The sequence below is a fragment of the Methylomonas sp. MS20 genome (genome assembly GCF_050275925.1).
GTDB classification, from domain to species: Bacteria; Pseudomonadota; Gammaproteobacteria; order Methylococcales; family Methylomonadaceae; genus Methylomonas; species Methylomonas koyamae_A.
The window spans coordinates 4,306,463-4,363,025 of the sequence record NZ_CP189962.1; the positions used below are offsets into that span (position 1 = coordinate 4,306,463).

At 56.7% G+C, this 56,563-nt stretch carries 53 protein-coding genes and 3 tRNA genes (2 of these 56 cut by a window edge); 23 read left to right on the plus strand and 33 right to left on the minus strand.

Annotation, left to right across the window (positions count from 1 at the left end; all coding sequences use genetic code 11):
* The 3 genes in view from fdhF to ACQE3D_RS19355 are tightly spaced (at most 13 nt apart) and all read left to right on the plus strand, a layout consistent with a single transcriptional unit that may run on beyond the window.
* Positions 1–631 carry the 3' portion of a formate dehydrogenase subunit alpha gene (gene fdhF, locus ACQE3D_RS19345; protein ID WP_313730838.1) on the plus strand. Its footprint begins 2,219 nt before the window's first position, so only the last 631 of its 2,850 coding nucleotides appear in the window; its start codon lies beyond the left edge, outside the window; the stop codon is at positions 629–631.
* Positions 632–644: 13 nt separating this feature from the next.
* Entirely contained in the window at positions 645–1,484 is an 840-nt protein-coding gene (gene fdhD, locus ACQE3D_RS19350; protein ID WP_071160430.1) for a formate dehydrogenase accessory sulfurtransferase FdhD, read from the plus strand.
* 3 nt (positions 1,485–1,487) lie between these two features.
* Positions 1,488–1,706: a formate dehydrogenase subunit delta gene (locus ACQE3D_RS19355; RefSeq protein WP_064029275.1), complete on the plus strand. Its 219-nt coding sequence runs from the start codon at positions 1,488–1,490 to the stop codon at positions 1,704–1,706.
* Between the two features lie 146 nt (positions 1,707–1,852).
* On the opposite strand, the gene ACQE3D_RS19360 is transcribed toward ACQE3D_RS19355, so the two are convergent.
* Positions 1,853–2,392 carry a hypothetical protein gene (locus tag ACQE3D_RS19360; RefSeq protein WP_313730835.1) on the minus strand — a complete coding sequence of 180 codons (540 nt, stop codon included), beginning with the start codon at positions 2,390–2,392 and terminating at the stop codon, positions 1,853–1,855.
* A gap of 26 nt (positions 2,393–2,418) precedes the next feature.
* Between ACQE3D_RS19360 and ACQE3D_RS19365 the strand changes: the two genes are divergently transcribed.
* The 3 genes from ACQE3D_RS19365 to ACQE3D_RS19375 all read left to right on the plus strand — a co-directional run bounded on the left by ACQE3D_RS19365 (position 2,419) and on the right by ACQE3D_RS19375 (position 3,879).
* Positions 2,419–2,706 (plus strand): hypothetical protein, encoded by a 288-nt coding sequence (locus tag ACQE3D_RS19365; RefSeq protein WP_313730834.1) that lies wholly within the window; start codon positions 2,419–2,421, stop codon positions 2,704–2,706.
* Positions 2,707–2,871: 165 nt separating this feature from the next.
* The gene (locus tag ACQE3D_RS19370; protein WP_064029561.1) at positions 2,872–3,207 is read left to right on the plus strand and encodes a DUF1508 domain-containing protein; all 336 of its coding nucleotides are present in this window, start codon (positions 2,872–2,874) and stop codon (positions 3,205–3,207) included.
* A 57-nt stretch (positions 3,208–3,264) separates the two neighbouring features.
* Entirely contained in the window at positions 3,265–3,879 is a 615-nt protein-coding gene (locus tag ACQE3D_RS19375; protein ID WP_064029269.1) for a hypothetical protein, read from the plus strand.
* 227 nt (positions 3,880–4,106) lie between these two features.
* Here the strand turns inward: ACQE3D_RS19375 and ACQE3D_RS19380 are convergent, their stop codons facing one another.
* Together ACQE3D_RS19380 and ACQE3D_RS19385 are read right to left on the minus strand one after the other, a co-directional pair.
* On the minus strand, positions 4,107–4,748 hold the full coding sequence (locus ACQE3D_RS19380; protein ID WP_313730833.1) for a phage tail protein: 642 nt from the start codon (positions 4,746–4,748) through the stop codon (positions 4,107–4,109).
* Positions 4,749–4,804: 56 nt separating this feature from the next.
* Positions 4,805–5,737, minus strand: a complete 933-nt coding sequence (locus ACQE3D_RS19385) for a PEP-CTERM sorting domain-containing protein (protein WP_313730832.1) — start codon at positions 5,735–5,737, stop codon at positions 4,805–4,807.
* 547 nt (positions 5,738–6,284) lie between these two features.
* Between ACQE3D_RS19385 and ACQE3D_RS19390 the strand changes: the two genes are divergently transcribed.
* Complete coding sequence (locus ACQE3D_RS19390; protein ID WP_064029262.1) at positions 6,285–7,028, plus strand: YkgJ family cysteine cluster protein; 744 nt, start codon at positions 6,285–6,287, stop codon at positions 7,026–7,028.
* A 1,718-nt stretch (positions 7,029–8,746) separates the two neighbouring features.
* Here the strand turns inward: ACQE3D_RS19390 and ACQE3D_RS19395 are convergent.
* The 14 genes from ACQE3D_RS19395 to ACQE3D_RS19460 all read right to left on the minus strand — a co-directional run bounded on the left by ACQE3D_RS19395 (position 8,747) and on the right by ACQE3D_RS19460 (position 25,557).
* Positions 8,747–10,552 carry an ABC transporter ATP-binding protein gene (locus tag ACQE3D_RS19395; RefSeq protein ID WP_313730831.1) on the minus strand — a complete coding sequence of 602 codons (1,806 nt, stop codon included), beginning with the start codon at positions 10,550–10,552 and terminating at the stop codon, positions 8,747–8,749.
* A complete protein-coding gene (locus ACQE3D_RS19400) occupies positions 10,549–11,739 on the minus strand; it encodes an ABC transporter permease (RefSeq protein WP_313730830.1) in 1,191 nt (396 codons plus the stop codon). Before ACQE3D_RS19400 ends, ACQE3D_RS19395 begins: the two co-directional genes overlap by 4 nt.
* Positions 11,740–11,956: 217 nt before the next feature.
* Positions 11,957–13,030, minus strand: a complete 1,074-nt coding sequence (locus ACQE3D_RS19405) for an ABC transporter permease (protein ID WP_064031325.1) — start codon at positions 13,028–13,030, stop codon at positions 11,957–11,959.
* Positions 13,031–13,189: 159 nt separating this feature from the next.
* A complete protein-coding gene (locus tag ACQE3D_RS19410; RefSeq protein WP_064031320.1) occupies positions 13,190–15,037 on the minus strand; it encodes an ABC transporter substrate-binding protein in 1,848 nt (615 codons plus the stop codon).
* Between the two features lie 185 nt (positions 15,038–15,222).
* On the minus strand, positions 15,223–16,413 hold the full coding sequence (gene fabV / locus ACQE3D_RS19415; RefSeq protein ID WP_313730828.1) for an enoyl-ACP reductase FabV: 1,191 nt from the start codon (positions 16,411–16,413) through the stop codon (positions 15,223–15,225).
* A 472-nt stretch (positions 16,414–16,885) separates the two neighbouring features.
* The gene (locus ACQE3D_RS19420) at positions 16,886–18,751 is read right to left on the minus strand and encodes a SurA N-terminal domain-containing protein (RefSeq protein WP_313730827.1); all 1,866 of its coding nucleotides are present in this window, start codon (positions 18,749–18,751) and stop codon (positions 16,886–16,888) included.
* 97 nt (positions 18,752–18,848) lie between these two features.
* Positions 18,849–18,925 (minus strand) — tRNA-Asp (locus tag ACQE3D_RS19425).
* Positions 18,926–18,931: 6 nt separating this feature from the next.
* Positions 18,932–19,007 (minus strand) — tRNA-Val (locus ACQE3D_RS19430).
* 13 nt (positions 19,008–19,020) lie between these two features.
* Positions 19,021–19,293: an HU family DNA-binding protein gene (locus tag ACQE3D_RS19435; RefSeq protein ID WP_064031317.1), complete on the minus strand. Its 273-nt coding sequence runs from the start codon at positions 19,291–19,293 to the stop codon at positions 19,021–19,023.
* 188 nt (positions 19,294–19,481) lie between these two features.
* On the minus strand, positions 19,482–21,893 hold the full coding sequence (lon, locus tag ACQE3D_RS19440; RefSeq protein ID WP_313730826.1) for an endopeptidase La: 2,412 nt from the start codon (positions 21,891–21,893) through the stop codon (positions 19,482–19,484).
* Positions 21,894–22,056: 163 nt separating this feature from the next.
* Positions 22,057–23,334: an ATP-dependent Clp protease ATP-binding subunit ClpX gene (gene clpX, locus ACQE3D_RS19445; RefSeq protein WP_064031315.1), complete on the minus strand. Its 1,278-nt coding sequence runs from the start codon at positions 23,332–23,334 to the stop codon at positions 22,057–22,059.
* Between the two features lie 96 nt (positions 23,335–23,430).
* Positions 23,431–24,066, minus strand: coding sequence for an ATP-dependent Clp endopeptidase proteolytic subunit ClpP (clpP, locus tag ACQE3D_RS19450; protein ID WP_064031324.1), 636 nt, complete (start codon positions 24,064–24,066; stop codon positions 23,431–23,433).
* Positions 24,067–24,083: 17 nt separating this feature from the next.
* Positions 24,084–25,379, minus strand: a complete 1,296-nt coding sequence (tig, locus tag ACQE3D_RS19455; protein WP_313730825.1) for a trigger factor — start codon at positions 25,377–25,379, stop codon at positions 24,084–24,086.
* A gap of 94 nt (positions 25,380–25,473) precedes the next feature.
* Positions 25,474–25,557, minus strand: a tRNA-Leu gene (locus ACQE3D_RS19460).
* 68 nt (positions 25,558–25,625) lie between these two features.
* On the opposite strand from ACQE3D_RS19460, the gene ACQE3D_RS19465 reads away from it, so the two are divergent.
* Positions 25,626–26,105: a DUF192 domain-containing protein gene (locus tag ACQE3D_RS19465; protein WP_313730824.1), complete on the plus strand. Its 480-nt coding sequence runs from the start codon at positions 25,626–25,628 to the stop codon at positions 26,103–26,105.
* A 60-nt stretch (positions 26,106–26,165) separates the two neighbouring features.
* Here ACQE3D_RS19465 and topA read toward each other — a convergent pair whose 3' ends face one another.
* The 4 genes from topA to ACQE3D_RS19485 form a co-directional block, all read right to left on the minus strand.
* Positions 26,166–28,484 carry a type I DNA topoisomerase gene (gene topA / locus ACQE3D_RS19470; protein ID WP_313730823.1) on the minus strand — a complete coding sequence of 773 codons (2,319 nt, stop codon included), beginning with the start codon at positions 28,482–28,484 and terminating at the stop codon, positions 26,166–26,168.
* A gap of 15 nt (positions 28,485–28,499) precedes the next feature.
* Positions 28,500–28,967 (minus strand): DUF494 family protein, encoded by a 468-nt coding sequence (locus tag ACQE3D_RS19475; RefSeq protein ID WP_064031311.1) that lies wholly within the window; start codon positions 28,965–28,967, stop codon positions 28,500–28,502.
* Positions 28,968–28,976: 9 nt separating this feature from the next.
* Complete coding sequence (dprA, locus tag ACQE3D_RS19480) at positions 28,977–30,023, minus strand: DNA-processing protein DprA (protein ID WP_064031310.1); 1,047 nt, start codon at positions 30,021–30,023, stop codon at positions 28,977–28,979.
* Between the two features lie 91 nt (positions 30,024–30,114).
* Entirely contained in the window at positions 30,115–31,149 is a 1,035-nt protein-coding gene (locus ACQE3D_RS19485) for a LysM peptidoglycan-binding domain-containing protein (protein WP_064031309.1), read from the minus strand.
* Positions 31,150–31,408: 259 nt separating this feature from the next.
* Here ACQE3D_RS19485 and def point away from each other — a divergent pair, with 259 nt between their 5' ends.
* From def to ACQE3D_RS19515, 6 genes are all read left to right on the plus strand, one after another.
* Positions 31,409–31,915: a peptide deformylase gene (def, locus tag ACQE3D_RS19490; protein WP_064031308.1), complete on the plus strand. Its 507-nt coding sequence runs from the start codon at positions 31,409–31,411 to the stop codon at positions 31,913–31,915.
* Positions 31,916–31,926: 11 nt separating this feature from the next.
* Positions 31,927–32,853 (plus strand): methionyl-tRNA formyltransferase, encoded by a 927-nt coding sequence (gene fmt, locus ACQE3D_RS19495; RefSeq protein WP_313730820.1) that lies wholly within the window; start codon positions 31,927–31,929, stop codon positions 32,851–32,853.
* A complete protein-coding gene (gene rsmB, locus ACQE3D_RS19500; RefSeq protein WP_313730819.1) occupies positions 32,850–34,142 on the plus strand; it encodes a 16S rRNA (cytosine(967)-C(5))-methyltransferase RsmB in 1,293 nt (430 codons plus the stop codon). Before fmt ends, rsmB begins: the two co-directional genes overlap by 4 nt.
* A 61-nt stretch (positions 34,143–34,203) precedes the next feature.
* On the plus strand, positions 34,204–34,758 hold the full coding sequence (locus tag ACQE3D_RS19505) for a DUF4390 domain-containing protein (RefSeq protein ID WP_313730818.1): 555 nt from the start codon (positions 34,204–34,206) through the stop codon (positions 34,756–34,758).
* Positions 34,740–36,896 carry a sensor histidine kinase gene (locus ACQE3D_RS19510; RefSeq protein ID WP_064029597.1) on the plus strand — a complete coding sequence of 719 codons (2,157 nt, stop codon included), beginning with the start codon at positions 34,740–34,742 and terminating at the stop codon, positions 36,894–36,896. The genes ACQE3D_RS19505 and ACQE3D_RS19510 overlap by 19 nt, the downstream gene beginning before the upstream one ends.
* Positions 36,893–38,254, plus strand: coding sequence for a sigma-54-dependent transcriptional regulator (locus tag ACQE3D_RS19515; RefSeq protein ID WP_281021228.1), 1,362 nt, complete (start codon positions 36,893–36,895; stop codon positions 38,252–38,254). The genes ACQE3D_RS19510 and ACQE3D_RS19515 overlap by 4 nt, the downstream gene beginning before the upstream one ends.
* A 77-nt stretch (positions 38,255–38,331) precedes the next feature.
* Here the strand turns inward: ACQE3D_RS19515 and ACQE3D_RS19520 are convergent, their stop codons facing one another.
* Complete coding sequence (locus tag ACQE3D_RS19520; RefSeq protein WP_313730817.1) at positions 38,332–38,844, minus strand: copper resistance protein NlpE; 513 nt, start codon at positions 38,842–38,844, stop codon at positions 38,332–38,334.
* Between the two features lie 585 nt (positions 38,845–39,429).
* On the opposite strand from ACQE3D_RS19520, the gene rplM reads away from it, so the two are divergent.
* The gene (gene rplM / locus ACQE3D_RS19525; RefSeq protein ID WP_064029603.1) at positions 39,430–39,858 is read left to right on the plus strand and encodes a 50S ribosomal protein L13; all 429 of its coding nucleotides are present in this window, start codon (positions 39,430–39,432) and stop codon (positions 39,856–39,858) included.
* Positions 39,859–39,873: 15 nt separating this feature from the next.
* Positions 39,874–40,263, plus strand: coding sequence for a 30S ribosomal protein S9 (gene rpsI / locus ACQE3D_RS19530; protein WP_313730816.1), 390 nt, complete (start codon positions 39,874–39,876; stop codon positions 40,261–40,263).
* A 246-nt stretch (positions 40,264–40,509) separates the two neighbouring features.
* Here rpsI and ACQE3D_RS19535 read toward each other — a convergent pair whose 3' ends face one another.
* The 5 genes from ACQE3D_RS19535 to ACQE3D_RS19555 all read right to left on the minus strand — a co-directional run bounded on the left by ACQE3D_RS19535 (position 40,510) and on the right by ACQE3D_RS19555 (position 46,124).
* Positions 40,510–40,926, minus strand: a complete 417-nt coding sequence (locus ACQE3D_RS19535; protein ID WP_313730815.1) for a hypothetical protein — start codon at positions 40,924–40,926, stop codon at positions 40,510–40,512.
* Positions 40,927–41,213: 287 nt separating this feature from the next.
* On the minus strand, positions 41,214–42,386 hold the full coding sequence (locus tag ACQE3D_RS19540; RefSeq protein ID WP_313730814.1) for an efflux RND transporter periplasmic adaptor subunit: 1,173 nt from the start codon (positions 42,384–42,386) through the stop codon (positions 41,214–41,216).
* Entirely contained in the window at positions 42,383–43,810 is a 1,428-nt protein-coding gene (locus ACQE3D_RS19545) for an efflux transporter outer membrane subunit (protein WP_313730813.1), read from the minus strand. Before ACQE3D_RS19545 ends, ACQE3D_RS19540 begins: the two co-directional genes overlap by 4 nt.
* Positions 43,807–45,369, minus strand: a complete 1,563-nt coding sequence (locus ACQE3D_RS19550; protein WP_313730811.1) for a DHA2 family efflux MFS transporter permease subunit — start codon at positions 45,367–45,369, stop codon at positions 43,807–43,809. The genes ACQE3D_RS19545 and ACQE3D_RS19550 overlap by 4 nt, the downstream gene beginning before the upstream one ends.
* Before the next feature lie 8 nt (positions 45,370–45,377).
* Entirely contained in the window at positions 45,378–46,124 is a 747-nt protein-coding gene (locus ACQE3D_RS19555) for a hypothetical protein (protein WP_313730810.1), read from the minus strand.
* A gap of 235 nt (positions 46,125–46,359) precedes the next feature.
* Between ACQE3D_RS19555 and ACQE3D_RS19560 the strand changes: the two genes are divergently transcribed.
* On the plus strand, positions 46,360–47,238 hold the full coding sequence (locus ACQE3D_RS19560) for a LysR family transcriptional regulator (RefSeq protein WP_064029616.1): 879 nt from the start codon (positions 46,360–46,362) through the stop codon (positions 47,236–47,238).
* On the opposite strand, the gene ACQE3D_RS19565 is transcribed toward ACQE3D_RS19560, so the two are convergent.
* Positions 47,235–48,218: a 2Fe-2S iron-sulfur cluster-binding protein gene (locus ACQE3D_RS19565; RefSeq protein WP_313730808.1), complete on the minus strand. Its 984-nt coding sequence runs from the start codon at positions 48,216–48,218 to the stop codon at positions 47,235–47,237. The two genes, ACQE3D_RS19560 and ACQE3D_RS19565, sit on opposite strands and share 4 nt — an antisense overlap.
* A gap of 8 nt (positions 48,219–48,226) precedes the next feature.
* Positions 48,227–48,604, minus strand: coding sequence for a group I truncated hemoglobin (locus ACQE3D_RS19570; protein WP_313730806.1), 378 nt, complete (start codon positions 48,602–48,604; stop codon positions 48,227–48,229).
* Positions 48,605–48,850: 246 nt separating this feature from the next.
* Between ACQE3D_RS19570 and ACQE3D_RS19575 the strand changes: the two genes are divergently transcribed.
* The 6 genes from ACQE3D_RS19575 to lipA all read left to right on the plus strand — a co-directional run bounded on the left by ACQE3D_RS19575 (position 48,851) and on the right by lipA (position 53,424).
* A complete protein-coding gene (locus ACQE3D_RS19575) occupies positions 48,851–49,477 on the plus strand; it encodes a helix-turn-helix transcriptional regulator (RefSeq protein ID WP_071160485.1) in 627 nt (208 codons plus the stop codon).
* A 97-nt stretch (positions 49,478–49,574) separates the two neighbouring features.
* A complete protein-coding gene (locus ACQE3D_RS19580) occupies positions 49,575–50,738 on the plus strand; it encodes a D-alanyl-D-alanine carboxypeptidase family protein (protein ID WP_064029622.1) in 1,164 nt (387 codons plus the stop codon).
* Positions 50,735–51,574, plus strand: a complete 840-nt coding sequence (locus tag ACQE3D_RS19585; protein WP_313730804.1) for a D-amino acid aminotransferase — start codon at positions 50,735–50,737, stop codon at positions 51,572–51,574. The genes ACQE3D_RS19580 and ACQE3D_RS19585 overlap by 4 nt, the downstream gene beginning before the upstream one ends.
* Positions 51,571–51,837 carry a YbeD family protein gene (locus ACQE3D_RS19590; RefSeq protein ID WP_064029626.1) on the plus strand — a complete coding sequence of 89 codons (267 nt, stop codon included), beginning with the start codon at positions 51,571–51,573 and terminating at the stop codon, positions 51,835–51,837. The genes ACQE3D_RS19585 and ACQE3D_RS19590 overlap by 4 nt, the downstream gene beginning before the upstream one ends.
* Before the next feature lie 4 nt (positions 51,838–51,841).
* Positions 51,842–52,450 (plus strand): lipoyl(octanoyl) transferase LipB, encoded by a 609-nt coding sequence (gene lipB / locus ACQE3D_RS19595; protein ID WP_313730801.1) that lies wholly within the window; start codon positions 51,842–51,844, stop codon positions 52,448–52,450.
* Positions 52,447–53,424 carry a lipoyl synthase gene (gene lipA, locus ACQE3D_RS19600; RefSeq protein WP_313730800.1) on the plus strand — a complete coding sequence of 326 codons (978 nt, stop codon included), beginning with the start codon at positions 52,447–52,449 and terminating at the stop codon, positions 53,422–53,424. Before lipB ends, lipA begins: the two co-directional genes overlap by 4 nt.
* 146 nt (positions 53,425–53,570) lie before the next feature.
* On the opposite strand, the gene ACQE3D_RS19605 is transcribed toward lipA, so the two are convergent.
* The 4 genes from ACQE3D_RS19605 to ACQE3D_RS19620 form a co-directional block, all read right to left on the minus strand.
* Positions 53,571–54,002, minus strand: coding sequence for an RNA-binding protein (locus tag ACQE3D_RS19605; RefSeq protein ID WP_168032560.1), 432 nt, complete (start codon positions 54,000–54,002; stop codon positions 53,571–53,573).
* A 522-nt stretch (positions 54,003–54,524) separates the two neighbouring features.
* Complete coding sequence (locus tag ACQE3D_RS19610; protein WP_313730798.1) at positions 54,525–55,796, minus strand: (Fe-S)-binding protein; 1,272 nt, start codon at positions 55,794–55,796, stop codon at positions 54,525–54,527.
* A gap of 1 nt (position 55,797) precedes the next feature.
* Positions 55,798–56,250 carry a hypothetical protein gene (locus tag ACQE3D_RS19615; protein WP_071160493.1) on the minus strand — a complete coding sequence of 151 codons (453 nt, stop codon included), beginning with the start codon at positions 56,248–56,250 and terminating at the stop codon, positions 55,798–55,800.
* A 3-nt stretch (positions 56,251–56,253) separates the two neighbouring features.
* On the minus strand, positions 56,254–56,563 hold the final stretch of the coding sequence (locus ACQE3D_RS19620) for a DUF364 domain-containing protein (protein WP_281021238.1). Its footprint extends 653 nt past the window's final position; the window shows 310 of its 963 coding nt (coding positions 654–963); the start codon falls outside the window, past its right edge; its stop codon occupies positions 56,254–56,256.

Sequence of the window (56,563 nt, forward strand, 5' to 3'; positions counted from 1 at the left end):
CATGGCTGAAATCGCCAGCCTGACCCCACAATTCGCCGGCGTCAGCTACGAGAAAATCGACGAGATGGGCAGCATCCAGTGGCCGTGCAACGACGAATCCCCGGACGGCACGCCAATCATGCATGCCGACCATTTCGTGCGCGGCAAGGGCCGTTTCCTGTTGACGGAATACATTCCGACCGCGGAACGCACCAGCAGCAAATACCCGCTAATCCTGACCACCGGCCGTATTCTGTCGCAATACAACGTCGGCGCGCAGACTCGCCGCACCGACAACATCGCTTGGCACGCCGAAGACAAATTGGAAATCCATCCTCACGACGCCGAAGTCCTGGGCGTGGCCGACGGCGACTGGGTCGGCGTCAAGAGCCGCACCGGCGAAACCGTGTTGAGGGCGCTGATTACCGACCGAATGCAACCGGGCGTGGTCTATACCACCTTCCACTTCCCGCATTCCGGTGCCAACGTCATCACCACCGACAACTCGGACTGGGCGACCAACTGCCCCGAATACAAAGTGACGGCGGTACACGTCGCGAAGGTCGCTCAACCGTCCGATTGGCAACGTGAATACCGCGCCTTCTCCGACGACCAGCAATCGCTGCTGGACAACCGCATCGGCGCCGGCTAAAAACCGAGGCAACATGGACCCGGTCCCAGAGGAACTGGGCTGGACCAGCTATCGAACCGGCACGTTCGATAGCTGGCGCGGCCCCATCCATAGCCGAAAGCAAGACTACGTGGCCGAGGAAGTACCGGTAGTGCTGGTCTACAACACGATCCCTCACGTTGTCATGCTCACCACGCCGCTAAATCTGGAAGACTTCGGTCTCGGCTTCAGCCTGACGGAAGACATCATCCGCCACCCAGCCGAACTGCTTTCGGTCAAAGTAGTGCAGCGCGCCAAAGGCGTCGAAGTCCGTATGCAGATCCCTGAGGCACGCTTCGACAATCTGCACGGCAAGGGCAAGAACATGACCGGCCGCACCGGTTGCGGCCTGTGCGGCGCAACCACGCTGGAACAAGCCATCCGCCCGGCCCGCCGGGTCGGCGATGGTTCAATATTGGACGCCGCGCTGCTCAGCCGGGCTTTCGAAGCGATGCAGCAGCAGCAAGCGCTGAATTTGCTGACCGGCGCGGTACATGCCGCCGCCTGGCTGGAGCCGGAACGCGGCATCGCGATGGTGAGGGAAGATGTTGGCCGCCACAACGCCCTGGACAAACTGATCGGCGCGCTTGCCAGAACCGGTTGCGACTTCTCTGCCGGCTGGCTATTGGTAACCAGTCGCGCCAGCTACGAAATGGTCCAAAAGGCCGCCAGCGTTGGCATCTCGCTACTGGCGGCCATCTCGGCACCGACCGCGCTGGCGATACGGCTGGCGGACGAATGCGGCCTGACCTTGGTCGGCTTCACCCGCAACGAAAACCACACGATTTATACCCACCCCTTTCGTTTACAACATTATCAAGAATCTGCCGCATAACTCATGGATAACAGCAATCTCGTCAAAATGGCCAATAACATCGGCGCGTTTTTCCAATCCGAGCCGGAACACGATGTCGCGGTCAGCGGCGTCGAAACCCACATCCGCAATTTCTGGGAACCCAGAATGCGTAAGCAAATCGTCGAATATTTGCAGCACGGCGGCAACGAACTGCTGGACATCGTCGCCGAAGCGGTCAAGCGCATCTCGCAAAAACCCTGATAGGCTTATAACATCCAAACAGGCCCGGTCCGCGGCAAACGGATCGGGCTTTTTTTGGCGATGTGCAGCTGCGGCATCCCCCGTGGACGGGATGCGCATTCAGGCAAGACTCGCCGCAAATTGCGCCTTTAAAAACCCGCTACTCTTTATTCCTCAATGCTGCTTGCTTGAGCGCACTGTGTCCAGGCTGGCGCGCTCCCGCCAATGACCTCATCTTCGTTCGCATCGGGCGCGATCGGCGCAATCTGAATCTTTCGCTGAAGCTTGCCATCCGCCAGACGCCGCATTTCAAAGCCGATGGGCGAAACCCCGTGCGGAAACTGGTACTGATAGACCACACTCCTGCTATCGCCCGTAAAGCACCAACCGTAGATCATGCCGAAATCCCCTGTGAATCTTCTCAGACGGCTCTCCGGCCCCAAGACGGCAAGAAGGATGGGCTGCGGATAGGAAGTTCCCTGATTCCGATACATGGCTAACCAACCGGCGTATCGCTTGTTGGCGGACACTGCAGGCTTACTAAAGCCATCTTGATCTTCTATCCTCGGCGCTGGAAAGTTACTTCCGTCGGACCGGGTAAGTGTCAATCTCGCTCCATTTTCTTCAAGATGAGTCTCAAGGAATTCAGCGCCTTCGGCCGATGTAGCGGTTATAACCGTAAAGAGTAGCAAGACTTGGAGCTTCATAAGCACAAAATAGTCCGAACCGGGTATTGAAAGCGAAGCTTAGCGTAGCTTCGGGTAATCCGCATTTCTTGAAAATCCACCAAGTGCCGTTAACCCTGAAACGCGAGCCGTATTCGCGCCGGTTCGATCTAAGCCAACCTCTTCCGGAGAAGACAAATTCCATCATTTTCAAAACCCACGCCAAGCGTAGCTTTTTGTCCGGCAACCAAGCTGTTAAGTTTCCGCTAAAGCATGCCCTATTTCGTAATCGAACCGCCGCCGTTGTTGTGTCGCAAACCCGACAATTGCGCCAGCACACCCAGATTGCCTATTGATTTTAAATGCTTTTTTATTGGCACAATGCTTGCGTTTGGATAGACAGCGTCCGCCGCCGTACCCAGGTTTTCTGTCCGTCTCGCAATTTTGAGCTTTTCGGAGCTTGGAAAACCGGTATTCGACCGGCGACGACCCCATCCAACCGACTAACTCCGGAGCAGATCATGCCAGCGACCTTTGAACTGAAAACCAACGAAGACAATCAATATGTATTCAACTTCCTGAGCAGCAAGGGCGAACTGATCCTGATGAGCGGCGATTACCCCAATAAGGAAGAAGCGATTCAGGGCATTAAAGAAGTCCGCACCGGTTCGTTAATGAGCCACCAAATCGCCGCCAGCCGGGTACCAGAGGGCGATACCTTCTTTGTGATCAAGGATACGGTGGGTAACATCATTGTTAAAAGCGTTTTATATAACTCGAATATGCTGTTCGACAACGCCCTGCACACGGTCAAGGACAATGCCTGCATCGCCGAAATCGTCGATTTGACCGCATAAGCCTCGTATCGGGGCGATTGTTCATTTTCTACCAGACAGCAATGAGGTATCGACACCATGGCAGGCGAACTTAAAATTGTTCGGGAATTGGCGACGGTTTGCGTCACCGCGGGCGAGTTGGCCGCGATCGCAAGCTTAATTAAAGACGAGCTCAAAAAGCCTGACTTTGTCGAACAATTCGACAAGATGGCGGACGCGATCGACGAATGCTACGCCATCACGGTGACGATTCTTCAACCGTGGTTAGAAATGACCAGCGAAGCCGAATTTTGCGAGAAATTCGACACCCTCCATGCCGACTACAAAGCCACGTATTTAACGATTACCAACCGACCGCGACTAGCCTCAGACCGGGCTTACATCGAGTACGTGGCGCTTCGGGAATTCAAGGAAACCCAAACAGCCTATCCCTTGCTGAAAATGACTTTCGCCCGCCTGGACGAATTTATCGACAAATGGATTACCAACGACGCCTGGCTGGCGATGACGATCGAGAATCTGGTAAAAATGCTACATCGTTACCTGAACGAAATCGCCGAACTCAAGCAAAAAGATCCGACCGACGCCTTTGCCATTTACCGAGCCTTGATGATGGCGTTTCGTCCGTTTTATGGTTTGCTGGAAACCGGCGAAGCGAAAGCCGAGCCCCGGCGCCTGGAAAGTACCGGCTAGACTGAACGGTCCAGCCGTTTCGCCGTAGATCGCGACGACAAGGGGGCGCTGTCGGTACCGCGCCTGACCGCCAGTTAACTCAGCGGCTGTTCGATGGCTTTAAGTCTAGAATACTTCCTCTGCCGCAACCTTACATCCATCAATTTCCTGTTAATACCAATAGGACCACGTCTCTTACCCGCAAACACAAAAGGCGCGGCCTGAGCCGCGCCCTTGGGGGTTTGATGCTACTCGCGTCCAGGAAAGATGCCCACAGTCGCGACACAATAACGCATGCCGACGTAGGGATTGCGTACTGAAAATGGATGGCTCTCGCCGCTAGCGCCCACCGTCGTGCTGGCGTTGACGGTAACGGCATCCGTCGCCAACTCAGCGTTCGAGGGCGAGTTGGAATAAATGTTATCCCGATTCGCGGAGGCGGCCGGAAACTTGCCGCTCGGATTGGTGCTGTTACCGTTGCTGTTGACGGCATGCAATTTCGCGGTGACGATGGTATTAGCCGCGTGGCTATGAAACGGCATATTTGGCTGGAATAATGTTACGTTCTCCTGCCCGCTGATCTCGCCCAAATCGACCGGCGCCAAGCCGGGGCCGACGCCGACGCCGATAGGATTGCGGCCGCGTAAATCCGGCAATGAGAATGTCGTTTGTCCGTTACCGCCGTAAGTAGTGCCTAACAAGGCGAACAGCGCCTGGTTTTGAGCTATCGATAACAAGCGTCCGTCGGCTTCCGCATAACCGATTGGGCAATAGGTGGTGGCAAAGGTGCATACTTCGCCGATATAAGGTTGCGAGCCGCAGGCGGCGGCGGAGCCGCTCAAGCTTGCGATGGTCAGGGCCAATAGGGTTTTCAAGGATTTTTTAGACATGGGAAGTACCTTTATTCAGTGATGTTGAGTAATTCGTCGATTTAAAGCGTGTTGTTTTAGCAAGTGCTTGCGCGGCGTTTGGACAGGGCGAACGACAGCAAGCCGATCGCCATCAGCAGCAAGGTTTCCGGCTCCGGCACGGTGTTGGTGGTTTGTCGAGTGACCTCGGCGACGCTGAGAAAGGCTGACGTGTCCGCCAGGAAGAAAGCGCCCGGATCGGCACCGCCGAACAACGTTAACTCCGGACTGTCGTCGCCCAGTTCCAGCAATTCGCCGGGGTGTAGGATGAAGGTCAGCAAGCGCGAACCGCTGTCGACCAACTTTCCACCGTAGCCGCTGGCCGTATTTTGGTCCGGTGCGCTCGCGGGTCGGGCTTCGTTGCCGAATACCGTATCCGAAATGAGTTTGCTGAACAGCAATTCACTGTTGTCCTTTTTATGGAGCTGTACGATCGATTGGGCAAAATCGCCGTTACCTTTGATGGTTTTGGTCTCGGGAGCCGCAACCAAATGGCTGAAATCGAATTTCAAGCTCACCAAAAACGTGTCGACCGCCGAGCTGTTTTTAATGGACAAGGCCAAGTCGCCGAACAGCGAACTCATAAACGACGGCTCGTCTTTCGAACCGCCTTCGGCGTGCAGCTTGATGCCGAAACCGTCGCCGATGTCGGATAAACTCCCGCTCAGCGGGTCGTCGCCGACAATCTGATCGTTGATTAAGCTGGTAGTGGTGGTCGCGCCGCCGACGACGCGGATCAATTCGCCGTTTTGGGTGGCGTTGGTCGGTAAGGTCGGCGTGCCTAAGCTATCGAATTCCACCTTACCGGTAATATTGATGAATGGATTGAACACTGCCGCGGCGACCGGTTGGGCCATCCCCAGCCCGCCGATGGCCAAAACCAGAGCGGAAATGCCGAAGCGAAGTCGTTTGAATGATGGTTTGCCAGCCGATGCTTGGGGATTCGATAGTGTGCTTTCTATGGTTTTCATGACGCGCCTCTTAAATGATTTCGTTATAGGGTCGAATGGGTTGCAAAATGTTGAATACCCGGGTCAACAAGGCCGGTACCGCCGCTTTCTCGGGGCTTTGCCGGATTTGTTCGCCTTACGGTTGAGTTCGAAGTCATAGAGTCAATTGCCGTGCCAAAGCCGGTCGACGGAATCTTGATTTTTTAAGTGTTTGTATTGGAAGGTTATTTCTTGACTTGCGCGCCGGCCGCTGCCGATTCGGCCGGCTGGGATTTCCGAATATCGCCACGAGATGCCGTTTTGTTTACGAAATGTCGTATGTGCTGGGCCAGCACTTTCGGCGGGGTGTGAAAACCTTGGTTATGCCGTCAATAAGAGGCTACTCAGCAAGGCAATCCGTGGCGCTGTCGGAGAGTTGCAAGCCGAAAGTTTCGATTTTTCGTAAAAGCTTCTATGCTGGTAGCGCTTGGCGAACCCTGTCAATAACCCCAAGCGCCCGCCGCTTGCCGTCCATCGTCGCCGGCAAACCGGGCTTAGCAACAATTTTCCGATTCCTTGAGCAGAGCCTATGCGTAAAACCACGCCCGCCAACATCAAACTGACGCTTTACGGCAAACCGATAGAATTGGAACTCAGCGCGCCGGCGGAAAAAGTCACGCCGGTGGCAATCCTGCCGGCGCTGCATCGCATCAACAACACCTTCGTCGAAACCGCGGTCGAGGTATTTGTCGCGGACGGTGCCACCATCTCCTGCCAAGCCGGCTGCGGCGCTTGCTGCCGGCAAGTGGTGCCGTTGGCGGAGTTCGAGGCCTATCAGATAGCCGGGCTGGTCGAACAAATACCCGAGCCGAAGCGTTCGGCGATCAAGCAACGATTTGCCGACGGCTGCGCCAAACTGGACGAGATCGACTGGCTGGGCCAATTGGAACGGATGCTGGCAGAGGGAACGACGCACGAAGCGGTCCAGACGCACGCGCTACGTTATTTTCATTCTGGCGTGGCCTGCCCGTTTTTGGAAGCGGAAAGCTGTTCGATTCACCCGGTTCGGCCGCTGGCTTGTCGGGAGTATTTGGTCACCTCGCCAGCCGAACATTGCCGAAATCCGACGCCGGAACACGTCAAGCACATCGAGTTGAAGTTTCAAGTATCCAAGATCGTCCGCAAGCTTTGGCGAACCAACCACATCAAGGATTTGGATTCGGTGCCGATGATTTACGCGCTGAAATGGGTCAAGCGGCATCCCAACCAATTTCCGAAAAAACGCGGTCAGGATTGGCTGCGGGAATTTTTTAACTATCTAGCGAATCCGTAGCAGCGGCTATGCGCACCTCGCCTGCCGTCGTCACCAAAGACTCGCTCGACGCCAAGCCATTTTGATCGTCGAGCACGAACCGTGCGATCACAATCCCGCGACCCGCAGGGCGTAAGGGGGTCGAGGCAGTATCGCGGGCTCTCGGACCGCAAACCGACATTAAAACCAGCCGTCGCGCTAGCGATACAAGACTTAGAAGTCTATTTCCGCGTGGGCACAAAAACCGTGCCCTCCCTACGCAACTGCGACGGGTATAAAACCTCGGCGATTTTGTCGGAGAACGGCAGCGCTCTATAAAATTTGTCGACCGTTCTCGTCCGTAGCTCGACGCTTATAGAAAATTTCTCCAAGGTTCGAGCTTGCCGTGAGAATGCCCGAGTTATTTTGGAGAACCTTTGAGAAAAAAGCCCGATGCTTTCAGAAGAAAGCCCGGATAGCCAGTTTTGTAGGGCATTGGCGATAGCATAATGCGCCGAATGATTTAAGGCCAACATACGGCGCAATACGGCTTCGCCTATTGACGCCCTACGAATTGCGCCTTACAGCCTTGTCCTCCTCGCAAACCGACACAAAAACCATCAGTCGCGTCAGCGATAACAAGACACGAAACCCGACTTCCCACGTGGGCACAAAAACCATGCCCACCCTACGCAACGTTAAATTTCGGGACGGTTTTCTCCCCTGATGCCGCGCCGAGCACCGGGGATTTTGGCGAGAGTTGCCCACCAGGGGAGCGGCAGGGAGAGCCTGCCCCGCTTTTCGGGCATGTCGCTCGTTTTCGGAGGGCTAGGACAGCCCTTCCGAAAACCCTCGCCGAAATCGCCGGCGCGCAGGACAAATCGGCAGGATAGCCGATTTGCATGCGATAGCACCCGAAGGGCGAGGCACAAGGATGTGCCGAGTGAACAAGCGTCATGGGGTGTCGTTTCTTTTGGATACTTTTCTTTGGACAAGCAAAGAAAAGTATCTCGGCTGTCGGGCCGAAACCCGACATTAAAATAGATCCTGGCAATTCAACACGATACAAACAGTCACGCGACCGATGCGCTTCACTTTGTTCAGCACATCCTATGGGCCTCAACCTGCGACAAACCACTGCCTTGCCATTCTTCAATATGCTGACGCCATTTCGATGTAACGGCCATCGCTACTCCTGATCAAAAAATCACAGGATGCCTCAGGCTGAATGATCTCAACAGGTGGGCGGGATAGAGCCTTACGACCTAATCGTACCTACGCGGGCTATTTTCGCGTGGGCACAAAGACCGTGCCCACCCTACGCAACGTTAAATTTCGGGACGGTTTTCTCCCCCTGATGCCGCGCCGAGCACCGGGGATTTTGGCGAGAGTTGCCCACCAGGGGAGCGGCAGGGATGCCGCTCGTTTTCGGAGGGCTAGGACAGCCCTTCCGAAAACCCTCGCCAAAATCACCGGCGCGCAGGATGAAGCGGCATGGGGTGGCCTTTTCTTTGGTTTCTTTCTTTTGGCCAAACAAAAGAAAGAAACTCGGCTGTCGGACCGAGACCCGACATTAAAACAGGTCGTGGCAATTCAACACGATACAAACGGTCACTCGACCGATGCGCTTCACTTTGTTCAGCACATCCTATGGCCCTATCTTTAATAACAGGCAGCCAGTTTTCCAACATACAGAATAGTTCGTTCATCTTTTACCGTTAACAAGTGAAAAAGAAGTTTCTAAATATCATCCGTCCTACCTAAACAACCAACCTCGGCACCGCCCCCAACAACCTCTGCGTATACTCATGCTCCGGCGCCCCACAAACCTGAGCAGTAGCCCCCTGCTCGACAACCTTCCCCTGATACATCACCACCGTCCTGTCGCTCAAATACTCCACCACGCCGATGTTATGGGTAATGAACAACAATGTCAGATTACGGCGGCGGCGGATGTCCAACAGCAGTTGCAGGATTTCCGCCTGCACCGACACATCCAGCGCGCTGGTGATTTCGTCGCAGACGATGAATTCCGGATTCAGGGCCAGAGCCCGCGCCAGGCCGATGCGCTGGCGCTGGCCGCCGGAGAATTCGTGTGGGTAGCGCCACAGCGCCTCGCGACCGAGTTGCATGTCGTCCAACAATTGCTCGGCCAGTTCGATGCGCTCGTCGCGGTTGGCGCCGATGCCATGCACCTGCATCGGCTCGGTCAGCGTGGTTTCGACCAGCAGACGGGGATTAAGCGATGATTGCGGATCTTGAAAGGCGATTTGCATTTGCCTGCGCAATGGCCGCAATTCCTGAGCCGACAGGCCGACCAGTTCCCGGCCGGCTATCTTGATGCTGCCGGCGGTCGGCGGCTCCAGTTGCAACACCGCCCGGCCCAGCGTGGTTTTGCCGCAGCCGGATTCGCCGACCAGCGCAACGATTTCGCCGCGCGGAATGTCCAGGCTCACATCATCGACCGCTTTGATGTGATCGACCACCCGGCGCAACAAACCCTTACGCACCGGAAACCAGACTTTCAGGTTGCGGATTTGGATTAAGGCTTGGGATTGCACTGCCACTTGGGACGGCGTATTGCCGGAACTTGTCTTTGCGAAAACCGCCGGCTGAGCGGAGCTGGCGCCGTTTGCTTCGACTCCGCTCAGCAAGCGGCTTAGTTTAACGACGCTGCTCTCACCGCCGGCGCGGTGAGAGCCTTCAGTAGCTGGCGCTTCGACAAGCTCAGCGCGAACGGTGGTTGGTGGTGCGGAGGCTTCTAGTTTGGCGAGATTTTCCGGCACCGAAGCCAGCAGTTTTTGCGTGTAAGGATGCTGTGGACTACCCAGCACGTCGCGGCAGCGGCCGGCTTCGACCAGGCGGCCGAACTGCATCACGCCGACCCAGTGCGCCATTTGCGCGACGACGCCGAAGTCGTGGGTGATGAACAACATGCTCATGCCGGTGTCGTCCTGCAATTGCCGCATCAGGCGCAGGATTTCGGCTTGCACAGTGACGTCCAGCGCAGTGGTCGGTTCGTCGGCGATCAACAGCTTGGGCCGGCAGGCCAGGGCCATCGCTATCATCACCCGCTGGCGTTGGCCGCCGGACAGTTGATGCGGGTAATCGCGAAAGCGCGCGCCGGGGTTGGGGATTTGCACTTGGGTCAACGCCACGACCGCGCGTTGCTCCGCTTCTTCCGCGCTCATGTTTGGAAAATGCAGGTGCAACGCTTCGATAATTTGCTCGCCGACGCTAAGCACCGGATTCAGCGAAGTCATCGGCTCTTGAAAAATCATCGCGATCTGGGCGCCGCGCACTTGGCGGATGTCGGCGTCGGGCAAGGCCAGCAGGTCGCGGCCGTCGAACCAAATTTCGCCGCTCGGATGGCTGGCAATGCCGTCCGGCAATAGGCGAATCACCGACAAGGCGCTGATCGACTTACCGCTGCCGGATTCGCCGACCAGACAAAAGGTTTCGCCCGCCGGAATATCGAAGCTGACGTCCTCGACGGCCTTGACCGGCTCGCCGCCGGTTTGTAAATAGGTGCGCAGGTGTTTGACTTGCAGCAAGGGCCGATTCACGACTCGCCTCCGTTGCGCCGCGATAGCTTCGGATCGATCGCATCCCTGAAGGCTTCGCCGATCAGGTTGTAGGCGAACACGGTCATGAAAATTGCGCCGCCGGGAAACACCGCCATCCACCAATTGAAGGTCGAAGACTTGACCGCCTGATCCAGCATCGCCCCCCAAGACGGCGCATCGACCACGCCAAGCCCGAGAAAGCTCAGCGTGGCTTCCGACAAGATCGCCCCGGCCACGCCGAAGCTGACCGCAACCAGTAACGGCGCGACGCCATTGGGCAGCATATGGCGGAACAGTATCGAGTGTAGCAGTAAACCGCTGGCAATCGCCGCTTGCACGTAATCCTGCTTGCGCAGTTTTAAAAACTCGGTACGCACGTAACGAGCGTAACCGGACCAGCCGGTGACGCCGATGATGACCATCATCATGTACAGGCTGCGGCCGAAGAAGGCGACGAAGGTCAGCAACAAAAACAAGGTCGGAATGTCCTCGAAGATTTCCACCAGCCGCATGCCGAGCATGTCGACGATGCCGGAGAAATAGCCCATCAACCCGCCGACGACGATACCGATGGCTAGCGCGATGCCGGTGGCGATGAAGCCTATGCTCAATGCAATCCGGCTGGCGTGGATCATGCGGCTCAGCACGTCGGCGCCGTTTTCCTCGGTGCCCATCCAATGCGTGTGGCCCGCGCTGGCGAACGGCGCCTCCAGGCCCTTGCTGCCCATATCGCGCAGATAATCGCCGGGCGCATAGGGAATCGGCGGCATGATTTTCCAATCGACTTGCACGTATTCCGGGCCGCGAAAATCGTCGTAAATCACCAGCGCCGGCGGCTGCACGGTCAGATTGGCGATCAACGCGGCGACGGCGGTGCCGGACAAAAATACGAGAAACTTGGCACCGCCCGCGAGCGGCAGCCGGGACACGGCCAGCGCGATGAAAAATGCCACCAGTATCCAGGCATCCTCAATCGACAAATAGCGTAACACCGGGAAAGTGATTTCGCCGTTCTTGCTCATCACCAATGGCATCGAGTTGGCGAGAAACGGTGCGAACACCGCGAACAACACCAACACGCCGACCCAAGCCAGTCCGAATTTGACGCCGACGCCGTCCAGCGTGCGGCGCCAGATGCGGGCGGAGAAGGATTGCCGGCTGATTAAGAATCTAGGAGATGACGCCATTGGCTACCCTGATTGATACGCCGTATAGCGGCAAGTCGATTCGCACGATGCGACTTTTAACCTGCCCCTGATTTTTACAGCTATTCCGTTGGCACCCTCTGGGGTATAGAGTCTGAACCCTGCGACTGCCCTTAGGACAGGCTTTTCGAAGCCTGATGTGGTGCGCCCTTCGACAAGCTCAGGGCGAACGATGTTTAAAGACCGGGGTTGTAGCAACTTAGTCATAACTCACCCTAGGATCGGCCAAGGTGTAGCAGAAGTCGGCGATCAAATAGCCGACCAGGGTTAGAAAGCCGCTGATCCAGGTAATCGACAACACCAGCTCGCGGTCCCTGCCCTTCACCGCTTCCACCGCCAATTGGCCCATGCCGTTGATGCTGAAAATGTTCTCGACGATCAACGAGCCGGCCAACAAACTAGGCAACAAGCCGGCCGAGACCGTAATCAACGGCAACAAGCTGTTGCGGAACACGTGCGTCCACAGCACGTCGCGTTCGGCCAAACCCTTGGCGCGGGCGGTGCGGGCGTAGTCGGCGTGCAGGTTCTCCAGGATCGAGGTGCGGGTCAATTTCGCCAGCGCGGCGAAACCGCCGTAGGACAAGCAGATCACCGGAAGTACCAGATGCCAGATTCGGTCCAGTAGAAAGCCGCGCACGAAGCCGCTGTCGTTCCAATGCGGCAGAAACGGCATGTCCAGCGCCTCGCGGGCGCTGAGGCCCGCGGTCGGGAACCATTGGAAATATTGGATATTAGCGAAAAAGCCCAGCAGCAACACGCCGGCCAGCATGGTCGGAATCGACCACAGAGCCAACATCGACAAGCTTGCGCCGATGTCGAAGGCGCCGCCGCGTTCGGTTGCAGACTTCATGCCGATCCAGATGGCCAGCGCATAAGTGAACGGTATGGTCACCAGATTCAGCAACAAGGTAATCGGGATACGTTCGGCCAGAATGTCGGCGACCGGTCGGCCGTATTGAAAGCTGGTACCGAGGTCCATGCCTTTGGTCAGCGAGAACGACTTATGACCTTGTTCGTCGTCGACGAAGCCGATCGGCGACACATTGTTCAGCCAACGCAGGTATTGCAGCGGCGCAGGTTGATCCAGGCCGTAGCGCTTGTTGTAATAATCCAGCAAAGCCTGCTTTTCCTGCGGTTTCATGTCCATGCCGCCGACCAAAGTCTGGGCGCTGATACCGCCCGGCGAGGCTGCCATCACGGCAAACACGACCACGGTGATGCCGAGCAGGGTCGGTACCATCAACAACAGGCGGCGCAGCAGATAAGTCAGCATAACGAATTCCTTTTGAGTGCCGAGAGAAAAATCCATGTCAAATCGGCCGGGATTGCCGAGCTCCAGACTTCAGGGACATTCAAGGCCAACACCCTCCATGGTATCTGGTCCCCGGCAATCCCTGCCGGGGTGACGCAACGCTGCAAGCTCGTCATGACTTTATTGCGTGTATTTTTGCTGGGCCAGCGGCACGTAGTTTTCCAGCGGCAGCGAGCCCAGATTTAGACCCAACTTGGTCATTTGCAGGTTGTGGATGCGCTTGTCGACGAACAACAAACTTTTACGGCGCATCAGGAACGTGTACGGCTGATCTTCGTAGAGTATGCGTTCTGCCTGTTGCCACAGCGGCATGCGCTTGGCTTCGTCGACGGTACGGCGAGCTTCATCGATCAGCTTGTCCAATTCAGGATTCTGGTAACCGATGAAATTGTCGCCCTTGCTGATCGCCTGCGAGCTGTGGAAGGCTTGGTACAAGTCGGTTTCGATGCTGCTGGTCCAGCCCAAGGTGATCGCGTCGAAGTCTTTTTTATCCAGATTTTCCAGCATCACCGGCCATTCCTGCGGAAACGGCACCAATTTGACCCCGGCCTTGGCGTACAGGTCTTTCAGCAAGAGCACCATACGGCTGGTATCTTCGTTGGCCTGAAAATAGGTCAGTTTGAACTCGAATGCTTGGCCGGCCTGGTCTTCCAAAACGCCGTCTTTATTGCGATCTTCGTAGCCGGCTTCTTTCAACAAAGCCTTGGCCTTATCGAGATTGGCTTGATAGGGCTGCAAGGCGGCGGCGTGCTGTTTGCTGGCGTTGCCGAACGGACTGACTGCCGGCTCGGCGTAACCGAGAAACACGTCCTTGATAATCCGGCCGGTATCGGTCAGGTAGGTCATGGCCTGACGTACCCGCTTGTCGGCGAAACGAGTCGGCTTACCGCCGCGTATCTGGTTCCAGCCGATATAGCTGTATCCGACGACCGGCGGCATGTATTCGAAGCTCTGGCTTTTGCCCTGAATTTGCGCATCGTTTTGGAGCTGTCGGTATTCGACCGGGCGCGCGGAATAGGAATCGATGTCGCCGTTGCGGTAGGTGGTCAAACGGGCACTGTCGTTTTGGATAATTTTCCAGAGGATGCGGTTGTAGGCCGGCTGAACGTCGCCCCAATAGCGCTCGTTGCGCAACAATTCGACGCTGCCCTGATCCGGGGTCCAGTTTTTCGGGTCGGCCAATCTATAAGGGCCGCTGCCGAGCAACAAGCCTTTGGATTCGTTGAATTTTTGCGGTTCCTTTAGATAAGGTTCGTAAAAATGCTTGGGCATGATGTTCATGCCGCCGGCCAGTGACAGCGCCTCGAAATAAGGCTCTTTAAACACGAACGTCACTCGATCTTTGCCGTCGGCCTTGACTGACTGAATTTTTTCCAGATAAGCACGGTCGCGCGGCGCCTGAATCGCGTCGGTCATGATGAACGTAAATGTGAACGCCACGTCTTCAGCGGTCAGCGGCTGGCCGTCGGAAAAAGAAACGTCGTCGCGCAAGTCAAAGCTGATCGTTAAACCATCCTCACTAACCGTCCAGTTTTTCGCGACCAAACCTTCCCAGGCCAAGGTATCCGGATTGCGGGTGATCAGGCTTTCCTGCACGTAGCTTTGCACGTTGGCGGCGTAAGCGTCGGTCGATATCAGCGGCGTGATGGTTTTCAGATTAGTGCCGAAGGCTTCGACGCTCCAATCGCCCCGGGCGTAATCGGCCAACTTGGTTGCCGCGTAGGCGCGCTGAAAGGCTTGAGCAACCTGACTGCTTGGCGGGTTCGCCGTTTGCGCGCTCAACGCCCCGCTACCGGCCAGACCGCGCAACTCCCTCACCGCTTGCGCCTGATCTGCCAGTGCGGTTTGCATGTCGCTGAGCTTCAGCCATTGCCTATCGATTTGATACATTGCTAGCAAAATCAGTACGATAACCAAGCCAAGCAATGAGTAGAGTATCCAGTCTCTGGTAACGGAGGACGTTTGCATAGTTCCAATGATTGGCGGAGTGTAAACAAAAGTGTCGGAGACACTGATTTTGAACCGGGGCGGTTCAAACCCAATCCACCCCGGCCTGTCGGCCTATTCTTCAACGAAGTATCCGGGACTTCTCCGGCGTACCGCGCCTAGCAATTGCCGATGGGCAACGATGGCTACCCACCGAAACGCCCCGCCTAAGCCAAATTGACGATCGGCACTTCCGGATTGACGTCGGCATCGTAATCCACGCCATCGACCTCGAAGCCGAATAACCGCAGAAAATCTTGCTTGTAGCCGGCAAAGTCCGTCAACTCGTTGATATTTTCGTTATCGATCCGAGACCAGAGCTCGCTGACCTCATCTTGTACTTGAGGGGCCAATTCCTTTAAGTCGGCGCGAATGCGACCTACTTCATCGAGAATCGGCTCTGCCCCATAGAGACTGTCCCGGAACAAGCCGTTGACTTGTTCGATGCAACCTTCATGGGTACCAGCTTCCTTCATGACCTTGAACAACAGCGCCAGATACAAGGGCATCATCGGAATTGCAGCGCTAGCCTGGGTGACCACGGCTTTTAATACCGACACCCTGGCATCGCCGCCTAGCGCGGCCAGCTTGTGCCGTATGTCGACAACGCGCTTGTCCAAATCCTGCTTCGCCGCGCCTATCGTACCGTCCCAATAGATGTCCTTGGTTACTTTCTCGCCAAGATAGGTGAACGCCGTGGTTTTTGCGCCGGGCGCCAGAACGTCGGCGTCAGCCAATGCGTCTATCCACATTTGCCAGTCTTCGCCGCCCATCACCGCGACGGTATTGGCGATTTCTTCGTCGGATGCCGCGGGCAGCGTGAATTCCTTGATGACCTCTTTGTCGGTATCGATACCGGTTTGCACCAAGTCCTTGCCGATGGGTTTCAGCGTCGAATTGTAGGTCACCCCGTTTTTCGGATGGGTGCGGCGCGGCGCGGCCAAGCTGTAGACCACCAAATCGATTTTGCCGAAATCCTGTTTGATGGCATCTATCGCTTTTTGTTTGATGTCGTCGGAAAAGGCATCGCCGTTGATACTTTTCGCGTACAAACCTTCGGCTTCGGCGAATTGATGAAAAGCCGCGGAATTGTACCAGCCGGGGGTGCCGGGCTTGTCGGCGGTTCCTTCGCGTTCGAAAAATACCCCCAGGGTTTTGGCGCCGGCACCGAATGCCGCGACGATGCGCGATGCCAAACCGTAGCCTGTGGATGCACCCAAAATCAGTACGTTTTTGGGGCCGCCCGCTATCGCTCCGCCGCTTTTAACGTAGTCGATTTGCTGTTTGACGTTGGCGGCGCAGCCGACCGGATGGGTGGTGACACACATAAAACCGCGAACGCGAGGTTTGATAATCATGTAGCTCCTTAAAATCAAGCCGTTAAAGAAAGGACAGAGTTGCGTGGCAACGGTCCGGTTGTTAATTTTTAAGGTAACTAATCAGTGAATCGCATCACCTTGCAAATCGCCGATCGCCCCCTTTTGATCGAGGTGGTTGAGGCGAATTCACGAAAAAAGCCTCAATCTCGCCCCACTCAACCCTCTCCGAGCGGAGAGGAGTCCCTGCGTGTCACGCTGAGTAGTTACTTCTAAAGTTTATCGCAAGCCTAGCTCGAACAGAACAACTATCTCGAATCCCGACGATACGGGAATCTCATCCCCGATAATCGTTGACAAACACAGAGGTAACCGGATACCGCACGCAGACTCGTCAGTCCCATGATGGCCGCCCGGTAACTCAATGTGCGGAAGAGATGAACCTGACGGCAACGTGTGCCCACGCCCATAAAAAAGGGAGCCTAAGCTCCCTTTTCATAGTCATCACGATACCTTATTGCTTTGGCGCGTGAATCTCGATATCCGCCTTGGCTTGCAATGCATTCAACACCGATTCGAACTGAGCCTTACCGAACGCGCCCGCCATATTCTTGGCAATCACGGCTTGTTTGTTTTTATCCGCATCGGTCATTTTGCCTTCGTTGACTTGATTGATGCTCACAATCAGTTTGGCGCCGCTCTCGTCGTCGATAATCGTCACGCTAGGCTGACCGGAGTTGGGCTTGGCCGCCTTGAAGACGGCCTGATTGACCGGCATCGCCAGATCGCCGCCGATCCGGGTCAAACCGTTGACTTTTTTAGCCTGAAAATGCCGGGCATCCGCAATTTGCGTCAAACTCTTTCCACCCGCCAGCTCCTGACGGATCTGCTCGGCCAACGCAGCCTGTTGCTGCTTGGCGCGATCGCGCTGGATCGCGGCGGCAACCTCAGCCTTCACCTGCTGCAGTTCCTTGACCGACGCAGGCTGATGACTGGCCATCCGCAACACGACGAGTTTGTCACCACCAACTTCAATAGGCTCGCTATTGCTACCTTTTAACACGTCTTCGGAAAACGCAACGGAGCGAACTTTCTCTTCCGCGGCGATACCGACACCGTTGGCACGGGTAAACACTCCGGATTTCTGCGGTTGCACGCCCAGTAGGTCGGCGGCGGCGGCAAGGCTGTCCGGATTCTCGTAACTGACTTCGGCCAGTTTCTCGGCCAGTTCGTTGAATTTAGTCTCCGCCTGCGCTTTTTGGTAAGCCTTGGCGACATCGGCCTTGACTTGCTCGTAAGTTTTAATTTCGCCTGGCACCAATTCGGTCGCCTTGATCAGATGGTAGCCGAACGAGGTCCTGACCGGCTCGGATACTTGACCGACCTGCAACGCCAATGCCGCTTCCTCGAAGGGCTTTTCCATGACGCCTGGCGCAATCAGCCCCAAGTCGCCGCCCTTTTTAGCGCTCAACTTGTCGTCGGACATTTCGGTGGCAACCGCGGCGAAATCCTTGGATTGCAACGCGGCTTGGGCTTGCCGGGCTTTTTGCAGCGCGGCTTGATCGGTCTGCTCCTTACCAACCGCAAACAGTATGTGGCTGATTTTTCGGCGTTCCTTTGTAGTGTACTGCGCTTTTTGCTCTTCGTAATAAGCCTTCAGCTGGTCTTCGGTCGGCTTAATCTCGCCGGCCAATTTATCCAAGGACAGTTCCACATAGTCGATAGAGGCCTGCTCTTCAGTCTGATAGGCATCTTGATGCTGTTGATAATAGGCGCTGATGTCTTCTTCGCTGGGTTGCTCGGTAGACTTGACCAAGGGTAGGGTCAAATATTCAATATCGCGGGTTTGATTTTGCAATTTAAAGAAGTTGTCGATTTCGGCCGGCGTTACGAAACTGGTATCGATAATCGCCCGTTGAAATTGCTCCATCACCAAAGCCTTCTTGATTCGATTCACAAACTCGGCGGACGACATACCTTGCGAGCCCAATAAGGTTTGATATTGAGTCTTGTCAAATTTGCCGTCTTTTTGGAAATACTCCAAACCTTGGATAAATTCGCGGGCGGTTTCGTCGCTGACCAGCAGCTTTTCGTCCTGCACATATTGCAGCAAAACTTCGTCGCGAATCAGTTTTTGCAGGGCCTGTTTTTTTAGGGTCTCTTCGTCGAACTTCATTCCCGCCAGATTCTGCGCGAATTGCTGATAGGCTTGCTGAACATCGCGCTGGTAGAAGTCTTTATCGCCTACCGATACGACCGGAATTTCCTTACCGCCGCCGAGATAGTTTTGGATACCCCACAAACCGAAGAGCACGCATATCAAGATCAATATGATCGATGCAAAGATACCTTGCACCTTTTCTCTTATTTCTAAAAGCATAAACGCTGTCCTTAAAACAGAATGACACCTGAGCGTTTCAGGCAAAATTTAACACGCAAAAAAAAACCTCGGACCGTACGGCCCGAGGTTTCTGTTTTGGCGGAGCGGACGGGGCTCGAACCCGCGACCCCCGGCGTGACAGGCCGGTATTCTGACCAACTGAACTACCGCTCCAAAGTCTGGTGGGTGCTGAGGGGTTCGAACCCCCGACCCTCGCCTTGTAAGGGCGACGCTCTCCCAGCTGAGCTAAGCACCCGACTAAAGAGCGACTAGTTTACAGCATCTTTTAAAGATTTGCCAGCCTTAAATGAAGGAATTTTTGCGGCCTTGATGGTGATCTCTTCGCCGGTTTGTGGATTGCGGCCTTTACGTTCCGCTCTTTCTTTAACTTCGAATGTACCAAAGCCAACCAGTGCGACGGCTTCGCCTTTTTTCAGCGAATCTTCGACGGCTTTGATAAATCCATCCAATGCGCGACCGGCATCGGCTTTTGTCAATTGGGACGCACTGGCGATTGCATCGATAAGTTCCGATTTATTCATTTATTTCCCCTTAGGATGTCGTTTTATTAATTATTGCTCTGCAAACAAGCGGTTTGTGCCAACCGGCTATCCACCAACCCGATGACGGTCTCTCTGGTGTAGAGAGGCCGCCATTTATATCAACCGCCCACAAGCCGTGTCAAGCGTTGCAGTCCTTGATTTACAAGGTTTCCCGCTTGGTCGAGCCGTCAGTGGGCAACGACGCCCGGCTTGATCGGGTCAACTTTACCGCTCGGAGATTCGGCAATCTCCGCCACCGGAGAAATCGGGGTCGGCAGATGCTGCAAGGCCAAGCCGAGAACCTCGTCTATCCAGCGTACGCACTTGATGGTCAGATTGCGTTTGATGTTCTCCGGAATCTCTGAGAGGTCTTTTTCGTTCTCAGCCGGAATAACCACCGTCGTAATGCCGCCACGATGCGCCGCCAACAATTTTTCCTTCAATCCCCCGATCGGCAACACCTCGCCACGTAACGTAATTTCTCCCGTCATCGCCACGTCGGCGCGTACCGGAATTTTCGTCAAAGCCGAAATAATCGCGGTGCACATGCCAATACCCGCACTGGGGCCGTCTTTCGGGGTCGCGCCTTCCGGGACGTGGATATGAATGTCGGTTTTTTGAAAAATGTCGCTATCGATACCGAGGATATCCGCGCGGCTACGCACCACCGTCACCGCCGCCTCTATCGACTCTTTCATGACGTCGCCCAACTTGCCGGTCGCCAGTTGCTTACCCTTACCCGGCATAACCGCGGTTTCGATGGTCAACAACTCACCCCCGACTTCAGTCCAAGCCAAACCGGTGACCTGACCCACCTGATCGTTATCCTCGGCCATCCCATAGCTAAAGCGCCGAACGCCCAAGTACTTATCCAAGTTCTTGTCATTGACGACGATTTTCGACTTCCTGGGCTTGAGCAAAAGATCCTTGACGACTTTGCGACAAATTTTGGAAATCTCGCGCTCCAAACTGCGCACGCCAGCCTCGCGGGTATAGTAGCGAATGATGTCCTTGACGGCAGATTCGGAAATTTGAATCTCGGATTCAGCCAACCCGTTATTCTTGATTTGCTTGGGCGCTAGGAATCTGAGGGCGATGTTAATTTTTTCATCCTCGGTATAGCCGGATAAGCGGATGATTTCCATCCTATCCATCAACGGCGCCGGGATATTCATCGTGTTCGCGGTGGCAACGAACATAACGTCGGACAGGTCGAAATCGACCTCCAGATAATGATCTGAAAAGGTATGATTCTGTTCCGGGTCCAAAACCTCCAACAATGCCGAAGCCGGATCGCCACGAAAATCCATAGCCATTTTATCGATTTCGTCCAGCAGAAACATCGGATTGCGAGTTTTGATCTTAGACAGATTTTGCAAAATCTTGCCAGGCATCGAACCGATATAGGTGCGGCGATGACCGCGAATCTCGGCCTCGTCGCGTACGCCGCCCAACGCCATTCTCACGTATTTACGGTTGGTGGCACGCGCAATCGACTGTCCCAGAGAAGTCTTGCCGACACCCGGAGGGCCGACTAGGCACAGGATAGGCCCTTTTAATTGCTTAACGCGCTGCTGAACGGCCAAGTATTCGAGGATGCGCTCCTTGACCTTTTCCAAACCGTAGTGCTCTGCTTCCAGAACCTCTTCCGCCACCTTCAAATCGTGCCTCACCTTGGTTTTCTTTTTCCAAGGTACATTGACCATCCAGTCGATGTAGTTTCGCACCACGGTCGCTTCCGCCGACATTGGCGACATCATTTTCAGCTTATTGAGTTCCGCAGTCGCTTTGGTTTTCGCCTCGGCGGTCATCCCCGCCGCCGCAATTTTCTTCTCCAGTTCCTCGATTTCGTTGCTGGCTTCATCCATTTCGCCGAGTTCTTTCTGAATCGCCTTCATCTGCTCATTCAGGTAATACTCTCGCTGATTTTTCTCCATCTGCTTCTTAACCCGGCCACGAATCTTTTTCTCCATTTCCAGAATATCGACCTCGCCTTCCATCAAGGTCATCAGATTTTCCAGACGCGCGGCGACATCGACCAACTCCAGCATGGCTTGTTTTTCATCGACCTTCAGCGCCATATGCGCCGCCATCGTGTCGGCTAAGCGACTGGGGTCATCGATGCCGGCCAAGGAATTCAAAACTTCGGGCGGAATCTTATTGTTCAGCTTGACATACTGATCGAAGGAGTTGATCGCGGTTCGCTGCAACACATCCAATTCCTGCTCGGAAACATTGATTTCGTCTTCCAATTCGACGACGCGAGCCGCGCAATAGTTTTCGACTTCTTGATATTGAATGACCGAGCAACGTTGATTGCCTTCCACCAACACCTTGACAGTCCCATCCGGCAGTTTGAGCAACTGCAGAATGTTGGCCAGGGTACCGACCTTATACAAGTCGTCAAAGCCAGGGGCGTCTACATCCGCTTGCTTCTGTGCCACCAGCAAGACTTGCTTGTCTTGTTTGATCGCCGCATCGAGAGCATCTATCGACATCCCTCTGCCGACAAACAGCGGTATGACCATGTGCGGGTAAACTACCACGTCTCTGAGCGGCAGTACGGGAATTAATTCGTCTGTGGATTTTGAATGGGTCATTGGCTTAGCCCTCTTGAGCAACTGAAAACTGACTGTAATCCTATATGAGGTTGATGTTTCAGAAAACAAGTATTTCCGGCGAAACAAAAAAAAGAGGCGCTTATCCGAAGATAAACGCCTCTTTTCGCCGCAGATCGGGCTTAAAAGAGCAAAAATTGAACCATCATATATCGGAGGCGGCCATTTTCTGCTCGGTCTCGTACACCAAAATCGGCTCGGACTTGCCAAGTATCACCGTTTCGTCAATAACGACCTTGGCGATTTTTTCGTTGGAAGGCAATTCGTACATCGTGTCCAGCAGCACGTTTTCGACGATGGTTCGAAGACCGCGGGCGCCGGTCTTGCGCTCCATGGATTTGCGGGCAATCGCCGACAACGAATCGTCGCGGAACTCCAATTCGGCACCTTCCATTTCGAACAAGTGCTTATATTGCTTGATCAACGCATTTTTCGGCTGAGTCAGAATTTGAATTAATGCATCCTCATCCAACTCATCCAACGTAGCGATCACGGGCAAGCGTCCAACGAACTCCGGAATCAAACCATACCGGATCAGGTCCTCGGCGCGCACGTCCGCGAAGATCTCGCCAACATTGCGTTTGTCGTCCTTGGTTTTAACGTCGGCGGAAAAGCCAATGCCGCCTTTTTCGGTACGGTGTTTAATCACTTTGTCCAAACCTGCAAACGCGCCACCGACTATGAACAATATGTTCGCGGTGTTGACCTGCAGAAAATCCTGCTGGGGGTGCTTGCGGCCGCCTTGCGGAGGCACGGAAGCCACGGTGCCTTCGATCAACTTCAACAGCGCTTGCTGCACGCCCTCGCCGGACACGTCGCGCGTAATCGAAGGATTATCCGATTTGCGGGAAATCTTGTCGATTTCGTCGATATAAACGATACCGGTCTCCGCCTTTTCGACGTCGTAATCGCATTTTTGCAATATTTTGAGGATGATATTCTCGACATCCTCGCCGACATAACCGGCTTCGGTCAGCGTCGTGGCGTCCGCGATCGTGAACGGAACGTCCAGCAATCTGGCCAGCGTTTCGGCCAACAGCGTCTTACCTGAACCGGTTGGACCGATCAGCAAAATGTTACTCTTCGCCAATTCGACATCCGATTTTTTGCTATTGCTACGCAAGCGTTTGTAGTGGTTGTAGACGGCAACGGCCAAGATTTTTTTAGCCTTGTCCTGACCGATCACATAGTTATCGAGTTCCGCCTTGATTTCTTTCGGCTTGGGCAGGGCTGCGGACGATCCGGACGACAGTTGGTCTTCCATCAATTCGTCGCGAATAATTTCGTTACATAATTCAACGCATTCGTCGCAGACGTAGACGGATGGGCCGGCGATTAGCTTCCTGACTTCGTTTTGACTCTTACCGCAAAAAGAACAGTAAAGCAGCTTCTCGTCGTCTTTACCTTTTTTGTCTCTACTCATGGACCAACTCCATCCAAACAGATCGCTTCATCGTTTCGATGAACAATTAAACAAAACCAAGCAAGGCGCGGCACCTATCAGCGCCGCGCCTTGCTATCACGCAATACGGCTAGCCAGCACTTTATCGATCAAACCGTATTCGACGGCTTGGTCGGCGCTGAGAAAATTGTCCCTATCGGTATCTTGCTCGATTTTTTGCAAGGTCTGTCCAGTATGATTGGCTAAAACCTTGTTCAAACGATCGCGAATCGCCAGAATTTCCCGCGCATGAATATCGATATCGGACGCCTGCCCTTGGAAACCGCCCAAGGGCTGGTGAATCATCACTCGGGAATGCGGCAGGCAGTAACGCTTGCCGGCCGCGCCGCCCGCCAACAGCAAGGCTCCCATACTGGCGGCCTGGCCGATGCACATCGTGCTGACGTCCGGTTTGATGAACTGCATCGTATCGTAAATCGCCATCCCGGCCGTTACCGAACCGCCCGGCGAATTGATATACAAATGAATGTCCTTGTCCGGATTTTCCGATTCCAGAAACAACAGTTGGGCCACAACCAGATTAGCCATGTAATCCTCAACCTTGCCGACCAGAAATATCACCCGCTCTTTCAACAGACGGGAGTAAATGTCGAACGATCTTTCCCCACGGGCTGTTTGTTCAACCACTATAGGCACCAACCCGCCAGCGGCCTGGGGTGCCATCATATCGTTCATCGCATTTTGGTTAAACATCATAAGCCCTCATTTAGTTAACGTTTTTCCATAACTTCATCAAATCCTACCGTCACGTCGGTGATTTTAGCCTGACTTACTATCCAAGCAACAGCCTGATCTTCCAAAACCATCTGCTGAACCTCGTTCAAGCGGGCTTTATCCGCGTAGTACCAATTGATGACGTCTTCCGGACGCTCGTAACTTTTTGCCATGTCTTCAACGACTTCGCGCACTTTATCGGCGTCGACTTTAATCTCGTTCTTCTGAATAATCTCGCCCAAAATCAAGCCTAGCGCGACGCGACGTTTTGCCTGCGCCTCGAAAGTATCGCGGGGAAGATTCAGGTCTTCCAGCTTCAACCGCATGTTTTTGGCACGTTCGGCGTAGGGCTGCATCAGAGCTTCGACTTCTTGATCGATCAATGCGTTCGGAATCGTAAACGTGATGTTTTCGAACAAAGCATCCATCGCGGCGGTTTTCAATTTGTTTTTCAGTGCGTTGACCAACTCCCGATCCATATTGGCGCGAACATCCGAACGGAAGGCCGCAAGCTCACCCTCTTCCACTCCATAAGCCTTGATGAACTCTTCGTTGACTTCCGGCAAGACCGGTTCTTCGATTTTGACGAGTTCCACCTCGAACTCAGCCGGTTTGCCCGCCAGTTTCGGGTTGTTGTACTGTTCTGGAAAAGTCGCTATAAAAGTCTTGGTGGCGCCGACCGACAAACCCTTCAATTCGTCTTCAAAACCGGGAATCATTTGCTTGGCGCCAATTTCGACTTTGTAATTCTCGACTTTACCGTCGGTGAAATTCTCGCCTTCGGAGACACCCGAAAAATGAATCGTCACTTGATCGCCTTCTTGCGAGGTCCTCTCGGTTTCCGCCCAAGTTTTCTTTTGTTGACGCAACTTTTCGATCATCGCATCGACATCCGATTCCTCGACCGTGGCGTTCGGACGCTCGATTTGCAGCGCGGATATGCCATCCAGGGTCACTTCCGGGTAGACTTCGAACTCCGCAACGTACTCGAAACCCTCGGTCTTTTCGCTGGGATGGATATGCGGATGACCGGCCGGCACCAGCTCCTGTTGCTGAAGCGCTTCGAAATACGTCGTTTGAATTAAATCCCCGGTCACTTCACCACGCACTCGTTCACCATACAGTTTCCTGATCATGCTGGCCGGCACCTTGCCCGGCCGAAACCCATCCACTTTGACTTCCCGCCCCAAGCGCTTCAAACGAGTTTCCATTTTTTCCTGAACCACGGCGTCAGGAATGCTGACGGTCATTTTTCGGCTTAATTCGGATGTCTTCTCGACAGAAACTTGCATTGCATTACCTCGAACAAATTAAAAAAATAAATGGGGGAATCGATCAGCGGAGCCAGCTAAAGACTTGGACGCAGTATCCATGCGTAAGAGACTATGGTGCGAGCGGGGAGACTCGAACTCCCACGGGGTTACCACTGGAACCTAAATCCAGCGCGTCTACCAATTTCGCCACGCTCGCAAAATAAATGAACGCGGCATTATAATCAGCCGCCCCCCCAAACACAACCCGGCCCGTCTGATTCCGGCATGACTCTATCCGAAACTCGCATTTTATTGCTACTGATGTGGCTAACGACTTTTTCCTGCCGCCTTGAAGCCGCGTCCCAAGATTTGGGTTTCAACACTTTGATCAACTTGCCCGACCAACACTTGGCATTGTGGGTTTCTGTCGCGGCCGATCGCGACAGCCGCGAAAGAGGATTGATGCACAGACGGGAATTGGGGCGACGAGAAGGCATGTTGTTTGTTTATCCAAGCGCCAGACGCATCTCGATCTGGATGAAAAATACCTTACTACCGCTGGATGTGCTGTTCTTGGACGACAGGGGCCGCGTCGTCGCCATCCTTGATAATTTGCCGCCCTGCCGCAGGGATCCGTGCCGGGTTTACCAAATGGCACGCGCGACCAAGTACATGCTAGAAGTCAATGCCGGCTTCGCGGCGGACAACGGACTATCGATCGGCCAAGCTCTCGCCTTGCCCGAAGTCCCTTATGCGGAGGAATAACCGGAAGCGTCTAGTTTTTCAGGCCCACCCGCCAACGCCACCGATTACCCCAATCGAGTTTTAAGCGGGTCCGTTAACATCGTCAGGATCGCCTTCGTACGGCGTTGCATATTTACACTCTTTTTGCGGGCAAACTTTTTCCGTTCCGCGCCGCTTAGTGGTTTTCAACGTCAAAATCGGCCAATGACACTCCGGACAGGCTTCCTTAATCGGCGCGTCCCATAGCGCGTAGTCGCACTTGGGATACTCGGAGCAGGAATAGAAAATTTTGCCGCTACGAGCCTTGCGCTTAAGGATATTGCCTTGCTTGCACTGCGGACACTCAACACCGGTGTCCTGCGGCTTTTCCAGCGGTTCGATGTGTTTGCACTTGGGATAGGCACTACACCCCAGAAACTTGCCGTATCGCCCAGTCTTGATGACCAACGGCGACGCGCACTTCGGACAATCGCGACCTTCGGCCACCTCCGGCTCGGCAGTTGTCGCGCTGCTCTCCTCGCCGATATTTCGGGTATAAGAACAGGTTGGGTAATTGGTACAGCCGATGAAACGACCGTTACGCCCCAAACGGATCGACAGCGGGCTACCGCATTCCGGGCAGGCCTCGTCTATGCTTTCCTGGGTCACATCCTTGCGCTGCACACTCTCTTCTTTCTCGTTAATCAATTGCGTGAACGGCCGCCAAAAGTCGTTCATCAACGGAATCCAATCCTTCTCGCCGCGCGACACCGCATCCAAGTCGTCTTCCAGATTGGCGGTAAAGCTGTAATCGACGTATTTGGTGAAATGTTCGGTCAGGAACTTGTTGACGATGCGCCCGACATCGGTCGGATAAAACCGCTTATTTTCTATCGTCACGTATTCGCGATTTTGCAAGGTCGAGATAATCGTCGCGTAAGTGGACGGACGACCAATGCCGTGTTCTTCCAGAGCCTTGACCAGACTCGCCTCGCTGTAACGCGGCGGCGGCTCGGTAAAATGCTGCGTCGCGGCGATGTCGTTCAACACCACCGGGCGGCCTTCTTCCATCGGCGGCAACAGACTGTCCTGATCGTCGGCGGCTTCCTTGCTGTCGTCCACGCCTTCCAAATACACCTTCATGAAGCCGGGATTGGTCACCGTGGAACCGGTGGCACGAAACACGTTCTGTTCGCTACCGCAATTCAGATCGACTGCCACTTGATTCAAGGTGGCGTGGATCATCTGGCAGGCGACGGTGCGCTTCCAGATAAGATCATAGAGTTTGAATTGCTCCGCGCTAAGCCGGTTTTTTACCAGTTCCGGCAAACGCTGTACCGAGGTCGGCCGAATCGCCTCGTGGGCTTCCTGAGCGTTTTTTGATTTGGTTTTAAACTGCCGAGGTTCCTTGGGCACATCCGCCGCGCCGTATTTTTCGGCGATCAGGGCGCGAATGTCGGCGATGGCTTCGTCGGCCAGATTGACCGAGTCGGTACGCATATAGGAAATCAAACCGACGGTCTCGCCCCCCAGATCGATGCCCTCGTAGAGTTGCTGCGCGACCATCATCGTTCGCTTAGTCGTGAAACCCAACTTACGCGCCGCTTCCTGTTGCAATGTCGAGGTTATGAACGGCGGCGCCGGATTCTTGCTTCGTTGCTTTTTTTCCAGTTTGGCGACGATCAACTTGCCGTCGGCCTGTTCCAGCAGTGACTGCTTGGCTGCGGTGGCGGCTACTTCGTCGGTAAAACTGAATTGATTGAGTTTCTCGCCGCAGTAGTGCGTCAACTTGGCTTTGAAAGGCTGACCTTGCGCGCTGGCGTCGGCGGTATGCGACCAATATTCGCGAGTTTTAAACGCCTCGATTTCCAGTTCGCGCTCGACGATCATCCGCAACGCAGGGCTTTGCACGCGGCCGGCCGATAAACCGCGCCGGATCTTTTTCCACAATAGCGGCGACAGGTTGAAACCGACCAAATAATCCAAGGCCCGCCGCGCTTGCTGGGCGTTGACCAGATTATTGGAAAGTTCCGTCGGATGAGCGATCGCTTCGGTAACGGCTTTTTTGGTAATTTCGTGGAAGACTACCCGCAGAACTTCCTTATCCTTGAGCAGCTTCTTTTCCTTCAAATGCTCGTAGACGTGCCAGGAAATCGCTTCACCCTCGCGATCAGGGTCGGTTGCCAGATACAAAGTATCGACATTTTTCAGAGCTTTGCCGATTTCCTGCAAGTGACGCTGATTGCGATCGATGACCTGATACTTCATCGAGAAACCGTTTTCCGGATCGACGGCGCCCTCCTTGGGAATCAAATCTCGAACATGACCGTATGAAGCCAGCACCTGGAAGTCTTTTCCAAGGTATTTTTCGATGGTTTTACATTTAGCCGGAGACTCTACGATGACTAAACTCTTGCTCATGCTATCCGTGTACTATCAATGCAAAGAAGTCGGAATCAGATCGTAAACGATATCTTCCATTCTAGAGAAAGCGGCGCTGTCACCGGGCTGACTCAGCAGCACCATCAACACGATCCATTTCAACTTGTCCAACGTAATCTCTTCTTCCTTCAGCGCCATCGCCCGATCAATGGCAATCTCCCGATTCGCCGGACTTAAGATACCGGTGTGCTCCAGATACATCAGAAAGTCGCGACATTCGAGATCGAAAACAGCCATTTCCTGACTGCCGAATATCCGAAAGGACGGGGAAGCGATCGTCGAGATGGTTTCAATATCGGCCAGCGACTCCAGCCAATCGAAGGCTCTATTGACATCGGGCTGCTGAAAACCGGCATCCAGCAGTTCGCTGGCAATGACCGAAGTGTCGGGATAGTTATCGCTATCGCCGTCGAGATAGTTTTCGAACAGATAGATGAGCACATCAAAAATGTCTTCTTTCATTAAAAGCCTTTACTTGATTCTGAGGTAGCTACCGCCGGCGACCCCGGCTATATAGCCCTGCAGCTCCAGCACCAACAGCATCGACGACACTTCCTCCGCCGCCCAGCTACTGTTCCGGACCAACGTATCAACCGTTGTGGGGCTGTACGGAATCAAATTCAATAGATTTTGTTGTTCCAGGTCAAGCGCCGTCTGCGGTAATTCGGGGCCAGACCGCATACTGCGTTGATTGTATTGGCCTAATTCCTCAAAAATATCATCGGCTGTTTCCACCAATTTAGCGCCTTGCCGGATCAAACCGTTGCAACCGCGCGCCAGCGGGTTGTGAATCGAGCCCGGAATCGCGAACACTTCGCGGTTTTGTTCCAAGGCTAAGCGGGCGGTAATCAACGAACCGCTCTGTTGGGCAGCCTCGACGACCAGCAAACCAACGCACAATCCGCTAATGATGCGATTCCGTTTGGGGAAATGTCCGGCGTTCGCGGTGGTGCCCGGCGGAAATTCAGAAACCAACGCACCTTTCGCGGCGATTTCAGTGGCCAGCGCTTTGTGGCAAGCCGGATAAACTCGATCCAAACCGGTGCCGGCCACCGCGACGGTGTTACCGCCAACGCTCAGCGCGCCCCAGTGGCTGGCGGCGTCTATGCCGAGCGCCATGCCGCTGGTTACGGTATAGCCGGCCTCGGCCAGGGCCTTGGCGAACTCGGTCGCGGTATCCACCCCCGGTGGCGACGGATTGCGACTGCCGACGATGGCCAGTTGCGGTTCCAGCAACAGTTCCGGTTTTCCTTTGACGAACAATACCGGCGGCGGATCGGCGATTTCCCGAAGTTGGGCCGGATATTCCGGATCATCCAGCGTCAGAATGTAATTACCGGCTTGGGACAGCCAGGACAAGTCGTAGTCGACACGCTGCCAGTCCGGCTGAAGAATGGCGTCAATTTGCCGTTCGCTAAAGTCGAGCGACCTTAAATCGGCGCGGGACGCGGCCAACACATCGGCGGGCGAGAACCGCTCCAACAATCGCCTCACCGATTTACCGCCGATCCCCGGCATGCGCAGAAGAGCCAGCCAGTGCCGAGTTTCGGGATGCCCAGCGTCTTTCAAGTGAGGTCCGAAGGTCTCGCGGGAACTTGAAGGTCCCGCGTCAAGGCGTTTGCACCCGATCCAAGGTGTGCATCGCCGCGGTGGCCTTCATCACTAATGCATAGCTGACCCGTTCGAACGGCCGAAATACCATCAGAACCCCAGCCTGCTCATCCGGCATTTTCACCGCGACCGGCTGCTGAGACTGATAGCGATCCAGTATCATCTGCCCGCGCCGGTAGACGTCCAGAGTATGCCCGGCTTCCAGGCCGTCGGCGCTACCCCGGTCGATGACCACGACATCGTGCTGGCCGATTTGCGACACGCCCCCCATGACCCGAATGATGCTGCCGACCACCCGTTTTTCCGGCGGACGCGGAAAATAGTTCAAGGCCATTTCGCCCGCCGCGGTCGGCATCAAACGGTCGCCGCGTTGAATCTCGGTATCCGACTTATTGACCGCGAACGTGGCCGGATCGCCAATATCCTGCAGGGTTGCGTCGGCGACGAATTGCGCCTCGTAACCGAGAATTTCCTGACTCAGCGGATCGACATAAGGCTTTCCCTGCCGGAAGATTGTGTACCCCAGGCTTTGCGGCTCGTCGATACCCCGTACGTAAACACCGTCGCCGGCACCGGCGATCAGATGCTCGCCGACGAAACCGATCACGTAAGGCGCGTTTTGCAATTCCTCGGCGCTGACCACTTTCGGCGAATTCAAAAACTGGACGATCGCATCGCTCGGAATCATTTGCACCGCGCGGTCCACGGCCGATTCTCGCACCTTGGGCAGCACTTTTTCGTCTCCGCCCGGCGGTGTCAAACTCAGACGCGGCGCGCCGTTGACGTAGGAAAAATAAAGCGTATCGCCCGGATAAATCCAGTGCGGGTCCTTAATCAGAGGGTTGTTACGCCAAAGTTCCGGCCATTGCCAGGGGTGTTGCAAGAACCTCCCGGAGATGTCCCACAGAGTATCCCCCCTGACCACGGTGTACTGGTCAGGATGGTTGGGATTGATTTGCAACTCGTCGGCCCGAACCGCGGCGCATGCCAGAGCCAGGAAAAGCAAAACTGCCGGTAAGGTGCGCGAAAACATAGGAAGTCCTGAAAAAACCGAGCTAAACGAGACAAATGACAATTCCGAGACCGAAAGTCAGGCTATTGATGGCCCCTTGATTTGTTGGCCGCGCCGCAACGGTAACATGATGGATGACGGCGCACAGTTTAGATGATTTGCGATGGAATGCCAGCCCCGCGCCGGCTTCGCCGCCGAGGCCATCCCCGCTCCGAATTCAAAGCCGAACCGATTTCGGATAAAATTAGCGGCTTACCGATACAATTAACTGGAGTAATGGGTGAGTATTCTTAAGATCCTGGAATTTCCCGACAAACGGCTGCGCACGGTCGCCGCGGAAGTCAGCCAGGTCGACGACGACATCAAAACCCTGGTCGATGATATGCTGGAGACGATGTACGCCGCCAAGGGCGTCGGCCTGGCCGCGACGCAGGTCAACGTGCATAAGCGCGTACTGGTTATGGACGTCAGCGAGAACAAGGACGAACCGATCTGCCTGATCAACCCGGAAATCATCGAGCGCGACGGCGTCGAGGAATCCGAGGAAGGCTGCCTATCGGTTCCCGGCTTTTTCGAGAAAGTCAGTCGCGCCGAGCATATCAAGGTCCGGGCACTAAACCGCGACGGCCAAAGCTTCGAAATCGAAGCCAGAGACCTGTTGGCCGTCTGCATACAACACGAAATGGACCATTTGCTCGGCAAGCTGTTCGTCGATTACCTGTCCCCTTTCAAACGCAACCGGATCAAGGCCAAATTGGACAAAATCCACAAGTCTCAGGGCTTATAAAGGACTTCCCGATGAACATCGTCTTCGCCGGCACGCCGGACTTCGCGGTACCGACGCTGCAAGCCCTGATCGCTTCGCGGCATCGAGTCGTCGCGGCTTACACCCAGCCCGACCGCCCCGCCGGTCGTGGCCGAAAGCTGACCGCCAGTCCGGTCAAGACCCTGGCTATGACGCACGACATTCCAGTCTACCAACCGGAAAACTTCAAACAACCTGGCGCGATTGAAGCGCTGGCGGCCTTACAGCCGGATTTACTGGTGGTGGTCGCCTATGGGCTGATCCTGCCGCAGGCCGTACTCGACATTCCCAAATTCGGCAGCCTCAACGTCCACGGCTCGCTACTGCCGCGCTGGCGCGGCGCGGCCCCCATCCATCGCGCCGTGATGGCCGGCGATGTCGAGACCGGCATCACGATCATGAAAGTTGTCAAAAAGCTGGATGCCGGCGACATGCTGTACAAAGTCGCCTGCCCGATCGGCCCGACGTCGACCAGCAGCGAACTGCACGACCGCCTTGCACTGATGGGCGCGGAAGGCTTAGTCACAGTCGTCGATCAAATCGCCGCCGGCAACGTGGTCGCCGAGCCACAGGACGAAGCGCTCGTCACCTACGCCCACAAACTCGAAAAAGCCGAAGCGATTCTGGATTGGTCGGAATCCGCCGATGCGTTGGACCGCAAAATTCGTGGTCTGAATGCCTGGCCGGTCGCGCAAACCAGCTTCGACGGTCAAGTGTTGCGCGTGTGGCGGGCCGCCGTGGTAGCCCGGCCACTCGGCGGAGCGCCGGGAACGGTGGATTGCGGCGAGCACGCTTTGGACGTCGCCACCGGCGCCGGTACCTTGCGGCTGCTAGAAGTACAGTTACCCGGCGGTAAACGGCTGAACGCCCGCGACTTCCTGAACGCCCATCCGGCCGACGGCGCGGTGTTGGGATTATGAATCTTCGCGGCTGCGCGGCGCAGATACTCGCCAAGGTCATCGCCGACGGCGTTTCGTTAACCGCAGCGCTCGACGTCGGCCTTCCCAAAATCAAGGACCACCAGGATAAGGCCTTCGTCCAGGCCTGTTGTTACGGCGTCATCCGCCACTATTTCGCACTGGAATTCATGCTCGGCAAACTACTGTCCAGGCCGTTGAAAGTCAAGGATACCGATATCAAGGCTTTACTGTTGGTCGGGCTTTATCAGCTGCAGCAAATGCGGGTCAAGCCGCACGCGGCGGTCTCGGAAACTGTCGCCGCTACCAGCCACAAACCTTGGGCCAAAAACCTGGTTAACGCGGTGCTGCGCCAGTATCTGCGCGATGCCGAAGCGCTGACCGCCGCCTGCGCCGAAGACGACCAAGCCCGTTCCAACCATCCGGCCTGGATGATCGCCGCGTTTGCCGCCGACTGGCCCGACCACTACCCCCGGCTGCTCAGTGCCGACGACCACGCCCCACCGATGATGCTACGCGTGAACGCACTGCGCGGCGAACGCGGCGCGTATCTGGACGAACTGGCCGCGGCCGGCATCGCGGCCCAAGCGGTGGACGGCTGCGCGACCGCGCTGCGATTGGACCAGGCGTTGTCCGTCGAACAACTACCCGGTTTCGCGGACGGTCGCGTATCGGTGCAAGATGCCGCCGCTCAGCTGGCCGCCGAACTACTCGACGTGCAAGCCGGCCAACGCGTACTCGACGTGTGCGCCGCGCCCGGCGGCAAAACCGCCGCGATCCTGGAAATGCAACCCTCGGCCGAGGTGTTGGCGATCGACATCGATCCAGCTCGACTAAAGCGGGTCGACGACAATCTGACTCGCCTCGGCGTGTCGGCAACCACGCTGGCCGCCGACGCCACCCGCCCGGATTCGTGGGCCGGCGGCCACCTTTTCGAGCGAATTTTGGTCGATGCACCCTGCTCCGGCCTCGGCGTGATCCGCCGTCATCCCGACATCAAACTGCTGCGCCGCGAGTCCGATCTGGCGACGCTGACCGCGTTGCAAGCACAAATCCTCAATGCCGTCTGGGATTTGTTGGCTCCGGGCGGCATCCTGCTTTACGCCACCTGTTCGGTTCTGAAGCGGGAAAACGAAGCGCAAATCGAGCATTTCCTGGCCGATCACCCCGAGGCCGCCGAACTACCGATCGCCGCTCATTGGGGACTGGCGCGGCCGCACGGCCGGCAGATTCTAACCGGCGACCGGCAAATGGACGGATTCTATTATGCCAAGCTGCGGAAATCCGCCTGACACCGCGCTAAGTGCCGCTAGCGAACAGAGCGACAAGCGGCACCCCGCGCGCGGATACCCCGTGAATCGGCGCTGGATCAGCGCCTTGCTGTCGCTGATCATCGCCTTCTGGCTACCAACTGCCTCTGGCGGCGATTACTCGGCAAAAATCGGCGACCCACAATGGAAAACCAGCGAATACGGTTACTCAGCCGGTGTGCAAATCGAATATCGCTTGAGTCCGACCGCCAAGGAAGCGCTGCATAAAGGGGTACCGCTAACCTGGCGTGTTGTTATCGAGTTACGTCGCCCCGGCCGGTTATGGGAAGAAACCGTCTACAGCCGCGAACTGCGCTACACCCTGCAATTTCACGCCTTGCTAAACCAATACGCCGTCGAAACCGGAAATGGCGGCAGTGAAATGTTTTTAACCCTGAGCGCGGCCTTGGCGTTCATGGCGTCTATCAGCACGGACATGGCGCCGGGCGGCGAAAATCTCGACGCGACGCCGTTACAGCTCGCGGTAAAAACCCGCTTCGACCGCGAAGCCCTGCCGATTCCGCTCCGGCCGATGGCCTATCTGGACCATCGGTGGTTTTTGTCCAGCGACTGGTATTTATGGTCAATCCCAAAATAAAACTGCCGGCCAGCGCTCTGATCGTCATCCTGTTCGGGGCGGTCTTGCTGCTGTTGCAATTGATGAGCAGCGCCAGCCAGGAATCGTCCGAACTCGGCGAAATGTATTCCTGGCTGCTGGTAATCAACACGCTCGGATCGATCATCCTGCTGGGTCTGGTCGTTGTCAACGCTTACTCTCTGGTCCGCGAACTGAAGAAGAAGGAGGCCGGCTCCCGGCTGACCACCCGGATGGTGTCGCTGTTCGTGTTATTGGCCTTGGCTCCGGCGGCCATCGTGTTTTATTTTTCGGTGCAATTCCTGCATCAAGGCATCGACAGTTGGTTCAACGTCGAAATCGACCGGGCGATGGACGACGCGCTGGAACTCAGCCAGTCGTCACTGACCCAACGGATGAATTGGCACATTAAGCAAACCCAGCAAATGGCCGACAAATTGCGTGGTAAGTCGGAGCATCTGATCGCGTTGGAAATCGGCTCGCTGTGGGCCGAATCCGGCGCGCTGGAACTGGCGGTCTTCACCCATCAAGGCCGGATTTTGGCGTCGAGCAGCGTCAATCCCAGCGACATTCTGCCGCATATGCCGGACGAACAGATCTGGCTACAGCTACGTCAAAACAAGCAATATTTCGCGTTCGATCCCGGCGACAACGACGACATGCTGGTCCGCATCATCGTCTCGCTGGAGCCTGACCAAAGTCGCTACCTGCAAGTGCTGTATCCGATTCCGCTGCGGGTCACCGATTTGGCCGACTCGATCGAGTTCGCCTTCATTCGCTACCAGCAGATGAATTTTCTGCGCGACTCGCTGAAAACCAGTTTCTCGTTGATATTGCTGCTGGTGCTACTGTTGAGTCTGCTCGCGGCGATTTGGGTGGCTTTCATCAGCATCCGCAACATCGTCGCGCCGGTCAAGGAGTTGGTCAAAGGCACCCAGGCCGTCGCCGAGGGAGACTATCAACAGCAACTGCCGGTCATGAGCCAGGACGATTTGGGCTTTTTGGTCGAATCGTTCAACCAGATGACCCGGCGTATCGGCCGCTCCCGCGACGAAACCCGCGCCGCCGGCCTGGAAGTCGAAAATCAACGCGCCTACCTGGAAACCATTCTCGCCAATCTGACCGCCGGCGTGATCAGCTTCGACGCCCGCTACTACATCCGCACCGCCAACCAGGCCGCCTACCGAATTCTGCACATCCCGGTCAGCCATTTCGTCGGCCAAACCTTACCGGAACTGGCCGCCAATCACGTCGAACTGGCCGACATGCTGACAGCGATCCAGCGACTGCTGGAAAAAGCCGACGACATCTGGGAGCAGCGCATTGTCTTCCTCGGCCCCAACGGCCGCCAGGAATTGTTGTGCCGCGGCACGCCGCTGTTCCAGCAGGACGGCAGCCGCACCGGCGCGGTGGTGGTATTCGACGACGTTACCGACTTGATACAAGCCCAAAAGAACGCGGCTTGGGGCGAAGTAGCCCGCCGACTGGCTCACGAAATCAAGAATCCGTTGACGCCGATTCAGCTGTCGGCCGAACGTCTGCAACACAAACTGGCCAAGGAACTCGACGAGGCCGGCGCTGAGTTTTTGCAACGCGGCACCCGCACCATCGTCCAACAGGTCGAGGCGATGAAACGGATGGTCGACGACTTTTCCGAGTACGCCCGGCCGTCCAAGAAGCAAGTCGAAAAAATCCATTTGCTGGACTTGATCCAAGAAGTGCTGGCGCTGTACACGCCGTTCGGCATCAAATTCGACACCGACTTCAAGAATCAACGAGTGATCGTCGAAGCAGACCCGGTCAGCATTCGCCAAGTGCTGCACAATCTGATCAAGAACGCCCAGGAAGCGACCACCGAACAGTGCCGGGTGACAATCAAGATCGCCAAGGTGGTGCGCAACAACGCCGAATACGTGGAACTGAGCCTGTACGACAACGGCAGCGGCCTGAATGCGGAGCAGATCGAAACGATTTTCGAGCCCTACGTGACCAGCAAGGCCAAGGGCACCGGCCTGGGCCTGGCCATCGTCAAAAAAATTATCGAGGAACACGGCGGCGTGATCTGGGTGGATACGTCTTATAATGCCGGAGCCGGCTTCATCATCCAACTGCCGGTCTTTGAATTCGGGAACCCTTCATGAACAAGCAAGCGCCCTACATATTGGTCGTCGACGACGAGCAGGACATTCGTCAACTGGTATCGGAAATTTTGGAAGACGAAGGTTACGATGTCGCGATGGCCGAAAACGCCAGCGAAGCCCGTAAGTTGAAAAACCAGCGTCCGCCCAATCTGATATTGCTGGATATCTGGATGCCCGACAGCGACGGCATCACCTTGCTACGCGAATGGGTCGGAGAGGATAGCTCGCTATGTCCGGTGATCATGATGTCCGGTCACGGTTCGGTCGAATCGGCGGTCGAAGCCACTCGGCTGGGCGCCTACGACTTTCTGGAAAAACCGCTGTCGCTGGCTAAATTGCTGCTGATCGTCGAGCGGGCGCTGGAAACCAGTTCTCTGCAACGCGAAAACGCCGGCCTGAAACAACAACTGATGATCACGGTCGAGCCTGTCGGCAAGAGCGCCGTGGTCGAGCGCACCAAGGACAAACTGAAGCGTCTAGCCCAACACGACGCCCGGGTACTGTTCGTCGGCGAGGCCGGCGTCGGCAAGGAAATGTACGCCCGTTATCTGCACAACGCCAGCTCGCGGCGCGACGGCCCCTTCGTCGACGTCTCGGTCGGCAGCATTTCGCCGGAAAACGCCGCCGTCGAGTTTTTCGGCCGCGAGGACAACGGCCGGATTTATCGAGGCTTGCTGGAACAAGCCCATCGGGGCACCTTGTTCCTCGGCGAAATAGGCGGCATGGACCCGGAAACCCAAACCCGCTTGCTCAGCGCGCTGGAATCCAGCTCCTTTCTGCGAGTCGGCGGCAGTCAGGCGGTCAGAGTGGATGTACGTGTCGTCGCTTCTACGCGGTTAGCGCTGGACGAGGAGGTCAACAGCGGCCGTTTTCGCCAGGATTTGTACTATTTACTGAACGTGGTGACGCTGGACATCTCGCCGCTACGCGATCACAGCGAAGACGTACCGGCACTGTTGAATTTCTACGTCGATCATTTCGTGATGCACGAAAAATTGCCGTTCCGACGCTTCTCGATGGCCGCGCAAAATTATTTGCGCAACTACAGCTGGCCGGGGAACGTCCGCGAATTGCGCAATCTGGTGCAACGCCTGATGATTTTGGGCGCCGGCGACGACATCGAGCTGGACGAAGTCAAGACCGCGCTGGGCTCGATTGCCGAACAACCCAAACTGGGTTCGAACGTGCCGGAATTTTTCAATTTGCCGCTAAAGGAAGCCCGAGATCATTTCGAAAAGTCCTATCTGGAATACCATTTCGAAAAGACCGGTGGCAGCGTGGCTAAATTGGCGGCGGCTATCGGCATGGAGCGCACCCACCTTTACCGTAAGCTGCATTCGCTGAAGATCAAACTCTAAGTCAGCACCGCCGAGACCGACAAAAAACGGCCTCGGCAAGGCGGCGCGGAGCTTGGTCGCCTCGCCGCCTGCTCGCGTTAATGGATATGCACTTCGCGGGATTTGGCTTTGTCGCTGCGGCGCAAGGTATAATCGTCCTGATCGCCGGCCATCGGCTTGCCGTCGCTGTTCAGCAACACCAGCGTGCTGTCGTCCTGAATCGTGAATTTCCGCACCGATTCGTCTTTCTTCGAGGTTAGCAGCAAGGTGCGGGACTTTTCGTCCCACGCGTATTTACCTTTGTCGTAATACTCCCGACTGGACTCCCTGGCGTATTGGGTTACCAACAAATAATTGCTTTTTGGTTTGAGCGACAGCGTCATTTTAAAGCCATCGCAATCCTTTTCCTTACACGGCAAGTAACCGTAGAACACGCCGCGAAACCCGCCGGTTTCGTCGGCCGGAGCGGCGTGGGCGGAATGATCGACGCCTTGCTCCTGATGCCGACTCATTTCCCGCGCCTTCAGCGCTTTTTCCTGCAGTTGCATATCGGATTCGGCCCGGGCGACGTTAAACGAGGCCAAGCAGGCGCCGAAAAAAATCCATGTCACATTTTTTGTAATTGTTCTGTTTAATGTTTGCATAAGCGATTTTTCTGGTCTGTGCGTTAAATGATCGTTCTCGCGGCTCGCGATACACCGGCTGATTGACGAATCTCCCAAGCCGATCGAGAGTGGGCCGCTCACTGGAGCGCTATAGTATCCCGAGGCGGGCGATTATGACAGTTTCGGACTTGGTTCTCCGCGCCTTAGGCAAGACTACCAGTGAAATCGCCGTTATCAATACTGGACTTGGGTGCCGTTCGCGCGCTGTCTGGCGAACTGATCACGGGTCGCATCGATAGCCCGAGTTTTCCATCGATCGAAATTCGCCGCTGGACACCGTGTTTCGCTCTCGTCACTCAAAATCCGCGCGGCCAAAGGCCAATGCATCCTAGGATCTCCAGCCGGTCTTGATAACAATCCGAAGTGACGACTATCGTTACGAACACCGCGCGCCAGGTGCTTACGCGATCGATAAAACGCAAGCACACGGTTAAGCGTCGGTATTCAAACCCAAATAAACTTGAATTTGGCTTGACGTTTCAGTAGAATTCCGGGTTTTTATAGACCGCCTCAACCTTTGAGAAGCAAATAATGAAAACATTTAGTGCAAAGCCCGCGGAAGTTAAGCGCGACTGGTACGTGATCGATGCGGAAGGAAAGACATTAGGTCGCCTTGCTACTGAGATTGCACGCCGTCTTCGCGGCAAACACAAACCCGAATACACGCCGCACGTCGACACCGGCGACTACATCATCGTCATCAATGCCGAGAAAGTCGGCGTGACCGGCAACAAGGAAAAAGACAAAATGTACTATCGCCACACCGGCTACATAGGCAACATGAAGTCTGCTTCGCTGGGCAAATTGAGACAAACCTTCCCGGACCGCATCATTACAACCGCGGTACAAGGCATGCTGCCTAAGAATCCGTTGGGGCGGGCAATGTTCAAAAAATTGAAAGTTTACGCGGGTTCTGAGCACAATCATCAGTCTCAGCAACCCAAAGTTTTAGAATTCTAAGCAGGTAGATAGTTTATGGCAGCTCAGTACTACGGAACAGGTCGTCGCAAAAGCTCGGTCGCGCGCGTTTACGCCACCATCGGCTCAGGCAAATTCACCATCAACAGCCTCCCTGTTGAGCAATATTTCGGTCGCAAAACCGACGAGATGATTGCCAGACAACCGTTGGAGTTGTTGGGCAAAACCACCGACTTCGACGTCAACATCCTCGTTAGCGGCGGAGGCCCATCTGGTCAAGCCGGTGCCATCAGACACGGCTTGGCTCGCGCCCTAATCGAATTCGACGAAGTATTGAGATCGCCCCTGCGTAAAGCCGGTTACGTAACTCGCGACGCCCGCGTTGTCGAACGTAAAAAAGTCGGTCTACACAAAGCCAGAAAACGTCCGCAATACTCGAAACGTTAATCGGTTCTACCAAAAAAGCCGCTGGAAAGCGGCTTTTTTGTGTCATTAAATTTGGGGCACCCGATTATTCGGCCACAAAATCCACCCCGAAAACTAAAACCTCCAGCCCGAAACCGTTTTTCCGGCCAAGCCGAATCGCGTTGAGCAATTCGATCAGACTGACTCGACAACCTCAAATGCGCTAGGCTGGCGTCCATCACGGCGCCAGTGGCCGCGAGCCAGTCGCAAGACTTAGCCGAGCGAGCCTTAATTGATCGCGTGTTGCCGATCGGGAAACAACGCAAGCACCATTGTCAGATGCTCCGGCGCATCGAACAAAATGCTTCTCTCGGCGAAAAAGTCGCCGGCGGCTTCAATCGCATCTAGCATCACCGCAACCACGTAACGCTCGGCGTGAGACGAAGCCACCATTTTCTCGGGCACCGCCGCTTCGACCCGCAAAACCTGCATCGACTCGTCGAAAGAATGCAAGCGCAAGCCGTCGAAATCGGCTTTTTCGACCCGGCTCGGCAGCATAAACACAATATCCACGACCGGCATGCGCTTCTGCAGATGATGCTCGCGCAGTCCGGCCAGATCGATGGCAACTTTGGTAATGGCCTTGGCGATCGCGCTGTCTTCCAGCGCGCGGTCCGGCATCATGGAGGCAATATGTAAGGTCATGGCACACTCTCGACAATGGATGGTAAACCCATTCAGCAAAAGCCGTTCCAAATTGTAGGCGATCTCTGAAAATAGGCGAACCGACCGTCGCGGCCCAGCATTGCCCGGCACTTCCTGCCCAAATCCGAGTCTTTCGCGAACGCCAGATTGTGCCAAAGCCAACAAAGTCGGGCGAAGCTGCTATTCGAGCAACGACACCCGACCACGCATGGAGCTACCCATAGAGAACAGCTCAATGCCTTTTTGTAATCTCGCCGATGCCTTGCCAAACCAATACACCCCATTTGCTACCACCGGTTAGCCGCGACAATCGACGCGATCGCATCTTCCACCCCGGCTAACTCGTCGTCGTAAACCGTGGTTCTATACTCGACGGCAGTCGTATCGACCAGCGATTGTCCGGGAGTTTGACGATCATCGGCAACCAATTCGATTCGAGTCAGCGTCGACAATCCCGGCTGTAGCGGCCGCTCGGCCAGTTCCACGCTGTCCAGGACCACCCGGACCGGCACCCGCTCGGCGACATGAATGAAATTGCCGGTCGCGTTATCGGCCGGCAATAACGCAAACACGCTGCCGGTACCCGGCAGCAAACCCTCCACGCGACCGTGATAAAGCCGGTCCGGATAGGCATCGACCCGGATTTCGGCCTGCAGACCCGGACGAATGCCGGCTATGCGGTTTTCCGGCACATTGGCCTCGACCCACAAACGATCCACGGCCACGATGGTCAATAACGCGATGCCCGGTTGAACGCTATCGCCAACCCTCGCCTTACGTTTGGCGACGACACCTGCGACGGGCGCGCGGACTTCCCGACGCCGGTACTCCAAATAAGCACGACGCAAGCGTTGCTTGGCTAATTCGACGGCAGGATGCTCGGCAATGTCGGTGGTTCCGAGTTGCGCCGCCAATTCGGTTTGTTCCGCGCCGACTTCGAACTCCGCCGCTTCCAGCTCGCGGATTTTATCTTCGGCATTTTGCACTTGCTGTTCGGATACCGCGCCCTCGTCAATCGCCAAACGCATACGGTTGAGGTCGTGACGGACCGCCGCCAATGCCGCGCCGCGCACCGCCAAGCGTTGGCGCAAGGTGTCCCGCTTCGCCGCCAATGCCGCGATCCGCCGAACCGCATCCGCCAACTCAGCCTCGGCTTGACGCAAGCCGATTTCGGCATGCCGGCCATCCAGCCTGACCAACAACTGACCGGCCGCCACCGCTTGCGTGTCCTCGGCCAATATCTCCACCACGGTGCCCGCCGTTTGCGCCTCGACCCCAACCACATGACCGGCGACAAAAGCATCGTCGGTACTCACCCAGTGTCTATCCAGCCACCAGCCGCGCGCGGCATAAGCCGATGCAACCGTTACGCAAGCGATCAAGGTCCACCGCAAGCGCCGATTGCGCCGATTGCGCCGACTCAGGGCCGCTCGGGGACCGAGTCTGGGGATTTCGCTCATCGGCCAACCGACAGGACTTGGTCTTCCTGAAAACCGCCGCCCAAGGCTTCGCACAACGCGACAACCGCCTTAGCCCGCGCCGCTTGCGCCGTGGCAATTCGCCAGTGCAGCCTATCGACGACAACGGCGGCCTGAAGCGGGCCGGCGGCATCGCTTAAGCCCGTTTGCCGCAAAATGTCGGCCACTCGCTTGGTCCGTTCCGCATCCGCTAGGTTTTGGACTAGCGCTTCAGCGGTGGCGAGCGCCTCACGGCCACGACTCACGGCATCGACGACCTCGCGCGCCGCCGTCGACAATGTCGCATTGTAAAACTCGACCGCCGCGTCGTAACCAGCCTCGCTATCGGCCAAATTAGCGCGCAGCCGACCACCTTCGAACAGCGGGAATGTCAACGACGGCCCGACCGCGTACGCCAGACTCGAACCGTGGAATACCACGTCGGTCAGGCTAACGCTATGCAAGCCCGCCAAGCCGATCAAATTCACGTCCGGATAAAACTCGGTTTGGGCGACATGCACGGCTTCCGCAGCCGCCTCGGCACGTAACCGCGCCGCGCTGACATCGGGTCGGCGCGCCAACAAATGCAACGGCAAATCGGCCGGCAAACCCGGCCAAGCCGGCGCCGCATGCTCGACACGAATATCCGCCCCCCAATCCGGGCCGCGTCCGGCCAACGCCGCCAGCAAATGCCGCCCGAGTTCGACCGAAGCGCCAGCCGCCGCCAAGCTCGCCTCGGATTCGCCGAGGTCTATTTGCGTGTTCAGCCAGAGCGCATCGCCGCTCAAACCGCTGTCGCGCCGACGGGCCTCCAGGACCAGCAACCGCCGGCGACTGTCCAGCAAGCGTTCGCCGACCAAACGTTGTTGCTCGGCCGCGACCAAGTCGAAATAGGCTCGGGCCACGCTACCCGCCAACATTAACCGGGCGTCCGTCAATTCAGCGGCGCTAGCTAATGCGCCGTCCACGGCCTGTTGCAATTCGGCGCGATCCCTACCCCAAAGATCCAGGTGATACCGTAAAACCACGGGATCGATTAATAATTGCCGAAACTGCTCGCCGGCCAGTTTCGCCTGAACGCTGTTGGCCGAAAACCGCTGAGCACTGAAAGCGACATTGGCGCTCACGGTCGGATAGAGCGCCGCGGCCTGACCGTCGACCAGCGCCCGCGCCTGCCGCAAACGAGCGGCGGCAACACCCAGGTCGGGATTGTCCGCCAACGCTGTTTCGATCAGCCGATTCAGTTCCGGACTGCCGAATTGGCGCCACCAGTCCGATACCGGCCAAGCGCCGGTTTGCGCATCTCGCAAGGTTTGCGTCATCGGCGGGAGCGAAATTTTCTCGGCGGCCGGCCGGGAATCGCCAAACCGGGCGCATCCGCCCAACCCCGCTAGCGCAACGATCCAAACCCAGCCGGCGAGTTTCACGCGTTTTCCTCCATGACCGCTGCCTCGCGACCGTCGCGCCAATCGGCCAGCGCCGAGCGCACCCGCGTCGGCCGCGCCAGCCAGACCAGCGCCGTCAAGATCGCAAAGCCGCAACCGGCTAGCCAAAACGCATCGTCGATACCCTGGATCGCCGCTTGCCGCGCGGCGGCTTTCGCCAGCCTGGCCAAGCCCCGATCGTCGGTATAGCCTGCGGCCCGCCACCACGACGCGGCCCGTTCGGCGGCCACGCTATCGGTTCCCAAGCGCTCAGCGTAATGAACGGCATGTAGCGGCGCGCGCCGATAAAGTACGCAAGCTTGCAAGGTAATACCGATCGCGCCGGCCGCGATGCGTAGCGCGCCGGCCAATTCCAGCGCGGCGGCGTGACGCCGCGCCGGTAAATCGTGCAGCATCAGCGCGGTTAACGGCACGAAGAATCCGCCCAAGCAGGCGCCTTCCAGCAATTTCGGCCCCAACAGCGTCGCGAAAGCCGCGCTATCGTCGAAGCGGCTCAACCAAAAATAGCACACCGAAAATCCGGCCAGACTCAAGCTCGCGAGCCAACGGGCGTCCACGCGCTTGACGATTTCATACATCACCGCCGCGACCGGTTTGGCGAAAACCGCCATCGGCAAGAAAACCAGGCCGGCCAACCACGACGAGTAGCCCAAATTCAGCTGCAATTGCACAATCAGCAGCGACAACAATCCCTGGAACCCCAAAAACCCGGCGCACAATACCGTCAATCCAATCGCGAAATTGCGATGGGTCAATAGCCGTAAATCCAGATAAGGTCGGCGAGTTGAGCGCGCCCGTCCTATCCAGACCGCGAATGCCAACAACGTCGCCAGCCCTAAGACGATTTGCGAATCGGCCCGCCACCAATCGACGTCGTTGCCGCGATTCAATAAAGTCTGTAAACCGAACCAGGCCGTAACGCAACTCGCCAACCCCAGCCCATCTAAGCGCAACCGGGCAACGGCTACCTTGCGCTGGTATAGCAAGGCCGCGACCAGGCCGGCAATGCTCAACGCGATCGGCACATTCGCCCAAAACAGGCAGCGCCACCCCCATTCGTCGGCGATCCAGCCGCCGATCGGCGGCCCCAGGCTGAACGGCGTCAGCGTAAATACACTCCAGACGCCGACACCGACCGACTTTCCGCGCGCTGGATATTCGTTCAACAGCAAAGTCTGCCCGGCCGGCAGCGAAATGCCGCCACAAACGCCGAGTAAAATTCGCGCTGCCAGATAGCGCGCGTAGCCGTCCGCCGCGGCGCACAACCAGGATGCAACGGCAAAACCGACCAAGGCCGTCACCAGCACCCGGTAGTCGCCGACGCGTCTGACCAGCCAAGCGCCCAACGGATAAGCCAGCGCCAGTGCCATCATGTAGTCGGTCTGGGTCCAGGTTGCTTCGCTGGGCGCGATACCCAAACCGCCGGCGACGCGCGGCAACATGGCGATGTAGGCCCCGGCATTGAAAATCACCAGCGCATGCGCCAACCCCAAACAGGCGTTGAATAAACCGAAGCGCCATCCCCGCAGGCGTCTTAACATGCGCCCGCTCATCGCGGCCCGCCGGAACCGGCCGGCAACCCGTCGTCGAGTAACGCGCCACCCAGTTTTAGCGTCGCGCTCTTGAAGGCCGCACCGTCCAAGGTTAACGAGGCGCGCGCTTGCGGATCGACCAAGGTACGTTCCGAGCTACCGCGCCCGGTCACCCGCCCGCTGGCCGGATCGATCCATTTCCATAACAAACGCAGCGACAATTGATCGTCGAAGGTTCGCCAGCCCAACATGCCCAATTCCAACACTTTGTCGGCGACGCCAACAGGGTAGACGGCGGCCGGCGCGGCGTACCACGCCTGGATCGCGGCGCGCCAGCGCGCCGGATCGGCGGTTTCCGGAGCCAGCGGCAAGGCGGCGATTGCACCCGCAACGTTGGCGTAGACACCTTGCGCGCGCAAGGTCAGCGCGGCCCGCTCGGCCAGGGCCGGCAGCGGCGACCAATCCGGGCCGGACGACGCGATCGCGTCGTCGCCGGTGAGCGCACCGCTGGTTAAAATCCCGCCGGGCAAGCGAAACGCCGCCCGGTGAACCGGGAAGTCCAAGGCTTGATGACGAATCTGGCGGTAAGCCGGTTGACGTTGTTCGATCAGGTCTGGCCAGACCTCCAGAGGCGGCGCTTGCAACGGCACGACCAACACCGAAACCGGCGCCACGCCCGAATCCGCCGCCTGCTTCGGGCTGGTCGCCGCGCAGCCGGCGGCCAGCCACAATCCGGCAAGCGCCGATGCGGCCCGGATAATCACGGTTTGACTCCCTGTTTTACAACGTCGCCCAGGCGCGTTCCCGCGTGGGGCCATAGCTTCTAAATCGGACATATCGACTTCCCCCAGAGTATTAGCAATCGCGGGACGTAAAAAGCACTCAGCCAAATAACAGCGAATCGCTTTCTATTCGACGGTGACCCACTATAAAAAGCCGCATAACATTAGACAAGCGAATTTAATTGGACTTTAATATCGAAAACTTAAATATAAAGACATGGATCTCGACCAAATCAAGACTTTCTTAAGCGTGGCCGCCCACGGTAGTTTTCAGGCAGCGGCCGGGCATTTGTACGTCACCCAATCGACGGTCAGCATCCGCATTCAGCGTTTGGAAGCCGAGTTGGGCGCCGCGTTGTTCGTGCGCAACCGCGCCGGCGCCGCGCTGACTAGCCAAGGCCAGCGATTTCTGCCACATGCGCAAAGCCTATTACTGACCTTCGAACAAGCCCGCCACGACATCGGCCTACCCAGCCGGTTTCGAGCCAGCATCGCGATCGGCGCCCGCGTCGGGCTGTGGCAAGCGGTGCTGCCGGATTGGATAGGCGAGATACGCCGGACGATTCCGGACATCGCGATCCGCGGCGAAATCGGTTTCGAAGACGACTTGATGCGCGGCCTGATCCAGGGCCGCATCGATATCGGCATGATGTACACGCCGCAACACAGCGCCGGCCTACTGATCGAGCATTTGTTCGACGAGACCTTGATCTTGCTGGCCAGCGAACCTAATCGCCGCTGGCCCGATCCGGACTACGTCTACGTCGATTGGGGTCCGGCGTTTTATACCAAACACGCCAACTGTTTCCCCGATCTGGAAGGACCGGCCCAGCGCGTTAACATCGGCTGGCTGGCAGCGCAACTGGTGTCGCGTAACGGCGGCTCCTGCTTTCTGCCGGAGCGGATCGCCGCGCCGTTGATCGCGGCCGGCCGCTTGTTTCCACTGGCGAACAGCCCCAGTTTCACTCTACCGGCTTATATGGTGTCCGCCCGCGCCGCCGACCACGACATACTGCGGCAAGTGGTGGACCTACTCCGGGCCGCGGCGCTCCGCGAGCGGCACGGGGACGGCCGCGACCGCGCCGAGCCGGCTTAATCCAAGGTCGGCGATGCGACGTGAAACGCGTCGCTGTGGATATCGGCCAGCGCCGCGCCGCTCAAATAGGCCTGACGCTTGGCGCGATCCACCATGTCGGGATGGCCGCACAAATACACCCGCCAATCGCGCAAACCGGGCAATTCCGCCATTGCCACGTCGTTAGCCCGGCCGGCAGCGATGCCCGACGGCACATCGCCGCGCGACACGCACGGCGTGTAATGGAAATTGGCGTGGGCTCGCGCCAAGTCACGCATTTCATTCAGCCAGTACAGGCCTTCAACGTCCCGGCTACCGTGATACAGCCGAATTTGCCCGCGATGGCCGCTATGCAAGGCTTCCTCGACAATCCCGGCCAGCGGCGCCAAACCGCTGCCGGTACCGATCAGCAACAGATTGGCCGCCGGCGAGTCCGCTAGGTAATAGCAAAAGCCTTGCGGATCGGAAACGTCGATCCGGTCGCCGACCGCCAGCTCGCGATGCGCCCATTCGCTAAAGCGGCCGCCGGCCAAGCGGCGGATATGAAAAGTCAGGCGGGTCGAATTTCGGCTATTGGCGATCGAATAACTGCGGATCAATCCGTCGGCGCGGCGCAAATTGACGAATTGGCCGGCGTAATATGCCAGCGGATGCTCGCATTCCAAAACCAGCCACAGCGTCTGCGCATTCAGATTGCGCTTTTCGACGACCTCCGCCGCAGTGTAGCCCGCCGCCGCGCCACCCAATCCCAAACGCATATCGCGCTCGGGCCGGCACAAACAGGCCAGCAAATAATCTTCACGTTGCAGCGCCGGCTTCAACCCGACTTGCGCGGCGGCGGGCGGCGGGCCGTCTAGACTGCGCACCAGGCAGGCATGGCATACGCCTTGCCGACAACCGTTATCGATCTCGATGCCGTCGCGCAGAAACGCATCCAGCACCGTTTCGCCGGCACCGCACAGTGCCTGGCGGCCGTTGAAGCTAATCTTGATTTCCGCCATCGCCGCGCTCAACGGTTCAACACGTCGCTGCGGGTACTTTCGGCAATCGCCGCGGCTCGTGCAATCAAGTCGGCCGGCACGTTCAATTCCCGCAAGGTTGAGCCCAAGTGTTCCATCACCGCGTCGAAGTGGGTATCGTCCAGGCCCAGTTTTTCGACCAGATGGGCGTGCGCCCGCCTCATGTCGGCACCGTTGTAATGGTTGGGACCGCCGAAAGCCATCGTCAAAAAGGCTTTCTGCTTGGCGGCCTGCTTGTCGATGTCGATGTTGTCGAAGAAGCGGTTGATTCGGTGATCGCTCAACACCTTGCGGTAAAAAATATCGACGGCGGCATTGACGGCCGCTTCGCCACCTAATTGTTCATACAAAGAAATCGCTGCGCTCATGGCATCTCCCGTGGATTGCGTTGATAAAGTCGGGTCGCTCGACCCGGACACAGCATAAACCGGTAAAAATACTTTTACAATATTTTTATGCTTTAAGTATTTTAGGCTGCTCGAGCTAACTTTGGCGGTCGCCATCAAAACATTCGGTTAATTCAATCGTAAGCTCCGCCACGCGCCCACGAGAATCCGGCCATTCACGAGCTAACGCGCTACAATAGTGGCCCGTTTCTCAGCCCGCAAAATTCGATGAACGTTTTAATCGGCTCCCGCCAGGAACAAATTCTGACTCTGTTATTAGATGCGCCTTCGGGCCTGTGCATCGACGAACTGGCGGCCGCGTTGGGGATTTCGCGCAACGCGGTCAAACAGCATCTGGCCGGACTCGAAAAAGACCAACTGATCCGCGAGGCCGCCTGGAACAGCACCGGCGGCCGGCCGTCGCGCAGTTACGGTTTGACCGAGGCCGGCCGAAATCGGCTACCCAAGCAATACGCCTGGTTCAGTACCTTGCTGCTGGACCAACTGCGTAACGAATTGGGCGAAGCCGGTTTACGCCGCTTGATGTGGCGAACCGGCGAAAATCTGGCCGAGACCTTGGCCCCTCGCTTTGCCGGTAAGAGTCTCGCCGAACGCACCGCCGCGCTAGTCGAATTGATGCAGTCGCTGGGTTATCACGCTAACCTGGAGGACGACACCGGCCAAATTAGAGCCATCAACTGCGTCTACCACGACATGGCTCAGCGCCACCCGGAATTGTGCGAGTTCGACCGGGCATTAATCGCAACCTTGCTGGAACGGCCGATCGAGCAAACCGCTTGCATGGCAAAGCAAGATTGCACATGCCGATTCAAGTGCTTGGCGCCGCCGGATTAGCCCAGGGTTCCGGCGCCGAACGGGCTTGCGGTTTTTCGTAGCCGAGCGTCTCGGTGATACAATGGCGCTTTCCCGAACGACTTTTTACCGAGAAATCATGAGACCATCCTTCCGTACGGCCTGCAGCCTGTTGTTTGGGCTGTCGTTAATGCTGACCGTCGCATCGCTGCAAGCCGCCAGTCCGATTTTTACGCCCGCCGCGCCGAGCGTCGCCGCCAGCAGCTATTTCCTGATGGACTTCAACAGCAGCCGGGTGTTGGCCGAAAAAGACCCCGACAAACGCGTCGCGCCGGCCAGTTTGACCAAGATCATGACGGTGTACGTGGTATTCCGCGAGCTTAAGGCCGGTCATTTGACGTTGGACGAAAAAGTCACGATCAGCCAGAACGCCTGGGAAACCGGCGGCTCGAAAATGTTCGTCGAAGTCAACAAGCAGGTGGCGGTCGAGGACTTGCTGCAAGGTGTCGTAATTCAATCGGGCAACGACGCCAGCGTGGCACTGGCCGAACACGTGGCCGGTAGCGAGCAAACTTTCGCGACGATGATGAACGAGCAAGCCAGCCGCCTGGGCATGGCCAACAGCCATTTCGAAAACGCCACCGGCCTGCCCAGTCCCAACCATTACAGTTCGGCGCGCGATCTGGCGCTGCTGGCGCAAGCGGTGATCAAGGAATTTCCGGAATATTACCGCTGGGATTCGCAAAAGGAATTCACGTTCAACGGGATCACCCAACAAAACCGCAACCTGCTACTTTGGCGCGATCCGTCGGTCGACGGCCTGAAAACCGGTTTTACCGACGACGCCGGTTACTGCATGGTCGCTTCGGCCAAACGCGAGGACATGCGGCTGATCTCGGTGGTAATGGGTACCGCCAGCCCGAACGCCCGCTCCAACGAGAGCCAGTCCTTGTTGAACTACGGTTTCCGCTTCTTCGAAACCCATCGTTTGTACGAAGGTAACAAGGCCTTGAGCGAGGCGCGGGTGCGCAAGGGTGTCACCTCGAAATTGCCGGTCGGCTTGGCCGAAGACCTCTACGTCACCGCGCCGCGCAAGCATTTCAGCGAATTGAAAGCCGAAAGCCAGACCGACAAAGCCATCGTCGCGCCGCTGAATAAGGGCGACACGGTCGGTAGCCTGGTAGTGTCGTTGGCCGGCGAAACCGTCGTCAGCAAACCGCTGGTGGCGCTGGAAGCGATAGCCGAGGGCGGCCTGTTCCGGCGTTTGTACGACGCCGCGATCGGTTTATTGGAGAAAGAATGACCCAACTCGTGTATTTGAACGGCGACTATCTGCCGTTGGCCGAAGCCAAGGTGTCGGTATTGGATCGCGGCTTTTTGTTCGGCGACGGCGTTTACGAAGTGATACCGGCCTACGGCGGCAAATTGTTCCGCCTGGAAGACCACATCGTTCGGCTGAATAACAGCCTGGCCGGCATCCGCTTGACGGTGCCGCACGGCGTCGCCGACTGGCAAGCCATCTTCCAGCCGTTGCTGTCGGCCGGCAAGGACCAATACATCTATCTGCAAATCACTCGCGGCTATGCGCCGACCCGCGATCACGGTTTCCCGGAAACCGTGGTGCCGACGGTTTTCGCGATGTGCTCGGAGATCAAGCCGTTTCCAGGCAAGTCGGCCGGTATCAAGGCGATCACGCTGGACGATACCCGCTGGCAGCTTTGCAACATCAAGGCAATCACCCTGCTGGCCAACATTCTGTTACGCCAACAAGCCCTGGATCGGGATTGCGCCGAAGCGATTCTGGTCAAGAACGGATACGTTATCGAAGGCGCCGCCAGCAATCTGTTCGCGGTCATCGACGGCGAATTGATCACGCCGCCCAAATCCAACGAAATCCTGCCGGGCATCACCCGCGACGTGATTCTGGAATTGGCGAGCGCCGACGGCATCCCCTGCCGCGAAGACATCATCGCGCTGGAAGGCCTGCAAACCGCCGAGGAGGTCTGGGTCGCCAGTTCCACCCGGGAAATCCTCGCCGTCGTTGAATTGGACGGCAAACCGATCGGCACCGGCAAGCCAGGGCCGGTTTGGCAACGGCTGGACGATTTACTGCAAACCTATAAAAAGTCGCTGTCATGAGCGAAGCCGATTCCCTGCTGGAATTTCCCTGCCAATTTGCGATTAAGGCGATGGGTAAGAGCCGGGACGACTTCGACGCAATCGTCGTCGAGATCGTCCGCCGCCACGTCGAAGACATTCGCGAAGGCGCGGTCACTAGCCGGCCGAGCAAAGGCGGCAATTACACCGCAGTCACCGTCGTCATCGAGGCCACCAGCCGCGGCCAACTGGACGCGATTTACCTGGATTTGACCGCCTGTCCCGACGTGTTGATGGCGCTGTAAGCCGGTGAATGCAAGCCTGCAACACTTGGGCCGGCGCGACTACGCATCGGTCTGGCGGGACATGCAAAACTACACCGCCGAGCGCGACTGCGCCAGTCCGGACCAGATCTGGATCGTCGAGCATCCGCCGGTCTACACATTGGGCCTGAACGGCAAGCGCGAACACCTACTGCGCGAGACGGCGATTCCAGTCATTGCCTGCGATCGCGGCGGCCAGATCACCTACCACGGCCCCGGCCAACTGATCGTGTACCTGTTGGCCGATCTGCGCAGGCTGAGTCTAGGCCCAAGGCAGGTGGTCAGTTTATTGGAACAAGCCGTCATCGTCACGCTAAGCCAATACGGTATTTCGGCCTCGGCCCGCGCCGACGCCCCCGGCGTCTACGTTGACGGCCGCAAAATCGCGTCGTTGGGCCTGCGCATCAAACGCGGCTGCTGCTATCACGGCTTGAGCCTGAACAACGACATGGACTTGGCACCGTTCCGCGACATCAATCCCTGCGGCTACCCGAATTTGCCGGTTACCCAACTGGCCGATTTGGGGGTTAAGATAAGCACCGACGAACTGGCCGTTCCGATAGTTCACCAATTACTTCAGGCGATAGAATCATGACGCTGAACGCCCCTTCCCGCTCCACGCCCGCAACCCACCAACGCAATGCCGATAAATTGTCGCGGATTCCGATCAAGGTCGAAACGACCGGCGAAGTATTGCGCAAACCGGATTGGATCCGGGTCAAGCTACCGGCCGGCGATCAGGTCAACCGGATAAAGCAGACCCTGCGCGCCAACCGTCTCCACACGGTGTGCGAGGAAGCGGCCTGCCCGAATCTGGGCGAATGCTTCAGCCACGGCACCGCTACTTTCATGATCATGGGCGATCTGTGTACCCGGCGTTGCCCGTTCTGCGACGTAGCCCACGGCAAACCGCAAGCGTTGGACGCCGAGGAACCGGCGCATCTGGCCGATACCATCGCCGCGATGGCGTTGAAGTACGTGGTCATCACCTCGGTGAACCGCGACGACTTGCGCGACGGCGGCGCCGGCCACTTTGCCGCCTGTATTGCCGAGGTGCGCCGGCGATCCCCCGCCACCGTTGTGGAAGTGTTGGTCCCCGATTTTCGCGGACGGGTCGGTAAAGCCCTGCAGATCTTGGCCGCGCAACCCTGCGATGTGTTCAACCACAATTTGGAAACCGTGCCGCGCCTGTATCAGCAAGCCCGGCCCGGCGCCGATTACCAGGGATCGTTGGAACTGCTAAAGCTGCATCGAGAACATCTGCCGCAGGTGCCGACCAAATCCGGCCTGATGTTGGGCATCGGCGAAACCGAAGCGGAGATTTTGGCGGTGCTGGACGATTTGTTGGCGCACGGTTGCAGCATGCTGACGCTGGGTCAGTATTTGCAGCCCAGCAAGGACCATTTGCCGGTCCAGGCCTATATCCATCCGGACCAATTTCAAACCTACGCAGAAATCGCCACCGAAATGGGCTTCAAACAAGTAGCCAGCGCGCCGTTGGTGCGTTCGTCCTACCACGCCGACCTGCAAGCCGCCGGCATCGTCGGAGTATGCGAGCAAGCCCCCTAGGTTAGTGCCATGCGTTAAGCTTGAATTTATCGGACGTTGCTAATCTGGATCGAGGCGCCCGTACCGCGTTCCGCTGCCCCTACCCCTCTGGCTTCGGAATGCTCCTTACGCGGCGCCTCACTAATCTCCCTGCATATTCTACCGAGTCACGCCGGCAACATATCGTCCTGGTAATGGAAGACATTGGATAAATCGATGTGGATTTCGATCCGATCGCCCCGCCGCCGATCAATGCCGCGCTGCTGATAGCCGGCCGACGCTTCCAACAAGCGCCTATCGTTGTTAAGATCCCTATGCACATACGGCCTGATCGACACGCAAGTATTGCTGAAGGGTTTGCCGGACAGGTTTTGAATCGCCAACATGCCGCTGGCCCGCGAATCGACGAAAACCAGACCGTGGTGCTCCAGACCATTGGTTTGCTTATCCCGAATCACCATCACCTCGGCTTTCAAAACCCGACCGGACGCCTGATCTCCACCGTTCGTAAACGCCGAAAACACGTAATCGTGTAACTCGTTGGGTCGAGTATTCGCAGGAATATCCTTTAAAAACAAAATCATAATCACTGTCTGCATCGTAACTGGAATCGACGTGGAACTAAAATGCGCATCTTCCCTAAAGGATTGCGCCGCCACATACATCTTAGCCGACGCTCGTTACGCGACAAATCAGGCTCCTGTTCTTACCGCCGGCACGAAACGGCAGGCAAAAAAACGGGCCGGACAGAGAGTCCAACCCGCGCGGCGGCTGTCCGTGCGCCAAACGTTCCACCCAGGAACGATTTTTAAAACAGACTCTGAAGAAGCAGCTTGTATCTCGATCGGCGGATACCGCACCATCCTGACCAAATCGCCTGGCAGCGCTACCATTCAACATGATTCGCCGACAACCGCGCCTCGCAAACTTCCAGCCTGACGCGATCATAGCGGCATCGGCGACCGACCGCAAGCCCAAAATTACTCTGAAAGGCGTTGGGCGAGTTACGGACATCCCTGCGTCGGAACGCCATCAACCGCGGCTAAAGCCCCTCGCGCGCTCATATTTTTCGAAAAGCCTTTCACGACCGTTAGGTTAGAACTCTACAAGACATCTTGAGTTTAGATGCGATCGGCGAGGAGTTGCAGCGGATGAAGCACTCTGGAGCCTGCGGGCTGCCCGGCGTTCAGATAAAAACCACAGCCAAAGTTGGCGCTGACTACGACATCGGCTCCGGATCCGGCCATCGCCAGACGCTTGGCGGCCCGCAACGATTCGGCGTTTTCGGGATGACTGAGCATATAAGTACCGCCGGCACCACAGCATAACTGATTGTCGGCCAACGCTTCCAGATTGACGCCTGGAATCTTGCGCAACAAGGCATACACGCTCTGACTATTCTTCAACACATTGCGTTGACTGCAGGGTTCATGGACCGCCACGTTCAGATTGGAAGCCGCCAGTTGCAGATCTTCCGGCCAATGCGCCAACAAAAACTCGTTGATGTCGATCAAATGCTTGGTAAACCAACCGGATGTCTCGGAATCTCCGCCTTGATATTCGGTCAACATAGCCCCGCAGCCGCTGGCTGAGTATATAACCGCTTCGACTTCCAGCGCGTAAAACGCGGCGATGTTGGCTTCCATCATCGATTCCGCCGGCAAGCCGTTGTGCTGATGAATCGCGCCGCAACAACCCTGCTCTTCCGGCACCACGACCTCATAACCGAGCCTATTCAGTAACTTGATGCCCGCAACCTGGACCGGACGATCGAAATGTTCGGCCAAACAACCGGTAAACAGCGCTACCCTGCCCCGATATTTGATGCGACGCTCAACCGGATAAATCCCGGCCAGTCCGACCAAGGACGGCTCGCAAACCAAGGCTTCGGCCGCTCCCAAACCGAGTTTCGCCAACAGTCCGCTGGCGCGTAGCGGTTTCTGCAAACCGGAGCGTAAATACAGCGTGACGAATGGCAGCAACAGTGCCCGGGCGTGCTTGCGTTCGATCAAGCGCAACCCCAGCCGTGCCAACCAAGACGGCCTCGCCGTCGCGCGCAATTTGGCTTGGGCCCGGTCGAACAATGTCCCATAACTCATTCGGCTGGGACAAACGGTCTCGCACGTCCGGCACTGAACGCAATCGTTGAGTTGCGCGAGTTCTTCGACGCCAACGCCGGCGTCGTCGGCCAATATTTTGGCGATGGTACGCACCCGGCGGCGCGGTGTCTGTTCGTCCACCTGGAATAAGCGAAACGTCGGACAGGTACTGACGCACATACCGCAGCGCATGCATTCGCTGGCTTCGGGAATATAAGGACCGGTCGACGGCGGTGATGCGTCCGCGGAACCGTCGCTAGCCGAGTCGAAGCCGAAATCCTGAAAGTCGAACATATTAGCCCTCCATCATTTTTACGTACGCGCGGCGCAGCAACTCCATTTCCGCCGGCGGCCGACCGCGCAATTCCGGTAAGGTGCGAAATTTGCAGTTACGACTTTCCATTAATAGATGCGGCGGGTCGAGCAGCGTGAAACGCGCCATATACACCGTAATCACGCCACCGGGCGCATCGACTTGCTCGGCGAAACCGGCTTCGATCCGCAGCAAATCGTTGTCCAATTGCAGAGTCTGATTGGCCGTGCTCAGCAACATCGCCGGATGCACGCTCACCTTGCCGGCCGGCGCGTCTTCATCTTCCTCCAACGCTTCGGACAGTGGCGGCAACGGTTCCGGAAAGAACACACTTCCGGAGGCTTGCTGCAGGAATAATGTCAAGGCGCTGATGTCGCCTTTATAAAACAGCAACAGGCGGTGGTTTTCGAACGGGTCGGCGAGCGATTCGATCATGGCTTAGATGGTGGCCTGGCTGTCCCACAAGGTTTTATAGCTGGAATCCAGCCGCGACAGGCGGTTATTGAGTCGATCCAGCAACGGGTAATCCGGAAAGCGGGACCGGTTGCCGCTAGCGTACCAGCTATCCATTGCCGCCGTCAGTCGGTTTTTCTCGTCAAAACAATCGGCAATCTGCTGTTTCAACCAAGCCAGGCTATGATTCGGCAATAATTCCATCACCCGATAGCGCAAACCGTTGTTGAAAATCCGCACCCCCCCGCCCTGAGCAGCGGTATGGTATAGCACCTCCGGGTCGACGATCTCGGCT

What these genes read in the sequence shown, in the direction of transcription:
- fdhD (WP_071160430.1), top strand. Translation starts at nt 645, where the DNA reads ATGGACCCGGTCCCAGAGGAACTGGGCTGGACCAGCTATCGAACCGGC.
- ACQE3D_RS19355 (WP_064029275.1), top strand. Translation starts at nt 1,488, where the DNA reads ATGGATAACAGCAATCTCGTCAAAATGGCCAATAACATCGGCGCGTTT.
- ACQE3D_RS19360 (WP_313730835.1), bottom strand. Translation starts at nt 2,392, where the DNA reads ATGAAGCTCCAAGTCTTGCTACTCTTTACGGTTATAACCGCTACATCG.
- ACQE3D_RS19370 (WP_064029561.1), top strand. Translation starts at nt 2,872, where the DNA reads ATGCCAGCGACCTTTGAACTGAAAACCAACGAAGACAATCAATATGTA.
- ACQE3D_RS19375 (WP_064029269.1), top strand. Translation starts at nt 3,265, where the DNA reads ATGGCAGGCGAACTTAAAATTGTTCGGGAATTGGCGACGGTTTGCGTC.
- ACQE3D_RS19380 (WP_313730833.1), bottom strand. Translation starts at nt 4,748, where the DNA reads ATGTCTAAAAAATCCTTGAAAACCCTATTGGCCCTGACCATCGCAAGC.
- ACQE3D_RS19385 (WP_313730832.1), bottom strand. Translation starts at nt 5,737, where the DNA reads ATGAAAACCATAGAAAGCACACTATCGAATCCCCAAGCATCGGCTGGC.
- ACQE3D_RS19390 (WP_064029262.1), top strand. Translation starts at nt 6,285, where the DNA reads ATGCGTAAAACCACGCCCGCCAACATCAAACTGACGCTTTACGGCAAA.
- ACQE3D_RS19400 (WP_313730830.1), bottom strand. Translation starts at nt 11,739, where the DNA reads ATGGCGTCATCTCCTAGATTCTTAATCAGCCGGCAATCCTTCTCCGCC.
- ACQE3D_RS19405 (WP_064031325.1), bottom strand. Translation starts at nt 13,030, where the DNA reads ATGCTGACTTATCTGCTGCGCCGCCTGTTGTTGATGGTACCGACCCTG.
- ACQE3D_RS19410 (WP_064031320.1), bottom strand. Translation starts at nt 15,037, where the DNA reads ATGCAAACGTCCTCCGTTACCAGAGACTGGATACTCTACTCATTGCTT.
- fabV (WP_313730828.1), bottom strand. Translation starts at nt 16,413, where the DNA reads ATGATTATCAAACCTCGCGTTCGCGGTTTTATGTGTGTCACCACCCAT.
- ACQE3D_RS19420 (WP_313730827.1), bottom strand. Translation starts at nt 18,751, where the DNA reads ATGCTTTTAGAAATAAGAGAAAAGGTGCAAGGTATCTTTGCATCGATC.
- ACQE3D_RS19435 (WP_064031317.1), bottom strand. Translation starts at nt 19,293, where the DNA reads ATGAATAAATCGGAACTTATCGATGCAATCGCCAGTGCGTCCCAATTG.
- lon (WP_313730826.1), bottom strand. Translation starts at nt 21,893, where the DNA reads ATGACCCATTCAAAATCCACAGACGAATTAATTCCCGTACTGCCGCTC.
- clpX (WP_064031315.1), bottom strand. Translation starts at nt 23,334, where the DNA reads ATGAGTAGAGACAAAAAAGGTAAAGACGACGAGAAGCTGCTTTACTGT.
- clpP (WP_064031324.1), bottom strand. Translation starts at nt 24,066, where the DNA reads ATGTTTAACCAAAATGCGATGAACGATATGATGGCACCCCAGGCCGCT.
- tig (WP_313730825.1), bottom strand. Translation starts at nt 25,379, where the DNA reads ATGCAAGTTTCTGTCGAGAAGACATCCGAATTAAGCCGAAAAATGACC.
- ACQE3D_RS19465 (WP_313730824.1), top strand. Translation starts at nt 25,626, where the DNA reads ATGACTCTATCCGAAACTCGCATTTTATTGCTACTGATGTGGCTAACG.
- topA (WP_313730823.1), bottom strand. Translation starts at nt 28,484, where the DNA reads ATGAGCAAGAGTTTAGTCATCGTAGAGTCTCCGGCTAAATGTAAAACC.
- ACQE3D_RS19475 (WP_064031311.1), bottom strand. Translation starts at nt 28,967, where the DNA reads ATGAAAGAAGACATTTTTGATGTGCTCATCTATCTGTTCGAAAACTAT.
- dprA (WP_064031310.1), bottom strand. Translation starts at nt 30,023, where the DNA reads ATGCCGGGGATCGGCGGTAAATCGGTGAGGCGATTGTTGGAGCGGTTC.
- ACQE3D_RS19485 (WP_064031309.1), bottom strand. Translation starts at nt 31,149, where the DNA reads ATGTTTTCGCGCACCTTACCGGCAGTTTTGCTTTTCCTGGCTCTGGCA.
- fmt (WP_313730820.1), top strand. Translation starts at nt 31,927, where the DNA reads ATGAACATCGTCTTCGCCGGCACGCCGGACTTCGCGGTACCGACGCTG.
- rsmB (WP_313730819.1), top strand. Translation starts at nt 32,850, where the DNA reads ATGAATCTTCGCGGCTGCGCGGCGCAGATACTCGCCAAGGTCATCGCC.
- ACQE3D_RS19510 (WP_064029597.1), top strand. Translation starts at nt 34,740, where the DNA reads ATGGTCAATCCCAAAATAAAACTGCCGGCCAGCGCTCTGATCGTCATC.
- ACQE3D_RS19515 (WP_281021228.1), top strand. Translation starts at nt 36,893, where the DNA reads ATGAACAAGCAAGCGCCCTACATATTGGTCGTCGACGACGAGCAGGAC.
- rplM (WP_064029603.1), top strand. Translation starts at nt 39,430, where the DNA reads ATGAAAACATTTAGTGCAAAGCCCGCGGAAGTTAAGCGCGACTGGTAC.
- rpsI (WP_313730816.1), top strand. Translation starts at nt 39,874, where the DNA reads ATGGCAGCTCAGTACTACGGAACAGGTCGTCGCAAAAGCTCGGTCGCG.
- ACQE3D_RS19535 (WP_313730815.1), bottom strand. Translation starts at nt 40,926, where the DNA reads ATGACCTTACATATTGCCTCCATGATGCCGGACCGCGCGCTGGAAGAC.
- ACQE3D_RS19540 (WP_313730814.1), bottom strand. Translation starts at nt 42,386, where the DNA reads ATGAGCGAAATCCCCAGACTCGGTCCCCGAGCGGCCCTGAGTCGGCGC.
- ACQE3D_RS19550 (WP_313730811.1), bottom strand. Translation starts at nt 45,369, where the DNA reads ATGTTAAGACGCCTGCGGGGATGGCGCTTCGGTTTATTCAACGCCTGT.
- ACQE3D_RS19560 (WP_064029616.1), top strand. Translation starts at nt 46,360, where the DNA reads ATGGATCTCGACCAAATCAAGACTTTCTTAAGCGTGGCCGCCCACGGT.
- ACQE3D_RS19565 (WP_313730808.1), bottom strand. Translation starts at nt 48,218, where the DNA reads ATGGCGGAAATCAAGATTAGCTTCAACGGCCGCCAGGCACTGTGCGGT.
- ACQE3D_RS19570 (WP_313730806.1), bottom strand. Translation starts at nt 48,604, where the DNA reads ATGAGCGCAGCGATTTCTTTGTATGAACAATTAGGTGGCGAAGCGGCC.
- ACQE3D_RS19575 (WP_071160485.1), top strand. Translation starts at nt 48,851, where the DNA reads ATGAACGTTTTAATCGGCTCCCGCCAGGAACAAATTCTGACTCTGTTA.
- ACQE3D_RS19580 (WP_064029622.1), top strand. Translation starts at nt 49,575, where the DNA reads ATGAGACCATCCTTCCGTACGGCCTGCAGCCTGTTGTTTGGGCTGTCG.
- ACQE3D_RS19585 (WP_313730804.1), top strand. Translation starts at nt 50,735, where the DNA reads ATGACCCAACTCGTGTATTTGAACGGCGACTATCTGCCGTTGGCCGAA.
- ACQE3D_RS19590 (WP_064029626.1), top strand. Translation starts at nt 51,571, where the DNA reads ATGAGCGAAGCCGATTCCCTGCTGGAATTTCCCTGCCAATTTGCGATT.
- lipA (WP_313730800.1), top strand. Translation starts at nt 52,447, where the DNA reads ATGACGCTGAACGCCCCTTCCCGCTCCACGCCCGCAACCCACCAACGC.
- ACQE3D_RS19605 (WP_168032560.1), bottom strand. Translation starts at nt 54,002, where the DNA reads ATGCAGACAGTGATTATGATTTTGTTTTTAAAGGATATTCCTGCGAAT.
- ACQE3D_RS19610 (WP_313730798.1), bottom strand. Translation starts at nt 55,796, where the DNA reads ATGTTCGACTTTCAGGATTTCGGCTTCGACTCGGCTAGCGACGGTTCC.
- ACQE3D_RS19615 (WP_071160493.1), bottom strand. Translation starts at nt 56,250, where the DNA reads ATGATCGAATCGCTCGCCGACCCGTTCGAAAACCACCGCCTGTTGCTG.